Source organism: Roseomonas acroporae (assembly GCF_023223525.1).
GTDB classification, from domain to species: Bacteria; Pseudomonadota; Alphaproteobacteria; order Acetobacterales; family Acetobacteraceae; genus Roseomonas_E; species Roseomonas_E acroporae.
This window is the reverse complement of sequence record NZ_JALPRX010000080.1, coordinates 1-52,844: the sequence shown is the minus strand read 5'-3', so window position 1 is coordinate 52,844 and position 52,844 is coordinate 1. Positions and strand designations below refer to the sequence as shown.

The 52,844-nt window shown below is 73.2% G+C and carries 45 protein-coding genes and 1 tRNA gene; 18 read left to right on the top strand and 28 right to left on the bottom strand.

The window, feature by feature from the left end; all coding sequences use genetic code 11:
- Positions 1-92 precede the first annotated feature (92 nt).
- From M0638_RS18420 to M0638_RS18410, 3 genes are read right to left on the bottom strand one after another with little or no spacing between them, the layout of a single operon-like run.
- Positions 93-1,352, bottom strand: coding sequence for a CaiB/BaiF CoA transferase family protein (locus M0638_RS18420; protein ID WP_248668471.1), 1,260 nt, complete (start codon positions 1,350-1,352; stop codon positions 93-95).
- On the bottom strand, positions 1,349-2,164 hold the full coding sequence (locus M0638_RS18415) for a CoA-transferase (RefSeq protein WP_248668470.1): 816 nt from the start codon (positions 2,162-2,164) through the stop codon (positions 1,349-1,351). Before M0638_RS18415 ends, M0638_RS18420 begins: the two co-directional genes overlap by 4 nt.
- Positions 2,161-3,012, bottom strand: a complete 852-nt coding sequence (locus M0638_RS18410) for a CoA transferase subunit A (protein WP_248668469.1) — start codon at positions 3,010-3,012, stop codon at positions 2,161-2,163. Before M0638_RS18410 ends, M0638_RS18415 begins: the two co-directional genes overlap by 4 nt.
- 316 nt (positions 3,013-3,328) lie before the next feature.
- Here M0638_RS18410 and M0638_RS18405 point away from each other — a divergent pair, with 316 nt between their 5' ends.
- Positions 3,329-6,754, top strand: a complete 3,426-nt coding sequence (locus tag M0638_RS18405) for an EAL domain-containing protein (RefSeq protein WP_248668468.1) — start codon at positions 3,329-3,331, stop codon at positions 6,752-6,754.
- 66 nt (positions 6,755-6,820) lie between these two features.
- Here the strand turns inward: M0638_RS18405 and M0638_RS18400 are convergent, their stop codons facing one another.
- Positions 6,821-8,281: a hypothetical protein gene (locus tag M0638_RS18400; RefSeq protein ID WP_248668467.1), complete on the bottom strand. Its 1,461-nt coding sequence runs from the start codon at positions 8,279-8,281 to the stop codon at positions 6,821-6,823.
- A 144-nt stretch (positions 8,282-8,425) separates the two neighbouring features.
- Between M0638_RS18400 and M0638_RS18395 the strand changes: the two genes are divergently transcribed.
- Positions 8,426-8,716 carry a hypothetical protein gene (locus M0638_RS18395; RefSeq protein WP_248668466.1) on the top strand — a complete coding sequence of 97 codons (291 nt, stop codon included), beginning with the start codon at positions 8,426-8,428 and terminating at the stop codon, positions 8,714-8,716.
- Between the two features lie 90 nt (positions 8,717-8,806).
- On the opposite strand, the gene M0638_RS18390 is transcribed toward M0638_RS18395, so the two are convergent.
- A complete protein-coding gene (locus M0638_RS18390; RefSeq protein WP_248668465.1) occupies positions 8,807-9,376 on the bottom strand; it encodes a demethoxyubiquinone hydroxylase family protein in 570 nt (189 codons plus the stop codon).
- Entirely contained in the window at positions 9,373-9,846 is a 474-nt protein-coding gene (locus M0638_RS18385) for a disulfide bond formation protein B (RefSeq protein ID WP_248668464.1), read from the bottom strand. The genes M0638_RS18390 and M0638_RS18385 overlap by 4 nt, the downstream gene beginning before the upstream one ends.
- 112 nt (positions 9,847-9,958) lie before the next feature.
- Here M0638_RS18385 and M0638_RS18380 point away from each other — a divergent pair, with 112 nt between their 5' ends.
- Positions 9,959-10,609 carry a glutathione S-transferase family protein gene (locus M0638_RS18380; RefSeq protein ID WP_248668463.1) on the top strand — a complete coding sequence of 217 codons (651 nt, stop codon included), beginning with the start codon at positions 9,959-9,961 and terminating at the stop codon, positions 10,607-10,609.
- A 46-nt stretch (positions 10,610-10,655) separates the two neighbouring features.
- On the opposite strand, the gene M0638_RS18375 is transcribed toward M0638_RS18380, so the two are convergent.
- The 10 genes from M0638_RS18375 to M0638_RS18330 form a co-directional block, all read right to left on the bottom strand.
- Positions 10,656-10,728, bottom strand: a tRNA-Phe gene (locus M0638_RS18375).
- A 74-nt stretch (positions 10,729-10,802) separates the two neighbouring features.
- On the bottom strand, positions 10,803-11,006 hold the full coding sequence (gene yacG / locus M0638_RS18370; RefSeq protein ID WP_248668462.1) for a DNA gyrase inhibitor YacG: 204 nt from the start codon (positions 11,004-11,006) through the stop codon (positions 10,803-10,805).
- Positions 11,003-12,157, bottom strand: a complete 1,155-nt coding sequence (locus M0638_RS18365; protein ID WP_248668461.1) for a ribonuclease E/G — start codon at positions 12,155-12,157, stop codon at positions 11,003-11,005. The genes yacG and M0638_RS18365 overlap by 4 nt, the downstream gene beginning before the upstream one ends.
- Entirely contained in the window at positions 12,142-12,828 is a 687-nt protein-coding gene (locus tag M0638_RS18360; RefSeq protein WP_248668460.1) for a Maf family protein, read from the bottom strand. The genes M0638_RS18365 and M0638_RS18360 overlap by 16 nt, the downstream gene beginning before the upstream one ends.
- Positions 12,829-13,104: 276 nt before the next feature.
- Entirely contained in the window at positions 13,105-13,323 is a 219-nt protein-coding gene (gene infA, locus M0638_RS18355; protein WP_043336856.1) for a translation initiation factor IF-1, read from the bottom strand.
- Between the two features lie 321 nt (positions 13,324-13,644).
- Positions 13,645-14,937 carry a histidinol dehydrogenase gene (gene hisD / locus M0638_RS18350; RefSeq protein WP_248668459.1) on the bottom strand — a complete coding sequence of 431 codons (1,293 nt, stop codon included), beginning with the start codon at positions 14,935-14,937 and terminating at the stop codon, positions 13,645-13,647.
- 110 nt (positions 14,938-15,047) lie between these two features.
- The gene (gene hisG, locus M0638_RS18345) at positions 15,048-15,758 is read right to left on the bottom strand and encodes an ATP phosphoribosyltransferase (RefSeq protein WP_248668458.1); all 711 of its coding nucleotides are present in this window, start codon (positions 15,756-15,758) and stop codon (positions 15,048-15,050) included.
- Between the two features lie 421 nt (positions 15,759-16,179).
- On the bottom strand, positions 16,180-17,439 hold the full coding sequence (murA, locus tag M0638_RS18340) for a UDP-N-acetylglucosamine 1-carboxyvinyltransferase (RefSeq protein ID WP_248668457.1): 1,260 nt from the start codon (positions 17,437-17,439) through the stop codon (positions 16,180-16,182).
- Between the two features lie 94 nt (positions 17,440-17,533).
- Positions 17,534-18,088: a dCTP deaminase gene (gene dcd / locus M0638_RS18335; RefSeq protein ID WP_248668456.1), complete on the bottom strand. Its 555-nt coding sequence runs from the start codon at positions 18,086-18,088 to the stop codon at positions 17,534-17,536.
- A 602-nt stretch (positions 18,089-18,690) separates the two neighbouring features.
- The gene (locus tag M0638_RS18330; RefSeq protein WP_248668455.1) at positions 18,691-19,692 is read right to left on the bottom strand and encodes a Bug family tripartite tricarboxylate transporter substrate binding protein; all 1,002 of its coding nucleotides are present in this window, start codon (positions 19,690-19,692) and stop codon (positions 18,691-18,693) included.
- A gap of 582 nt (positions 19,693-20,274) precedes the next feature.
- Here M0638_RS18330 and M0638_RS18325 point away from each other — a divergent pair.
- Genes M0638_RS18325 through M0638_RS18315 form a run of 3 tightly spaced genes read left to right on the top strand, consistent with a single transcriptional unit; the run spans position 20,275 to position 23,636 of the window.
- On the top strand, positions 20,275-21,435 hold the full coding sequence (locus M0638_RS18325) for an acyl-CoA dehydrogenase family protein (protein ID WP_248668454.1): 1,161 nt from the start codon (positions 20,275-20,277) through the stop codon (positions 21,433-21,435).
- Positions 21,436-21,446: 11 nt separating this feature from the next.
- Positions 21,447-22,502 (top strand): Bug family tripartite tricarboxylate transporter substrate binding protein, encoded by a 1,056-nt coding sequence (locus tag M0638_RS18320; protein ID WP_248668453.1) that lies wholly within the window; start codon positions 21,447-21,449, stop codon positions 22,500-22,502.
- 3 nt (positions 22,503-22,505) lie between these two features.
- Entirely contained in the window at positions 22,506-23,636 is a 1,131-nt protein-coding gene (locus tag M0638_RS18315; RefSeq protein WP_345893048.1) for a CaiB/BaiF CoA transferase family protein, read from the top strand.
- Positions 23,637-23,679: 43 nt separating this feature from the next.
- Here the strand turns inward: M0638_RS18315 and M0638_RS18310 are convergent, their stop codons facing one another.
- Complete coding sequence (locus M0638_RS18310) at positions 23,680-24,660, bottom strand: LysR family transcriptional regulator (RefSeq protein WP_248668452.1); 981 nt, start codon at positions 24,658-24,660, stop codon at positions 23,680-23,682.
- Positions 24,661-25,048: 388 nt separating this feature from the next.
- Here M0638_RS18310 and M0638_RS18305 point away from each other — a divergent pair, with 388 nt between their 5' ends.
- The 3 genes from M0638_RS18305 to M0638_RS18295 are packed head-to-tail and all read left to right on the top strand — an operon-like array spanning position 25,049 to position 27,872.
- Positions 25,049-26,314: an amidohydrolase family protein gene (locus M0638_RS18305; protein WP_248668451.1), complete on the top strand. Its 1,266-nt coding sequence runs from the start codon at positions 25,049-25,051 to the stop codon at positions 26,312-26,314.
- Positions 26,311-27,420: an amidohydrolase family protein gene (locus M0638_RS18300; protein ID WP_248668450.1), complete on the top strand. Its 1,110-nt coding sequence runs from the start codon at positions 26,311-26,313 to the stop codon at positions 27,418-27,420. The genes M0638_RS18305 and M0638_RS18300 overlap by 4 nt, the downstream gene beginning before the upstream one ends.
- The gene (locus M0638_RS18295) at positions 27,420-27,872 is read left to right on the top strand and encodes a Rieske (2Fe-2S) protein (RefSeq protein WP_248668449.1); all 453 of its coding nucleotides are present in this window, start codon (positions 27,420-27,422) and stop codon (positions 27,870-27,872) included. Before M0638_RS18300 ends, M0638_RS18295 begins: the two co-directional genes overlap by 1 nt.
- Positions 27,873-28,178: 306 nt before the next feature.
- Here the strand turns inward: M0638_RS18295 and M0638_RS18290 are convergent, their stop codons facing one another.
- Together M0638_RS18290 and M0638_RS18285 are read right to left on the bottom strand one after the other, a co-directional pair.
- Complete coding sequence (locus M0638_RS18290) at positions 28,179-29,696, bottom strand: YifB family Mg chelatase-like AAA ATPase (protein ID WP_248668448.1); 1,518 nt, start codon at positions 29,694-29,696, stop codon at positions 28,179-28,181.
- Between the two features lie 48 nt (positions 29,697-29,744).
- A complete protein-coding gene (locus M0638_RS18285) occupies positions 29,745-30,773 on the bottom strand; it encodes a histone deacetylase family protein (RefSeq protein WP_248668447.1) in 1,029 nt (342 codons plus the stop codon).
- A gap of 309 nt (positions 30,774-31,082) precedes the next feature.
- Between M0638_RS18285 and M0638_RS18280 the strand changes: the two genes are divergently transcribed.
- The 8 genes from M0638_RS18280 (at position 31,083) to pcaDC (ending at position 41,840) form a co-directional block, all read left to right on the top strand.
- Entirely contained in the window at positions 31,083-32,675 is a 1,593-nt protein-coding gene (locus M0638_RS18280) for an ABC transporter substrate-binding protein (protein WP_248668446.1), read from the top strand.
- Between the two features lie 82 nt (positions 32,676-32,757).
- Positions 32,758-34,359 carry an ABC transporter substrate-binding protein gene (locus M0638_RS18275; RefSeq protein ID WP_248668445.1) on the top strand — a complete coding sequence of 534 codons (1,602 nt, stop codon included), beginning with the start codon at positions 32,758-32,760 and terminating at the stop codon, positions 34,357-34,359.
- Between the two features lie 9 nt (positions 34,360-34,368).
- Positions 34,369-35,355 (top strand): ABC transporter permease, encoded by a 987-nt coding sequence (locus M0638_RS18270; protein WP_248668444.1) that lies wholly within the window; start codon positions 34,369-34,371, stop codon positions 35,353-35,355.
- Entirely contained in the window at positions 35,352-36,194 is an 843-nt protein-coding gene (locus tag M0638_RS18265; protein WP_248668443.1) for an ABC transporter permease, read from the top strand. The genes M0638_RS18270 and M0638_RS18265 overlap by 4 nt, the downstream gene beginning before the upstream one ends.
- Positions 36,191-37,825, top strand: a complete 1,635-nt coding sequence (locus M0638_RS18260) for an ABC transporter ATP-binding protein (RefSeq protein ID WP_248668442.1) — start codon at positions 36,191-36,193, stop codon at positions 37,823-37,825. The genes M0638_RS18265 and M0638_RS18260 overlap by 4 nt, the downstream gene beginning before the upstream one ends.
- Positions 37,825-39,060, top strand: coding sequence for a Zn-dependent hydrolase (locus M0638_RS18255; RefSeq protein ID WP_248668441.1), 1,236 nt, complete (start codon positions 37,825-37,827; stop codon positions 39,058-39,060). The genes M0638_RS18260 and M0638_RS18255 overlap by 1 nt, the downstream gene beginning before the upstream one ends.
- 13 nt (positions 39,061-39,073) lie before the next feature.
- Positions 39,074-40,588, top strand: a complete 1,515-nt coding sequence (locus M0638_RS18250; RefSeq protein ID WP_248668440.1) for a M81 family metallopeptidase — start codon at positions 39,074-39,076, stop codon at positions 40,586-40,588.
- 103 nt (positions 40,589-40,691) lie between these two features.
- Positions 40,692-41,840: a bifunctional 3-oxoadipate enol-lactonase/4-carboxymuconolactone decarboxylase PcaDC gene (gene pcaDC, locus M0638_RS18245; protein ID WP_248668439.1), complete on the top strand. Its 1,149-nt coding sequence runs from the start codon at positions 40,692-40,694 to the stop codon at positions 41,838-41,840.
- Between the two features lie 51 nt (positions 41,841-41,891).
- On the opposite strand, the gene M0638_RS18240 is transcribed toward pcaDC, so the two are convergent.
- The 9 genes from M0638_RS18240 to egtB all read right to left on the bottom strand — a co-directional run bounded on the left by M0638_RS18240 (position 41,892) and on the right by egtB (position 52,090).
- Positions 41,892-42,728, bottom strand: coding sequence for an ABC transporter ATP-binding protein (locus M0638_RS18240; protein ID WP_248668438.1), 837 nt, complete (start codon positions 42,726-42,728; stop codon positions 41,892-41,894).
- Between the two features lies 1 nt (position 42,729).
- The gene (locus M0638_RS18235; RefSeq protein ID WP_248668437.1) at positions 42,730-44,013 is read right to left on the bottom strand and encodes an ABC transporter substrate-binding protein; all 1,284 of its coding nucleotides are present in this window, start codon (positions 44,011-44,013) and stop codon (positions 42,730-42,732) included.
- Positions 44,014-44,056: 43 nt separating this feature from the next.
- Positions 44,057-45,121, bottom strand: coding sequence for a branched-chain amino acid ABC transporter permease (locus M0638_RS18230; protein ID WP_248668436.1), 1,065 nt, complete (start codon positions 45,119-45,121; stop codon positions 44,057-44,059).
- Between the two features lie 4 nt (positions 45,122-45,125).
- Positions 45,126-46,019 (bottom strand): branched-chain amino acid ABC transporter permease, encoded by an 894-nt coding sequence (locus tag M0638_RS18225; protein ID WP_248668435.1) that lies wholly within the window; start codon positions 46,017-46,019, stop codon positions 45,126-45,128.
- On the bottom strand, positions 46,019-47,941 hold the full coding sequence (locus tag M0638_RS18220) for an AMP-binding protein (RefSeq protein WP_248668434.1): 1,923 nt from the start codon (positions 47,939-47,941) through the stop codon (positions 46,019-46,021). Before M0638_RS18220 ends, M0638_RS18225 begins: the two co-directional genes overlap by 1 nt.
- A complete protein-coding gene (locus M0638_RS18215; RefSeq protein ID WP_248668433.1) occupies positions 47,938-48,813 on the bottom strand; it encodes an ABC transporter ATP-binding protein in 876 nt (291 codons plus the stop codon). Before M0638_RS18215 ends, M0638_RS18220 begins: the two co-directional genes overlap by 4 nt.
- A gap of 121 nt (positions 48,814-48,934) precedes the next feature.
- Complete coding sequence (locus tag M0638_RS18210; RefSeq protein WP_248668432.1) at positions 48,935-49,681, bottom strand: glycerophosphodiester phosphodiesterase family protein; 747 nt, start codon at positions 49,679-49,681, stop codon at positions 48,935-48,937.
- 97 nt (positions 49,682-49,778) lie between these two features.
- On the bottom strand, positions 49,779-50,840 hold the full coding sequence (locus M0638_RS18205; protein ID WP_248668431.1) for an L-histidine N(alpha)-methyltransferase: 1,062 nt from the start codon (positions 50,838-50,840) through the stop codon (positions 49,779-49,781).
- Positions 50,837-52,090: an ergothioneine biosynthesis protein EgtB gene (gene egtB / locus M0638_RS18200; RefSeq protein WP_248668430.1), complete on the bottom strand. Its 1,254-nt coding sequence runs from the start codon at positions 52,088-52,090 to the stop codon at positions 50,837-50,839. Before egtB ends, M0638_RS18205 begins: the two co-directional genes overlap by 4 nt.
- Positions 52,091-52,373: 283 nt before the next feature.
- On the opposite strand from egtB, the gene M0638_RS18195 reads away from it, so the two are divergent.
- A complete protein-coding gene (locus M0638_RS18195; RefSeq protein WP_248668429.1) occupies positions 52,374-52,697 on the top strand; it encodes a response regulator in 324 nt (107 codons plus the stop codon).
- Positions 52,698-52,844: the final 147 nt, after the last annotated feature.

Here is a 52,844-nt window from a genome sequence, read left to right as displayed (position 1 = left end):
GGGGGGCTTCGCCCCCGGCGGATGGGTCCAGGGAAGGCAGCGCCTTCCCTGGGTAGGAGAGTGCAGAGAGGGCGAAGCCCTCTCTGCTGCCCTCAGCGCCGCCGCTGCTCCACCAGCACGCCCTGCTGGCGCAGCCCGTCGATCTCCGACTCGCTGAACCCGTGCTCGCGCAGGATCGCCTCGCCGTGCTCGCCGAACACCGGCGGCGCCGAGCGCGTCCCGCCCGGGGTGCGGCTCATCTTGATCGGCGTGCCGAGCCCCCGGTACCAGCCCAGCTCCGTCACCATCTCCCGGTGCGCGGCGTGCGGCGAGTTCACCGCCTCGTCCACGAACAGCACCGGCCCCGCCGGCAGGCCGGAGCGGATCATCCGGTCGGTCAGCGCGTGGCCGTCCTCCTGCGCCAGCCGGTCGTCGAGGATCGCGTTCAGCGCCGCGTTGTTGGTGATGCGGTCGCCGTTGGTGCGGAAGCGCGGGTCGTCGGCGAGCGAATCGAGCCCGAGGAAGGCGCAGAACTTGCGGAACGCCGCGTCGTTGCCGGCCGCCACGAAGATCTCGCAGGTCGCGGTGCGGAACTTGGCGTAGGGGCTGAGGTTCGGGTGCGGGTTGCCCGTCGCCACCGGCCGCCTGTCGTTCAGGAAGTAGTTCGGCGCCTGCGGGTGCAGCAGCGACATGGCGCAGTCGTGCAGCGTCATGTCGAGGTACTGGCCCTCGCCGCTGATCTCCCGCTCGCGCAGCGCCATCAGGATGGCGACGGCGGAGTAGAGGCCGGTGGTCATGTCCACCAGCGCCGTGCCCATGCGCATCGGCCCGGTCGACTGGTCGCCGTTGACCGACATCAGCCCGGTCATCGCCTGCAGGATCGCGTCGTAGCCCGGCAGCCCGCCGAGCGGCCCGGTCGCGCCGAAGCCGGAGACGCGGCAGTGGATCAGCCGCGGGAAGCGCTCGTGCAGCACCTCGTAGCCGATGCCCCACTTCTCCATGCTGCCCGGCTTGTAGTTCTCGATCAGCACGTCGGCGCCGTCGAGCAGCCGCAGCAGCACCTCCCGCCCCGCCGGCTTGCCGAGGTCGAGGCCGAGCGAGCGCTTGTTGCGGTTCACGCCGATGAAGTAGCTGGCGCCGTGCCCGTCCCGCCCCTCGTGGAAGGGCGGGCCCCAGTCGCGCACCTCGTCGCCCTGCGGCGGCTCGATCTTCACCACCTCGGCGCCGTGGTCGGAGAGGATCATGGTGCAGTACGGCCCGCCCAGCACGCGGGTCAGGTCGATCACCTTCAGCCCGGCCAGCGCGCCGGGCGAGCGCGCGAGGCCCTTGCCCCCCTCCCGGAGGAGTCCCCCCCGGCCGGGTTCCTCGGTCATGCCGCCACTCCTTCTGTCGTCACCGGCCCGAACACGCGGGCGCAGAATTCGGGATAGGTCTCCAGCATCTCGTCGCGCACCGGCCCGCGCAGCAGCGCGAGCTCCGCCGGCGTCGGGTCCGGCGTCGCCGGCACCGCGTCGGGGGCGTCGAACCCGAAGCCGGTGGCCTCGCGCACGCCCGCCACCGTCTCGCCCGGGTGCAGGCTCTCCAGCACGAAGCGGGCGCGGGCCGCGTCGAAGCGGAACACGCAGCGCCCCGTCACCAGCGCCTGTGCCGTGCCGCGCCGGAACACGCCGGGCGGCGAGACGCCGGGCGCCGAGACGTTGTCCACCCGCTCCACCAGCACGCGCGGCGAGTGCTCCTCGCGGAACAGGATGGTGCGCGGCGTCATCATGTACATGAAGGCCGAGCCGAAGCTGCCGGGGAAGCGCACCGCCGTGCCCGGCCACTCGCCGGTGCCGACCAGGTTCAGGTTGGCCTGCCCGTCGATCTGCCCGCCGCCCAGGAAGAACAGGTCGATCCGCCCCTGCCCGGTCAGGTCGAACAGCTCGCGCGAGCCTTCGGTGAACGGGTTGCCGCTGCGCTTGTGCAGCAGCGAGAGGCGCACCGGATTGCCGGAGAGCTTCACCAGCCAGCAGGCGGCGGCCGGGATCGGCGAGGCGGCGCCGACCGCGATGTGCCGCGCCGGCGGCGCCGCCGGGTCCAGGATCAGCCGCGCCAGCGCGGCGGCCAGCCGCTCCTCCGGCTGCACCGGCCGCGTGGCGGCCTCGGGCCGGGCGGGCGCGGCGGCGCCGGACGGCACGCCGCTCATTCCGCCGCGACCTTCAGCGCGTCGCCGTAGACGTGGCGTTCGCACCAGGCGCGGAAGCCCTCCTCGGTGCGGGCCATGCGGGCGTACTCGGCGACGGCGGCCGGGTCGGCACCGTACTCGTCCAGCAGCGCGATCGGCGCGGCGCCCCGCTCGGCCAGCGCGACGGCCTCGACATAGGTGGCCGAGATCGTGCCGGCGGCGAGGCGCTCGTCCTCCAGCATGTTCCCCGGCACCACCCGCTCCACCGTGACCAGCACGCGGCGCGAGGCATGGGCGATGGTGGCCAGCTCGCGGCGCCGGCCGACCCAGACGTTGCCGGCCTCGTCGGCCATCGCCGCGTGGAAGGCGGCGACGTCCGGCTGCAGGGCGGGCAGGAGCACGATCGGGTCCCCGCCGCCCCCTCCCCCGCCGGCATCCGCCGCGGCGAAGGGGTTGTCGATCACCAGCCAGTCCGGCCGGTTGGCCAGGATGTCGCTGCCGATGATGCCGCGCAGCGGCATGAAGGGCACGCCTTTCTCGGCCGCCTGGAGCATGGTGTGGATCGCCGGGCAGGTGGCGTCCCGCACCCGGATCGTCCCGGCCTTCAGCGCGGCGGTGAAGCGCGGCGCGAAGCCGGCCTCGCCGAGCGAGACGGCGCTGGTCTGGATCTCCGCCACGCAGCCCGCGCCGATCAGGATGTCGCTGGCCAGGCCCGAGACCGGCACGCCGAGCAGCCGCAGGCCGCGCGCGCCGCGCCGCACCAGGGCCCGCACCAGCGCCAGCGAGGGCAGCGAGTTGTCGGGCGGCAGTGCCAGCAGGGCGCCGTCCGGCACCAGCCTGGCGAGGTCGTCCGGGGTCGGGACTTGCATGGCTCGACTCTTCTCCTCCCTCCCGCCCCGGCGGCTCCACCGCAACGCCGCGGGCAGGCATGCCCCAGGCTACGCCCGCGGGGCCGGGGCGCGAAGAGGGGGAAGCGGACGGGACCCGTCGGGCCGCCGGACGTTCCGGAGTCGTCCCCACCGCGCCCCGCGCGCCGGGCGTGCCATGTGCCGTGCAAGGGATACCAGCCCCTGCGCGCGTTGCACGATACGGCAGGAGATTTTCGCGCGAGAGGCAACTCAAGGTTGCATTCGTGCTATGAATCGTGTCTCCCCCTTCTTCGGATCAGCCTTCCGGACCATCCCGATGCCAGGCCAGGACGATCATGCGGAACAGCGTGCCCTTGCCGCCGAAATCGACCAGCTCCCGGAACGCCTGCGGCGGGCCATCGCCCAGGACGCGCTGACCCCGGTCTTCCAGCCGCTGATGCACCTGCACAGCCGCACCGTCTCCGGCTTCGAGGTGCTGGCGCGCTGGCACGACGACGCGATGGGCCAGGTGGCTCCGGACGCGTTCATCCCGCTGGCCGAGGCGCACGGGATGATGGGGCGGCTGACGGCGCGGATCATGCGGCGCGCCTGCGCCGACGCCGCGGGCTGGAGCGGGCAGTTCCGCCTGGCCTTCAACGTCTCGCCGCTGCAGCTCCTCGACCCCGACCTGCCGGCGCTGGTGCACGAGGCGGTCCACCCGACGGGCTTCCCCCTGGCGCGCGTGGAGATCGAGGTCACCGAGCATGCCCTGCTCGGCGACCTGCGCACGGCGCAGGCCACGGCGGAGCGGCTCAAGGCGCTGGGATGCGGCCTGGTGCTGGACGATTTCGGCACCGGCTACGCCAGCCTCAGCCGTCTCCAGGCCCTCTCCTTCGACAAGATCAAGATCGACCGCAGCTTCGTGCGGTCCATGGGGGAGCAGCGCGACAGCCGCAAGATCGTGGCCGCCGTGATCGGGCTCGGCCAGAGCCTGGGCCTGCCGGTCGTGGCCGAGGGGGTGGAGACCGAGGCCCAGGCGGCGATGCTGCTGCACCTCGGCTGCGATCTCGGCCAGGGCTGGCTGTTCGGCTCCGGCATGCCGGGGGAGCTGGCCCGTGCCCTGCTCGCCGCGGCCGGCGAGCGGGTGCCCCCGACCCGGCCGCTCGACCTGTCCACCAACCAGCGCGCGGCGCAGCTGGAGGCGATCTATGCCGGCGTGCCGCTCGGCCTCTGCTTCATCGACCGCGAGGGCCGCTTCGTCAGCGTCAACGACCAGTTCGCGCGGCAATGCGGCCTGCCGCCCGACTCCATGATCGGCCGCCAGATCGAGGCGGTGCCGGCCTGCATCCCGGCCGCGGGCCTGCGCGACCTGCTCGCCGCCGGCGACGCGGCCGGGACGCCGCCGGATCGGGAGTTCCACGTCGAGGCGCGCGAGTGCTGGTTCCGCGCCACCTACCGCCTGGCGCGCGACGAGGCCGGCGAGCCGCTCGGCGTCTCCATCGCGATGACCGACATCACCGCGCACCGCCGCGCCGAGGCCGCCCTCGCCGAGGGCGCGGAGCTGCTGCGCCGGCTGGTCGAGCCGGATGCGCGGCTCGGCTGGATCGTCGAGCCGGACGGCACGGTCCTGCGGGCCGGGCCACGCCTGCTCGCCTTCGCCGGGATCGGCGCCGAGGAGCTGCACGGCACCCTCTGGAGCAACCTCGTGCACCCGGCCGACCGCCAGCGCGCCTGGCGGAGCTGGACGGCGGCGAACCGCGAGCGGGTGCCGCTGCACGGCCAGTGGCGGCTGCGCTGCGCCGAGGCGGGCTGGCGGACGGTGCGGGTGGAGCTGACGCCGCTGCCCGGCCCCGACGGCACGCTCCTGCGCTGGCACGCCTTCGCCGAGCCCCTGCCGGCCGGCGTGGCCGGTGCGACGCCCTGCGGGAAAGCCGGCGGCGCGGCCGCCCGGATGTCCAGGGGGATGCCGCCGGCGCAGGCGCCATCCCCGCCCGGGGCGCCGTCCGTCCCGGCGGCGGACGGCCGGGCCGGGCCGTCACCCGCGCCCGATGCCGCCATGCGGCGCTGGCACGACGTGATGGCGCGGCTGCTGGACGGGCTCGACCTCGGCTACTGCCTGTTCGACCCGGACGACCGCACGGTGCTGTGGAACCGCACCTTCCTGGAGCTCTTCCCCGAGCACCGCAACCATGTCCGGGAGGGCGAGCCCTACGCGGACAACCTGCGCCGCTTCTACGCCGCCCGCCTGCAGGGCCAGGAGCGCGAGCACCTGGAGCGCTACGTCGCCGACGGCGTCGCGCGCCACCGCGCGCAGCTGCGCCCCTTCGTGTTCGAGCACCGCGGCCGGCGGCTGCACGCCGCCTCGCTGCCGCTGCCCGACGGCAGCCGGCTGCGCGTCTGGAAGACGCTCCCCGCGCCGTACCGGACCCCGGGCGAGGACACGGCGGCGCGCGGCATCACCGGCGACGACCTGTTCGCCAAGATGGCGGACGGCGTGATGGTGCTCGACCAGCGCAAGCGGATCGTCTTCGTCAACGACGAGTTCCTCTCGCTCTACGACGTGCCCGCGCGCGAGCGAATCATCGGCGCGACCTTCGACGACGTGGTGCGCGCGGCCTGGTCCGCGCCGGGTGCCGCGGCGGGGCGGGATGCCGACCTGCCCTTCCTCGCGCACTTCCTCGACAACGTCCGCTTCGCCGGCGCGCCCTTCGAGGTGGAGCTGCCGGGCGACCGCTGGCGGCGCGTGATCGAGCAGCGCACGCCGGACGGGATCGGCTACATCAGCCACGCCGACATCACCGTGCTCAAGCGCCAGCAGCGCGACCTGCTCGCCGCCGAGCAGAAGGCGCGCGACGGCGAGGAGCGCTACCGGCTGCTGGCCGAGAATTCGAGCGACATCATCGTCTCGGTCGGCTTCGACCGGACCATCCGCTTCGCCTCGCCGGCGATCCGGCGCGTGCTGGGCTGGGACCCGGCCAGGCTGCACGGCACGTCCTTCCTGTCGCTGCTGCCCGAGGAGCATCACGGCCAGTTCGCGGCGGACGTGCTGGCGCGCATGCAGAACGCCACGGGCCACGGCGTGTCGGTCTGCCAGTTCCTGCACCGCGACGGGCGGCTGGTCTGGATGGAGGCGCACACCCGCCTCGTCGGCAACCGCGCCAATGCCGACGCGGTGCAGTTCGTCTGCAACATCCGCGACATCTCGCAGCGCATCGCCGCGGAGCTGGCGCTGAAGGCGGCCTACGCGGAGCTTGCCACCCTCGCCGCCACGGACGGGCTGACCGGACTCGCCAACCGGCGCCAGTTCGAGGCGGAGCTGAGCCGGGAGTGGCGGCGCGCCCGGCGCGAGGGCAGCGCGATCGCGCTGCTGCTGATCGACGTGGACCACTTCAAGGCCGTGAACGACCGCTACGGGCACCAGACCGGCGACAATTGCCTGCGGGCGGTGGCGCGCTGGATCGACGCCTCGATCCGCCGGCCGGGCGATCTCGGCGCCCGCTACGGCGGCGAGGAATTCGCCGCGATCCTGCCGGAGACCGACATCGCCGGCGCGGCCGCCACCGCCGAGGCGATCCGGGCGCGCGTGGAGGCCGATCGCGGCCGCGAATTCAGCTCCGACGGCCCGGTCACGGTGAGCATCGGCGTGGCGGTGCTGCACCCCGCCGCCGCGGCGCACGACAACGAGATGACACTGATCCGGCTCGCCGACGCGGCGCTGTACCAGGCCAAGCGCAACGGTCGCAACCGGGTGGAGATAGGCTGAGGCCGGTCCGCCCGGCGCCTCTTCAGGCTGGGCGTACCCGCCCGGCGGCTCGGGAAATGCGCCGGATCAGAGGCTGGAGCGGTTCGCGGTGAACGGATCGGCGTCGAGGCCGGCCAGCGCCGCCCAGGCGGTGGCGCCGAGATGCCCGCGCCGCGGATAGCGGAAATCGGCCACGCCCGGGACCAGCCCGGTGCCGAGGCCGGTCGTCAGCCAGGGCAGGCTGGCGGCCAGCAGCCAGCCCCGGGGGTCGCGCTGACGCAGGATCGCGGCGGCGAGGCGCGCGGCGACCGCCCCGGCCGCCGGCATCCAGCGGGCCCGGCGCAGCACCAGCACGGCCTGGGCGGTGCCCTCCCACCAGGCGCCGTCGCGGTCGTCGTCGAAGTCGAGCCCGTCCAGCGCCGTGGCGGGTGCCCCTGCCGGCACGCCGTGCCGCGACAGCACCCAGGCCAGCGCCGGCCGCCAGGCGGCCTCCCCGGGAAAGGCGAGCAGCGGCCAGAGGTTGGCGTCGAGCGCCGAGTGCGGATTCGGCGTGCCGTCCGGCAGCAGGCCTGAGAGGAAGCGGCCCTCGGCCGGCCGCCAGGCCGCGGCGACGAAGCGCCGCGCCTCCGCCGCCGGACCCGGCCGACCGAGTCGGGCGAACAGCGCGGCGAGATCGAGGTTCTGCTCGGTGGAGCGCCACGGGAGCGGCTCCGGCGCCGGCTCGTGGCCGAGCGTGCCGCCCCGGAAGCCGCCCGAAGCGTCCGGAACGCGCAGAGTCTCCAGCCAGTCGGCGGCCCGGTCCGCCGCGGCGCGCCAGTCCGCCGGACGGCCGAGGCCGCGCTCGGCGCAGCGCAGCCAGAGCAGACCGGCGAAGGCCGTCGGCCCGGCGGCGCTGCCGACCTGGTAGCGGTCCTCGGCCCAGCGGCCGGCGGCCGCGTCCCACCAGCCCGGCGGACGGGCCGAGGCCGGGGCCGCCGCGTGCTGCCGGCCCGCCGCGTAGGCGTTGCGCAGGCGCCCGTCGTGCCAGAACCGGTCCTGCGTCTGCGCCAGCCGGAGCCCTTCGGCCAGCCGCAGCGCCAGGGCGTCCTCGCCGGCGGCCAGCAGGGCGAGGCCGGCCAGGGCGTTGTCGTAGGTGTAGGCGGCCTCGCGCTGCACCCGGTCGAAATCGCCCTCGCCCGCCGTGACCCAGCTGCGCAGCAGCCCCGGTCCGTCCAGGGCCGCGGCCGCCGCACGGATCGGGGCGAGCCAGCCGGCGGCGAAGCCGGGCCAGTCGAAGGAGGGCCAGTCGAGGCCGGCGGCCGCGGGGCGGGAGCCGGCGATCCCAGGGGCGGCGATCCCAGAGGCGGCGATCCCTGGGGCGGCGATCCCCGGGGCGCCGGGCTCCGCCGCCCGGGCGGGATCGGCCAGGGCCAGCAGCGGGGCCGCGAGCAGGCCGCGCCGCGTGGCCGCCGGGGGGCGGCCGGGCGAGGGAGCCGCCGGGTGGCGGCCGGGCGAGATGGCCGCCTGGGGGCGGCCGGGCGGGCAGTCGACCGGTCGCGGGCCGTTCATCGCGCCAACCCCGACCGCCGATGGATGGACATGGGCGATCTTAAGACTTCCTTCAGCGTCGTCATGGCTTTCTGGACGCTCCCCGGAGCCGGTCGCGGCAGGAATGGCGGACGGCACGATGCGAGCGGGATGGTGCCGACCCCCATGCCTGACGACCTCACGATACGCGCCGCGCCCCCCCTGCCACCGGAACCGCACGGCGCGGCGGCGAGCCGTCCGGCCGCCGGCGACGCCGCGGCCGCCGCCCCGCTGCGGCCCAACCCGTCGCTGCGGATCGACGGGGCGCTCGGCCTCGTGGTGATCGAGTTCCGCGACTGGGCCGGCAGGATCACCGGCAGCATTCCCACCTCGCAGGAACTGGCGGCCTACCGGCACTCGGCCCTGCCGGGGCTGACGCCGGACGATGCCCCGCCCGACGGCCGGACGGCTCCGTGAAAGGGGGAAGCGACGGCCGGTGTCGCGCCCCGGCGTCGGGGAGCGCGTACCCGGCCGCCGGGGCGCGGCGCCCCGCGACGGAAAGGTCTGTCAGACCCGCTCGCTGACCGCGATCGCCACCTTGCAACCGGTCTTGATGACGCGCGAGAGCAGCCGGTAGGCGGGCGCCAGTTCCGCCTCGTTGGCGAGGCCGATGTCGCGGTGCTCCAGCTCCTCGGCCCGGAATCGCGCGATGTCCGCCTTGAGCGGCGCCTCCGACTCCGGCAGCTCGCGCTCCTGCTGGGCGTAGTGCTCGTCGATCGCCTCCTCCACCGCCACGGTGCAGGCCATGGCGCCGCGATGGCCGAGCAGGGCGGTACCAGCCCCGAGCGCGAAGCCCGCGACGTGCCAGAGCGGCAGCAGCGCGGTCGGCCGCACCCGCCGCTCCGCGATCAGCCGCGCGAAGGTGTCGAGATGCACCTGCTCCTGGTCCTGCATGTGCCGCAGCATCGGCTCGTAGCGCGTGCCGCGCAGCACGGCGATCTGGCCCTGGTAGATGCGCTTGGCGCCGTACTCGCCGGCATGGTCCACCCGGATGGCCCGCGCCACCGGCCCGGGCGCGCGCGGCGGGATGGCGGCGGACCGCGCACCGGACGCCGGATCGGGCTGCGTGTCGATCATGATGCCTCCTTCCGGCGCGCCAGCCCGAAGGCCAGGCCGGCGACACCCAGCGCATAGATGACGTTCATTCCCGCCATGGAAAGCGGCAGGCCGGGAATCAGGTAGGTGGGAGCGTCGCAGGGCTTGGACGGGACCAGCGGCATGTCGCGCAGCAGGTCCTCGACGCTGGCCGTGCCGCCGCTGCCGCGCGGCGCCTGGCAGCCGGCCAGCGGCGAGGGCCACCAGCCCTGCTCCACCCCCACGTGGAAGGCGCCCACCGCGCCCGAGGCCAGCACCGCGACCGCCGCGAGGAGCAGCATCGGGCGGCGCGGCAGGACGAGCCCCAGCAGCGCGAGCGCCGCCGCCGCCCAGTAGGGCCAGCGCTGCCACAGGCACAGTTCGCAGGGGGCCAGGCCCCACCAGCCCTCGCTGGCGTGGGCGAACAGGGGCGCCGCGGCGGCGAGGGCGGCGATCAGGAGCGGTGCGAGCATGCCGCCTCTTCGCGCGGCGCGGCGCGGCGCGCAACCGCGGCGTCCCCTTGGAGCGATGCGAGGCCCCGCCCTACCCTGCCGGCAGTGGAAGACACGGGAACAGGAAGCGCCGATGAGCATGGCCCCATCCAGCACGCCGCCCACCATCTGGGGGCGGGTGAACTCCAGCAACGTGATGAAGGTGCTGTGGCTGTGCGCCGAGCTGGGGATCGAGCCGCGCCGGATCGATGCCGGCATGGAGTTCGGCCGGGTGCGGGACCCCGACTATCTGGCGATGAACCCGAATGCCCGCGTGCCGACCCTTTCCGAGGCGGACGGCTTCACGCTCTGGGAGAGCAACAGCATCTGCCGCTACCTCTGCCGCACCCGGGCGCCGGAGTCGCCGATCTACCCGGAGGCGCCGCGGGCCCGCGCCGACGTGGAGCGATGGATGGACTGGCAGCTCGCGACGCTCGCCACCGGCATGACGCCGCTGTTCTGGGGCCTCGTCCGCACGCCGGAGCCGGAGCGGAACCCGAAGGCGCTGGCCAGGGCGCTGGACGATGCCAGCGCCGCCTGGCGCATCGTCGAGGCACGGCTGGAGGGGCGGGAGCATGTCTGCGGCGGGCTGACCCTGGCGGACGTGGCGCTCGGGCCGTTCCTGCACCGCTGGTTCGAGCTGCCGACGGCGCGCCCCGATCTGCCGAGACTACGCGGCTGGTATGAGCGGCTTCGCGCGCGGCCGGCCTATGCGACGCATGTCGCGGGCGTGCCGATGACGTGAGGGCGGGGGCGACGTGCCCGCTTGCGTGTGGTGATGGGGAAGAAGGTGCCCAGGGGCGGAATCGAACCACCGACACTGCGATTTTCAGTCGCATGCTCTACCAACTGAGCTACCTGGGCCCAAGGCGTCGCGTACGGCGATCGCCGGCAGAGGCGGGCGGAAATAGCGGAAGGATTCCGGCCTGTCCACCCCGTCAGGCGCCGAAATCGTCCGGCGCCGCCTCGCCATCCTCGCCGGGAACCACGTAGGCGCCGGTCAGCCAGCGGCCGAGATCCACCTGCCGGCAGCGCGGCGAGCAGAAGGGCCGGGTCGCTGCCTCGGCGGGCTTGCCGCAGACCGGGCAGCGGCGGGCCCGCACGGATCGCGCCGCCGGCTTCGCATCCTTCTCGACGCTCATCGATTCGCCTCCTCGATCTGCTCCCGTCCAGGAGGGAGCATGGGGTCGGGCACCAGGACCGGCATCGCCCCGATCATGTCGCGGCACTCGTCGAGCGCGCCCGGCAGCCCCTGCAACGCGGCCAGCACCGCCGGGGAGGCCCGCAGCGAGAGCGGCCGGCCGGGCCGGGCCGCCGCCTCGCGCGCCACGCGCCGCAGCGCCGCCAGCCCGTGGGTCAGCGGCGAGACCGGCCAGCCCAGCACCTCGTGCAGCGGCGGGTGGCGGCGCGGCCGCACGATCTCGGCGAAGCCCAGGCCGGTCAGGCCCAGCAGGCGCGGCCGCATCGGATCGGCCGCCAGCGCCTCGCGCAGCGGCTCCAGCAGCACGGCGCGGCGCTTCTGGGTCAGGCCGGCGAAATCGACCAGGATCGGCCCGGACAGCTCGCGCAGGCGGATCTGCCGCGCCACCTCGCCGGCCGCGTCGCGGTTGAGGCGCAGCGGCGCCGCCGGGTCCCGATCGCCCGCCGCCGCACCGGCATCGACGTCGATGGCGGTCAGCGCCGGGGTCGGGTGGATCAGGAGCCGGCCACCCTTCGGCAGCGCGACGGCCGGCCCGGCCAGCTCGTCGAATTCCGCCTCCAGCGCGTCGTCGAAGGCGGGGTGCGTCAGCAGCGCGACCCGGTCGCGGCCGAGCGCGGCGCGCAGCCGACCCGCCAGCGGCGCGCCATCGACCTCGACCGGCACGCCGGGATGGGCCGCCGCGATGCGCAGCACGGCGTCCGGGCCCCGTCGCACCAGACGCGGGGCGCCGGGCGGGGCGGCTGCCACGGCCGCCGACTCCGCCGCGTCGAGCCGCGCGGTCAGGCGCGGCCCCTTGCCGCCCTGCGCGGCCCGGGTGACCCGCACGCCGAGCAGCCGGCCCTCCTCCAGCCGGGCGCGGTTCGGCAGGCCGTTCTCGGAGTCGGGCAGGAAGCCGGTGAGGCCGTCGGGCAGGGCGAGGAAGGCGCCCGCCATGGCCGGGGCCACGGCGGCGACGCGCGCGCGCAGCAGATCGCCGACCGCGTCCGGCCGGGCGGGCCGCTCCACGGCCGCGGCCACCAGCCGGTCGTCCTCCAGCACCGCGACCCGCACCTCGCCGGGCGAGGCCGAGACCCGGATCAGGGCCGCAGCCACCCCGCGCCCCGCAGAAGCTGCGCCGTCTCGAACAGCGGCAGGCCGATCACGCCGGAATGCGAGCCGGCCAGGAAGCGCACGAAGGACTCGGCCCGCCCCTGCAGGGCGTAGCCGCCGGCCTTGCCCTGCCATTCGCCCGAGGCGAGGTAGTCCTCGATCTGGGCCGGGACCAGGCGCTGGAAGGTCACGACCGTCTCCACGAGCCGGCGCAGGCGGCGGGAATCGGGCAGCACCAGCACCACGCCGGTATGGACGTGGTGGCGGCGGCCCGAGAGCAGCGCCAGGCAGCGGCGCGCCTCGGCCAGGTCCGCCGGCTTGGGCAGGATCCGGCGCCCCACGCCGACCACGGTGTCGGCGGCCAGCACGACGCAGCCCGACGCCAGGGCGGCGGCCGCATCGGCCTTCCGCTCCGCCAGCCGCGCGGCGAGCTGGCGCGGCAGCTCGCCGGGCAGCGGCGTCTCGTCGGCATCGGTCGGCAGAACCCGGTCGGGCACGATGCCGAGGCGTTCCAGCAGCGCCAGCCGGCGCGGGCTGGCGGAGGCCAGCACCAGCGGCACGCGGCGCGCGGCATCCGTCGGCCGGCCGATGCCGGTCCCCGGCGCGTCGGCCCCAGTATCGGTCCCGGTATCGGTCCCGGCGGCAGCCCCGGCCCCGGCTGTGCCGGACGCCATCGGTTCGATCTCCGCCGGAGCGGCCTGCATGCGATGCTCCCCTCTTGCGCCGTCCGCCCGGGCTGCGTGCCCCGGTGGCGGCGAATCGGAACGGCCGGCCATGCGGCATGGCCGGTTGCCTGAGGCGATCGGGACGATCCCGGGGCGGCCGGACACGGAGGGCCGGTGCCCATGGGGACAGGTTCGCCGATGGCGGGCGCCGGCCTCAGGCGGTCCCGGCCCGAAGCGGTCCTGCCCGCGGCGCCCCTACTCGAAGGGGCCCTACTTGAAGCGGCCCTACTTGAAGCGGAAGGTGATGCGGCCCTTGGTCAGGTCGTAGGGCGTCATCTCGACGTTGACGCGGTCGCCTGCCAGGACGCGGATGCGGTTCTTGCGCATCTTCCCGCTGGTATGGGCCAGAACCATGTGTTCGTTGTCGAGCTTCACGCGGAACATCGCGTTGGGCAGCAGCTCCTGCACGGTGCCGCTGAACTCGATCATGTCCTCTTTCGACATCAATCCTCGATGGGCCGAAGCGCCCGCGCAATCCACCCCGCGCGATGCACAGGGGGCGGTCATGCCGGCTTGCAATGTGAATTGGGTTCGGCGGGGACAGGCGTCCAGGCCGGGAGGCCCCAAGGGCAGCCGACGGGAAGATGCGCATGGCCCCCTCCCCGGTCAAGCGCCCGGCGCGCATGGCCGGGGCGCCCGGCCGGCGGGAGCTGTCGAAGGAGGCCGCCAAAGGGGGCCACCAAAGGGGGAAGGACGGAGGGAGCGGGTCGCCCCGCTTCCGGGTCTCCCGGCCGTCGCCGGCCCGGCGTCGGACCGGGCGGGCGTTCAGCCCGGCAGACGCATCGCCACGCTGCGGGCATGCGCCTGGAGGCCCTCGGCCTCGGCCAGCGCCACGGCGGCCGGGCCGATCGCGGCCAGGCCCGCCCGGTCCGCCTCGATCCAGGTGGTGCGCTTGAGGAAGTCGAACACCGAGAGGCCGGAGGCGAAGCGCGCCGTGCGGCCGGTCGGCAGCACGTGGTTCGGGCCGGCCACGTAGTCGCCCAGCGCCTCCGGGCACCAGCGGCCGAGGAAGGCGGCGCCGGCATGGCGGATGCGGCCGAACAGGGCGCGCGGCTCCTCGACCATGAGCTGGAGGTGCTCGGGGGCGAGCCGGTTGGCGAGGTCGGCCGCCTCCTCCCAATCCCGCACCAGGATCACCGCGCCGTGGCGGCGCCAGCTCTCGCCGGCGATGGCGGCGCGCGGCAGCGCGGCCAGGGCGCGGTCCACGGCGGCCACCACGGCATCGGCCAGCGCGGCGCTGTCGGTGACGAGGATGGACTGCGCCGCCTCGTCGTGCTCGGCCTGCGCCATCAGGTCGATGGCGACGTGCTCGGGGTCGCTCGCGCCGTCGGCGATCACCACCACCTCGGAGGGGCCGGCGATGGAGTCGATGCCGACGCGGCCGAACACCTGCCGCTTCGCCTCGGCCACGTAGGCGTTGCCGGGGCCGACGATGCGGTCCACCGGCGCGACCGTCGCCGTGCCCCAGGCCAGCGCCGCGACGGCCTGGGCGCCGCCGATGCGGTACACCTCGGTGACGCCGGCGCGCGCGGCGGCGGCCAGCACCAGCGGGTTCAGCGCCCCGCCGGGTGCGGGCACGCACATGGCGATGCGCCCGACGCCCGCCACCTTCGCCGGGATCGCGTTCATCAGCACGGAGGACGGGTAGGCCGCCTTGCCGCCCGGCACGTACAGCCCGACCGCGTCCAGCGCCGTCCAGCGCATGCCGAGGCGCAGGCCGGCCGAGTCGGTCGTCTCCAGGTCCGCCGGCTTCTGCGCGGCGTGGAACGCCTCGATGCGCGCGGCGGCGAGGTCGAGCGCCGCGCGCAGCGCCGGCGGCGTGGCTTCCAGCGCGGCGGCAAGCTCGGCCTCCGGCACGCGCAGCGCGGCGGCGTCGGCGGGCGACCAGCCATCCCATTCGCGCGTGCAGTCGAGCAGGGCCGCGTCGCCGCGCGCGCGCACGGCGGCGATCACCGCGGCGACGGCGGCATCCACCCGCGCCGTGGTCTCGCGCGCCGTGTCGAGCAGGGCGGCGAAGGCGGCCTCGAAGCCGGGATCGGCGGTGTCGAGACGCATCATGGGGCGGGCTCCGGAAGGTTCGGCCCGGTCGGTTTGGGGGAACCGGGATTGCGGCAGGGTGCCCGGCGGCGGCGTCGGGCCGGAACCGGGCCGGGCGGGCTGCTCCAGGCTCAGGCGATCGGCTCGGCCAGCGCGGCGCGGAAGCGGGCAAGCCAGGCGCCGATCGCCTCCGAGCGGGTCTTGAGCGCGGTGCGGTTGACGATCAGGCGCGAGGTGACGGGCGCGATCACCTCGGTCTCGACCAGCCCGTTCGCCTTCAGCGTCGAGCCGGTCTGCACCAGGTCGACGATCAGGCTGGCGAGGCCGAGCGAGGGGGCCAGCTCCATCGCGCCGTTCAGGTGCACCACCTCCGCCTGCACGCCGCGCGCGGCGAAGTGGCGGCGGGCGATGTTGGGGTACTTGGTGGCGACGCTGACGCGAGACCAGCGTTTGGCGTCGTCCGCGCCGGCCACGGCGACGGGCTCGGCCACCGAGACGCGGCAGCGGCCGAGGCCGAGGTCCAGCGGCGCGTAGATCTCGGGGTAGTCGAACTCCATCAGCACGTCGGCGCCGCAGATGCCGAGATGCGCGCCGCCGAAGGCCACGAAGGTGGCGACGTCGAAGGGACGCACCCGCACCACGTCGAGCGCCGGGTGGTTGGTGGGGAAGCGCAGGCGGCGGCTGTCCTCGTCGCGGAAGTCGTCGGCGGGGCGGATGCCGGTGCGCTCCAGCAGCGGGCCCAGCTCGGCCAGGATGCGACCCTTTGGCAGCGCCAGCACGATGGTGCCGGCATCCTCGGGCGTCACGGGGTCGATCGGGGTGGCGGCGGTCGGAAGGTCCATGGCGCTCTACTCGGGAACGGCATCGCGTCGGGGCGCGGGCCGGGACCCGGCGGGAGCCCGGCAGGGACCATGGGCGGGCGGGGCGGGTCAAGGGGGCGTGCGGGGAAGCTGCCGTGACATCGGAACAGGGCTGGGGGCGGCGGGGCTGGCCAGGGCCAGGGGCTTCGCCCCTGGAACCCCACCAAGGGGCGCTGCCCCTTGGGGATCCCCGCCAGGGGGCGAAGCCCCCCTGGAACCCCCCGTTCGGATTCAGGCCCGTATCGTGGGCGCGGCGAAGCCGAAATCCAACGGGGGGACCGGGGGGCTTCGCCCCCGGTGGGGATCGAAGGGGCAAGGCCCCTCGCCGGAGGGGTTCGGGGAGGGCGGAGCCCTTCCCGACGACAGAACCGGGGTTCGGGGAGGGCGGAGCCCTCCCCGCCCGTCAGTCCGTCAGCCGCTCGATGTCCGCCCCCACGGCGGCGAGCTTCTCCTCCACCCGCTCGTAGCCGCGGTCGAGGTGGTAGACGCGGTTCACCACCGTCTCGCCCGAGGCGGCGAGGCCGGCCAGCACCAGCGAGACCGAGGCGCGCAGGTCGGTCGCCATCACCGGCGCGCCGGACAGCGCGGGCACGCCGCGCACGATGGCCGAGGCACCGTGGACGTTGATGCGCGCGCCCATCCGGTTCAACTCCGGCACGTGCATGAAGCGGTTCTCGAAGATCGTCTCGGTGATCATCGCCGCGCCCTCGGCGACGGCCATCACCGCCATGTACTGGGCCTGCATGTCGGTGGCGAAGCCGGGATAGGGCTCGGTCATGGCGTCGGCGCCGTGCAGCCCGTTCAGCCGGCGCACGCGCACGCCGCCCTCGACCGCGACCATCTCCACCCCGGCCTCGCCCAGCACGCGCGCGACGCTGCCGAGATGCTCCAGCCGCGCCTCGCGCAGCAGCAGCTCGCCACCGGCGATGGCGGCGGCGCAGGCATAGGTGCCGGCCTCGATGCGGTCGGGCACGATGGGATGGTTCGCGGCGCCGAGATGCGTCACGCCCTCGATGCGCAGCCGGTCGGTGCCGACGCCCTCGATGCGCGCGCCCATGGCGATCAGGCAGTGGGCGAGGTCGTCGATCTCGGGCTCGCGCGCCGCGTTCACCAGCTCCGTGGTGCCGCGCGCGAGGGTTGCCGCCATCAGCAGGTTCTCGGTGGCGCCGACCGAGACCTGCGGGAACAGGAAGCGCGCGCCGGCGAGGCCCGAGGGCGCGCGGGCGTGGATGTAGCCGCCGGCGAGGTCGATCTCGGCGCCCATCGCCTCCAGCCCCTTGAGGTGGAGGTCGACGGGGCGCGTGCCGATGGCGCAGCCGCCGGGCAGCGAGACGCGCGCCTCGCCGTAGCGCGCGAGCAGCGGGCCGAGCACCAGCACCGAGGCACGCATCCTGCGCACCAGGTCGTAGGGCGCCTCCAGGTTGGTGGCCTCGCCGGCGATGGCGATGGTGCGCGCGGCGCGGTCATGCGCCACCGAGAGCCCGTGCTGCGCCAGGAGCCTGCCCATGGTGTCCACGTCGGCGAGGTCGGGCGCGTTGGCCAGCACCAGCGGGCCGGCCGAGAGCAGCCCGGCCGCCATCAGCGGCAGCGCGGCGTTCTTGGCACCGCCGATCGGGATGCTGCCGCGGAGCGGCCTGCCGCCACGGATGCGGATACGGTCCATGCGCGAGGTCCTTCAGGGCATGCTCGGAACGGCGGGGCACGGCGGTGCCCCGCGGGGATGGGCGCGCGGCGCCGACGGGCGGCTCGGCAACGCGTCAGAGCCGGGGCAGCGAGACGCCGCGCTGGCCCATGTACTTGCCGGCACGGTCCGCGTAGCTGACCTCGGGGGCGCTCGCGCCCTGGAGGAACAGGAACTGGCAGATGCCCTCGTTGGCGTAGATGCGGGCGGGCAGCGGCGTGGTGTTGGAGATCTCGATCGTCACCTGCCCCTCCCACTCGGGCTCCAGCGGGGTGACGTTCACGATGATGCCGCAGCGCGCATAGGTCGACTTGCCGAGGCAGATCACCAGCACGTCGCGCGGCACGCGGAAGTACTCGACGGTGTGGGCCAGCGCGAAGGAGTTGGGCGGGATGATGCAGACCGGGCCGCGCCGGTCCACGAAGCTGTCGGCGCTGAACTGCTTCGGGTCGACGATGGCGTTGTCGACGTTGGTGAAGATCTTGAATTCGTCGGAGACGCGCGCGTCGTAGCCGAAGCTCGACAGGCCGTAGCTGATCACGCCCTCGCGGCGCTGGCTCTCCACGAAGGGCTCGATCATGCCGCGCTCGGTCGCCATGCGGCGGATCCAGGTGTCGGGCATGATCGCCATGGCAGTGGCCTTCCGGGCGCGCCCCGTCGCGGGGACACGGAGGGGGGAGCGGCATCGCGCGCCCAGGGTGGGATGTCCGCCCCAGGAGGGACCGGGAGGGAATGCCGGGCGTCTTCCGGCGGGCGGCGCGGTCTAGCCTAGCCGGCGGCCGGCCGCAACGCCCGAAGGTTCAGCCCTCCAACCCGGATTCGCCGGGCGGTGTTGCAGGGCAGTCATGGGGGGCGGCGGGGGCGGGCCTGGGCGAGGTGGGCCCTGGGGAGGTGGACCCTGGGGAGGTGGGCCGAGCGGAAGTGGCGCTGGGAAAGCCGGGGCCGGAGGGATCCGGCGCCGGGGAGGCCGCCGGGGAGGCAGCCGGGGACGCCGCCGGGACGGCGAGCGCCCGGGCTCGGGCCTTGCGCCGATGCAGGTTCGCGCGCAGGGCGGCGGCGAGGCGCTCGGCGCGTTCCTCGGCCGCCGTACGGGCCGGCACCGGGGCGGGCGACAGGGGATCGTCGGGCGGTTGCTGCGGCACGGCGGCAGCAGACCGCCCCCTGCCCTGCCCCGTCAAGGCCGGCCCGGCGCGGCGGGCGCGCCACGGCGAGGGCGGGCCCGGCCGCCCGGCGTCAGCCGACGTCGAGCTGCAACCCCTCCTTGCGGATCACGCCGCCCCATTTCTCGATCTCGGCCCGCACGAAGGCGGCGAAGCGCGCCGGGGTGTCGGCGGCCGGGATGCCGCCCATCTGGGCGAAGCGGCGCTGCATCTCGGGCTGGGCCACCATCGCCCGGATCTCGGCGTTGTAGGCGTCGAGCACCTCGGCCGGCGCGCCGGCGGGGAGGAACATGCCGAACCAGGTGTTCACCTCGTAGCTGGCCAGCTCCGGCATGGTCTCGCGCAGCGACGGCAGCTCGGGCAATTGCGGGTTGCGGTCGGCCGAGGTGACGGCCAGCGCCCGCACCTGCCCGGCGCGTATCTGCTGGATCGCGGTGGTCAGGTTGTCGAGCATGAACTGGATGTTGCCGGCCAGCAGCTCGGTCATCGCCGGGGCGGCGCCGCGATAGGGGATGTGCGTCGCCTCCACGCCGATGAGCTGGAGGAACCAGACCGCCGAGAGGTGCGGCGACTGCCCGACGCCGGGCGAGCCGTAGGAGGCCTTGCCGTTGTTGGCCCGCAGCCAGGCCACGAATTCCGGCACGGTCTGCGCCGGGATCGAGGGGTGGATCACCAGCACGTTCGGCCCGCGGATCAGGTTGCTGACCGGCAGCAGGTCCTCGGGCCTGTAGGGCAGGTTGCGGAACAGCGAGTAGGCGATGGCCTGCGGGCCGATGTTGCCGGAGAGCAGGGTCAGCCCGTCCGGCTTCGACCGCACCACCTCCTGCGTGCCGATGATGCCGCCGGCGCCGGTGCGGTTCTCGGCGACGGCCGGCAGGCCCCAGCGGGTCTGGAGATGCGCCGCGAGCAGGCGGCCCATGATGTCGGTGGTGCCGCCGGCGGCGGCCGGCACGACGATGCGCACCTGCTGCGACGGCCGCCACGGCTCGGCGCGGGCGGCGCGCGGGGCGAGCAGCGGCAGGGACGCGGCGAGCGGCAGCGCAAGCGCCGCGCGGCGGGACAGTGGCGTGACCATTGGACGTTTTCCCGGGATATGGACGCGTTGCCGGGAACATGCCGCCCGGCGGCGGATCGCGCCACCCCGAACCGATCGGGGCGGATCGGGTTCGCCGGCCCGTTCCGGCCGTGTCGGACCGCACGGGCCGGTCCGGGCCGGGGCACGCGCCCAGCCGGCGGCGGCGTTCGCCGGCCGGTCCAGGCCCGGTACCCCGCGGGAGGGGCGCGTCCCGGTGCCGGGCATGCCACGCCGGCGGTTCCGGCGGCACGTCGGGGGCCGGGACCGTGGTCCCGGAAGCGTTCCTGGCCCCCGGCCCGCGCGGTGCAGGCGGCCGCCGGGCCTTGCGGCGCGCGGCGGGCATCCGCACCGGCAAGCGTGATCCACGATCGCCGCCCCGGTCCTCTCCCACGACGTTCCGCGGCATGATATCCATCGTCCTGTGCTGCGATCCGCGTGGACCGGGCGGGCCACCGGCGGAGCCATTGGAATTCTCAATCGCTGCCAGTGCGAACCACTTGTTCCCTGGCGCGACCCCGCCCCGGCAAGAGACGGCCCACGCCCCGGCCGATGCCGGGGCCCGGATCGTCCAGGGAGGCTGCAATGTCGAGCACCAGCGATAACCATCAGGAATTGCGCGAAGCGGTGCGCAGCCTCTGCGCCACCTTCCCGGCCGAGTACCACCGCAAGGTCGACGAGGAGCGCGGCTATCCCGAGGAATTCGTGGACGCGCTGACCAAGGCCGGCTGGCTCGCCGCGCTGATCCCCGAGGAGTACGGCGGCTCCGGCCTCGGCCTGACGGAAGCCTCCATCGTCATGGAGGAGATCAACCGCTCGGGCGGCAATTCCGGCGCCTGCCACGGGCAGATGTACAACATGGGCACGCTGCTGCGGCACGGCTCCGAGGAGCAGAAGCGCAAGTACCTGCCCAAGATCGCCTCCGGCGAGCTGCGCCTGCAATCCATGGGTGTCACCGAGCCCACCACCGGCACCGACACCACCAAGCTCAAGACCACCGCCGTGCGCCAGGGCGACCGCTACGTGGTGAACGGCCAGAAGGTGTGGATCTCGCGCGTCCAGCACTCGGACCTGATGATCCTGCTCGCCCGCACCACGCCGCTCGCCGAGGTGAAGCGCAAGTCCGAGGGCATGTCGATCTTCATGGTCGACCTGCACCAGGCGATCGGCCACGGCATGACCGTCCGCCCCATCCCGAACATGGTCAACCACGAGACCAACGAGCTGTTCTTCGACAACCTGGAGATCCCGGCGGAGAACCTGATCGGCGAGGAGGGCAAGGGCTTCAAGTACATCCTCGACGGGCTGAACGCCGAGCGCACGCTGATCGCCGCCGAGTGCATCGGCGACGGCTACTGGTTCATCGACAAGGTCGTGCCCTACGTGAAGGAGCGCGTGGTGTTCGGCCGCCCGATCGGCCAGAACCAGGGCGTGCAGTTCCCGATCGCCGAATCCTACATCGAGATCGAGGCCGCCAACCTGATGCGCTTCGAGGCCTGCCGGCTGTTCGACGCGCACCAGCCCTGCGGCGCCCAGGCCAACATGGCCAAGTACCTCGCCGCCAAGGCCTCCTGGGAGGCGGCCAATGCCTGCCTGCAGTTCCACGGCGGCTTCGGCTTCGCCAACGAGTACGACGTGGAGCGCAAGTTCCGCGAGACGCGGCTCTACCAGGTGGCGCCGATCTCCACCAACCTGATCCTGAGCTACGTCGCCGAGCACGTGCTCGGCCTGCCGCGCAGCTTCTGAGCCGCGCCGCCATGCAACGCCGCAACCTCCTGCGCGCCGCCCTCGGCGGCGCCGGCATCCCCCTGGGCACTTCCCTGGGCGCTTCCCTGGGCACTTCCCTGGGCACCGCCCTGCTGTCCGGGGCGGCGTCCCGCGCCGCCCTGGCCCAGCCCGCCCAGCCCGGCTGGAAGCCCAACCGCACCGTGACCATGGTCGTGCCCTTCGCGGCCGGCGGCACCACCGACGTGATGGCCCGCCTCGTCGCCGGGCCGATGTCGCGCGCCCTCGGCCAGACGGTGGTGGTGGAGAACACCACCGGCGCCGGCGGCACGATCGGCGCCACCCGCGTCGCCCGCGCCGCGCCGGACGGGCACACGCTGCTCTTCGCCCATGTCGGCGTGCTGGCGGTCAACCCGCACCTCTACAACCACCTGCAGTACGACCCGCGCGACTTCCGCGCGGTCGGGCTGGTCGGCACCAACCCGATGGTGCTGCTGGTCTCGGAGAAGTCCGGCATCACGAGCATCGCGCAGTTCCGCGAGCGGGTGCGGCAGGGCGGGCTGATCGCCGGCACCTCCGGCACCGGCACCACGCTGCACCTCGGCGCGCTGCAGGCCTTCGCCGCGGCGGGCGGCAGGGGCGAGCTGGTGCCCTATCGCGGCGAGGCGCCGGCGCTGAACGACCTCGTCGCCGGCACGGTGGACCTGATCGTCTCCCAGGGCATGAACGCCATCCCGCCCGCCCTGGCCGGACAGGCGAAGGCGCTCGCCGTCACCGGCCCCGCCCGGCTGCCCGAGCTGCCGGACGTGCCGACGGCGGCCGAGGCCGGGCTGCCCGGCCTCGACCTCGAGGTGTGGAACGCGATCGTGGCGCCGCGCGGCACGCCGGAGGCGGTCGCCGCCGCGCACGACGCGGCGCTCGCGACCGCCTTCGACGACCCGCAGGTGAAGGCGCGCTTCGCGCAGTTCTCCACCCGCGCCCCGGTCGGCGAGGAGCGCACCCCCGCCCATCTCTCGGCGCTGATCAGGCACGAGGTCGAGCGCTGGGGCGAGCTGCTGCGCGCCGCCGGCGTCGGCAAGGAGGGCTGAGCCGTGGCCGGAGCGAAGCCCCTCGCCGGGCTGCTCGTCGTCTCGATGGAGCAGGCCGTCGCGGCCCCCTACTGCGCCTCGCGCCTCGCCGATGCCGGCGCGCGGGTGATCAAGATCGAGCGCGCCGAGGGCGACTTCGCGCGCGGCTACGACCGGGCGGCGAAGGGCTCGTCGAGCTACTTCGTCTGGCTCAACCGCGGCAAGGAGAGCCTCGTCCTCGACATCAAGGCCGCCGACGACAAGGCGCTGCTGGCCCGGCTGCTGGCGAAGGCCGACGTGTTCATCCAGAACCTCGCCCCCGGCGCCATGGCCCGCGCCGGCTTCGGCTCGGCCGCGCTGCGCGAGAAGCATCCGCGCCTCATCACCGTCGACATCTCCGGCTACGGCGAGAGCGGCGACTACGCCACGATGAAGGCCTACGACCTGCTGGTGCAGGCCGAGAGCGGCCTGGCCAGCGTCACCGGCCGCCCCGAGGGGCCGGGGCGCGTCGGCGTCTCGGTCTGCGACATCGCCTGCGGCATGAACGCGCACGCGGCGGTGCTGGAGGCGCTGATCGAGCGCGGCATCACCGGGCGCGGCAAGGGCATCGGCGTCTCGCTGTTCGACGGCATGGCCGACATGATGAACGTGCCGCTGCTCTACTACGAGGGCACCGGCGTGGTGCCGCCGCGCATCGGCCTCGCGCACCCCTCGATCTGCCCCTACGGCGCCTTCCCGACCGCCGACGGCGCGCTGGTGCTGATCTCGATCCAGAACGAGCGGGAGTGGGCGGATTTCTGCGCCCGCTTCCTGGAGCAGCCGGACCTGCCCGCCCGCGAGGGCTTCCGCAGCAACGTGGAGCGCGTGGCGCACCGGCCCATGGTGGACGCCCATGTCGCCGAGACCTTCCGCGGGCTGACGCGCGAGCAGTGCGCGGCGAAGCTGCGCGCCGCCAACACCGCCTACGGCTTCGTCAACGACGTCGCCGCCTTCGCGCAGCACCCCGCGCTGCGCCGCGTCGTGCTCGACACGCCGGGCGGGAAGGTGCCGGTGGCGGCCCCGGCGCCGGTGTTCAGCGACGGCGAGCGCGCGCTCGGCCCGGTGCCGGCGATCGGCGAGCACTCGGCGCGGATACGCGCCGAGTTCGCCGACTGAACGGCGGCGGCGCGGCGCGGCGGCAGATGCGAACGGGGGGCCGTCATCCCGGCGTGGCCTGGCCGTCGGCCGCCAGTTCGTCGGCCACCCATTCCGCGCGCCAGGTGCCGTCCTCCACCATGCCGCGCAGCAGCGACACCAGCAGGTCCTCGACCCGCACCGAGGCGCGGGTGACGGCCCTGGTGGGGTTGCGCGCCAGGTAGATAGGCCGGCGTATCGCCGGCCGGCCCAGCGGCGCCGCCGAGAGCCGGCCCGCGACGAGGTCCTCCTGCACGGCCGAGTGCGACAGCACGGTGAGGCCGTGGCCACCCGCCACCAGGGTGCGGATGTGGTTCAGCGAGTCGATCTCGATCGCCACGTCGAGCGCGATGCCCTGGGCCGCGGCCTCCTGCTCGACCAGCCGGCGCAGGCCGTGCGCCCGGGTCGGCATGATCAGCGGGCCGGGTGGCGAGGCGACCAGCGAGACCGGTGCCTCGGCGATGCCATGCCGGCCCGCCGGGCCGAAGCGGCCGGCCGGGCCGACCAGGCAGCATTCCTCCACCGCGAGGCGCCGGACCGACAGGTGCTGCAGCGCATCCGCGTGGTGAAGGATGCCGAATTCGATGCGCCCCTCCTCCAGCCAGGCGCGTATGTGGCCGGAGAACGCCTCGTCGAGCCGCACCGAGACGTTGGGCAGCCGCTCGCGCGCCGCGATCACGAGGCGGGCGCCGGCCAGGAGGCTGACGGAGCTGGGCAGGCCGATGGGGACCGCGGCGGGCGAGGCGGCGTCGCGCTGCCTGACCTCCGCCCGGGCCCGGTCCATGTCGCACAGGATGATGCGGGCGTGCTCGCGGAAGATGCGGCCCGGGTCGGTGAGCAGGACGCCGCGGGCGGTCCGCTCGAACAGCCGGATCCCGAGCTCGTCCTCCAGGCGCAGCAGGATCTGGCTCAATGTCGGCTGCGCCATCTCCAGCCGGGCGGCGGCGCGGGTGACGGAGCCCAGCTCGGCGGTGGCCAGGAAGCAACGGAGCTGATGTGCCTCCATGCCCTACGTTCTTGCCAGAAGGTTCATCCCAGCCGTTCCTGCTCGGCTGACCGGCTGCCCAGTATGCGTCCGGATGCGAGGCATTGGCTAGCGGGACGGGCCTGCTCCGCGTGAGCCCGGCCGGCATGGGGTAGGGCGGTTCGGCCCTTCGCGCGCCACCCCGCCCGCCGCGCCCCGGCATTCCGCACGACCCGGCCGGCCGTGACCGCCGCCCCGCTCCCAACCCCGCCCGATGCGGCGCCCAAGGCGGTTGCGCCCCACCCCACCCGGCGCGACACTCCCCGCGAAGCACCGGAGCGGCCCGGCGCGCCCCGGCCCCGCCCGCCGCCGACGCCCGCTCCCACGACAGACAACGGCCCGAAGGCCGTCCGGGAAGGACCGCGTCCGCATGCCGCCAGCCCCCCCACCCGCGTTCCCTCTCCCGCGCCCGCTCGCGCTTCCCCCGGGCGCCATCGACTGCGACCTGCACCCCACCGTCCCCGACATGCGCGCCCTGCTCCCGCACCTGGAGCCGCTCTGGCGCGACACCGCCGTGGAACGCGGCATCGACGCGATCGAATCGAACGCCTACCCGCCCGGCGCCCCCATCACCGCCCGCGCCGACTGGCGCGGCGCCGACGGCCGCGCCGCCACCACCCTCGCCGCCCTGCAATCCCAGGCGCTCGACCGCTGGAACGTCGCCACGGGCATCCTCAACCCGCTCTTCGGCGTGCAGCTCGTCTTCAACGAGGACATGGCGGCCGCCTTCGCCCGCGCCCTCAACGACTGGACGCGCGCCGAATGGCTCGACCGCGATCCCCGCCTGCGCGCCTCCATCGTCGTGCCCATGCACAACCCCGAGCACGCGGTGGAGGAGATCGAGCGCTGCGCGCCCGACCGGCGCTTCGTGCAGGTGCTGCTGCTCTGCATGGGCGAGACGCCGCTCGGCCGCCGCCACTGGTGGCCCGTCTACGCCGCCGCCATCCGGCACGGCCTGCCCGTCGGCATCCATGCCGGCAGCGCCTACCGCCACCCCGTCACCTCGGTCGGCTGGCCGAGCTGGTACCTGGAGGACTACGCCGCCCAGTCCCAGGGCTTCCAGTCCCAGCTCGCCAGCCTCGTCACCGAGGGCGCCTTCGCGAAATTCCCCGATCTGCGCGTCGTCCTGCTCGAATCCGGCGTCACCTGGCTGCCCGGCTTCCTCTGGCGCTTCGGCAAGTTCTGGAAGGGCGTGCGCTCCGAGGTCCCGTGGGTGGACCGCCACCCGGCCGAGATCGTGCGCCACCACGTCCGCCTCACCGTCCAGCCCCTCGACGCGCCCGAGGGACCCGGCACGGACCCGGACACGGTCCGCCGCGCCCTCGACCATCTCCGCTCGGACGCGATGCTGCTCTGGGCCTCGGACTACCCGCACTGGCAGTTCGACGGCGACGACATCGTCCCCGCCGGCATTCCCGCCGACCTGCTCCGCCGCATCGCCGTCGACAACCCCCGTGCCACCTACCCGCGCCTCGACCCCGCTTCATCTCTCCTGGGGCGACCGACCGGCACCGACGCCCCGCCGGCCGGCACGCACGCAGCCCCGGCCCCGCCGCCGCATCAAGCCTCGATCCCCGGCAGCCCGGCGCACGGCGCCGCGTTGCCCGGGGCAACGATCCAGGGAGCCCGCCCATGAACGTCGTCAGCCCCATCCAGGCACGCGCCGGGGTCCTCGGCCCCGACGCCGGCATCGCCATCCTCGACTGCGACATCCACCCGCGCGCCCGCAGCCTCGCCGACTTCCGCCCCTACATGACCGAGCGCTGGTGGAACTACCTCCAGACCTACGGGCTGCGCGCCCGGCACGGCTTCAACAAGGGCTACGTCTTTCCCAAGGCGCAGCCCCTCGCCTGCCGCGTCGATTCCTGGCCCGCCGAGGGCGGCCCGGGCTCCGACCTCGACCTGCTGCGCGCGCAGTGCCTCGACGAGTGCAACATCGCGCACGGCATCCTCAACCCGCTCGGCATCGGCCAGGGCGACCAGAACAACGGCCTTTCCGCCGCCATGGCCTTCGCCGTGAACGAGTGGCAGGTCGAGGCCTTCTGCCGCCCCGAACCGCGCCTGCGCGCCTCCGTCGTCGTCCCCTACGAGGACGGCGCCGCCTCCGCCGCCGAGATCCGCCGCCGCGCCGGCGACCCCAATTTCGCCCATGTCCTGCTGATGAGCCGCACCGCCGAGCCGCTCGGCAACCCGCGCTACTGGCCGATCTACGAGGCCGCGGAGGAAGCCGGCCTGCCCATCGGCATCCACGTCTTCGGCTACAGCGGCTGGGCGCTGACGAACGGCGGCTGGCCCTCCTTCTACATCGAGGAGATGACCGAGCACGCCACCTCCTGCCAGGCGCTCGTCGTCTCGATGATCGTGGAAGGCGTGTTCGAGCGTTTCCCGAAGCTGAAGGTGGTGATGATCGAGAGCGGCCTCGGCTGGATCCCCGCCCTCGGCTGGCGCCTCGACAAGCACTGGAAGCACCTGAAGGCCGAGGTCCCCCACCTCACCCGCGCCCCCTCCGAGTACCTGAAGGAGCATTTCTGGGTCTCCACCCAGCCCATGGAGGAGCCCGAGGCGGCCTCGCACCTGCTCGACGTGATGGAGTGGCTCGGCCAGGACCGCATCCTCTTCGCGACCGACTACCCGCACTGGGATTTCGACGATCCCCGCACCGCCCTCCCCGCCACCCTGACCGCCGCGCAGCGCCGCGCCATCCTCGGCGGCAACGCGCGCGCCGTGTACGGCTTCCTCTGATGCCGGCCGGCGCCACCCCACCTGGCACGCCGCCCACCCCCGCCCGCGCCGTCGCGACGCGCCACGTCGTCGCCGCCACCGACGAGATCCCGCCCGGCGGGCGCAAGCTCGTCGCCATCGGCGGGCGCGACATCCTGGTGTTCAACCTCGCGGGCGAGTTCTTCGCCATCGCCAACCGCTGCCCGCACAATGGCGGCAGCCTGTGCGCCGGCCGCACCACCGGCCTCGTGCAGTCGAGCGAGCCGGGGCGCTACCACTACTCGCGCCAGGGCGAGATCATCCGCTGCCCCTGGCACAATTGGGAATTCGACATCCGCACCGGCCGCTCGGTGATCGACCCGCGCCGGATCAAGGTGCGCGCCTTCCCCGCCGAGGTGGCGAGCGGCGCCGCGTTGCAGGCGGAAACCTTCCCGGTGCAGGTCGAGGGCGAGTACGTGGTCGTCGAGGCGTGAGGCGTGCCGCGCGGCACGCCCGGGGCGCCGCCCCGGACCCCGCCAGGGGCCTTGCCCCTGGACCCCACCAAAGGGCGAAGCCCCTTTGGAAACCCCTTTCCGGAAAGAGGCATCCCGGCTCCGGCAACACCGATGCCCAAACGAACAGAGGTCCAGGAGGGCCTCGCCCTCCTGGCGGATGGGGTCTGGGGAAGGCGGCGCCTTCCCCAGAGGGCGGATGGGGTCTGGGGAAGGCGGCGCCTTCCCCAGAGGGCGGATGGGCCTGGGGAAGGCGGTTGGGTTCGAGAGGAGGCGCCGCCTTCCCCCCTACCGCCCCGCCGCCCGGTGCCGCAGCGCCAACGCCTCCGCCACGTCGGCCCGCAGCACCGCCTCCCGCCCCGCCAGGTCGGCGATGGTGCGCGCCACCCGCAGCACCCGCTCCTGCCCGCGCGCGGAAAGCCGCAGCCGCTCGGCCGCCGAGACGGAAAGCGCCAGCGCCGCCGGCTCCGCGCGCAGGTGCCGCTGCAGCACCGCCTGCGACGCCTCGCCGTTGCAGCGCGGCCCGTCCTCGCCGTAGCGCGCCCGTTGCCGCTGCCGCGCCTCGCCCACGCGCCCCGCCACCGCGCGCGAGGTCTCGCCGCCGCCGAGGCCGAGCAGCGCCGCCGGCGGCACCGGCTGCACCTCCACGGTGATGTCGATGCGGTCGAGGATCGGGCCGGAGAGGCGGCCCTGGTACGCCTCGCCGCAGCGCGGCGCCTGCCCGCACTCGCGCGCGGCGTCGCCGAGGAAGCCGCAGCGGCACGGGTTCATCGCCGCGACGAGCTGGAAGCGCGCCGGGTAGGTGACATGCGCGTTGGCGCGGCTGACCGTGGTGCGGCCGGTCTCCAGCGGCTGGCGCAGCGCCTCGATGGCGGGGCGCGGGAATTCCGGCAGCTCGTCGAGGAACAGCACGCCGTGATGCGCCAGGCTGATCTCGCCCGGCAGGGCGCGGTTGCCGCCGCCGGCCAGCGCCGGCTGGCTCGCCGACTGGTGCGGTTCGCGGAAGGGCGGCCGGCGCAGCAGCCGGCCTTCCTGCAACCGGCCGGCGACGCTGTGGATCATCGAGACCTCCAGCGCCTCGCGCGCCGTCAGGTCCGGCAGCAGTCCCGGCAGGCGGGCGGCGAGCATCGACTTGCCGGAACCCGGGCTGCCGACGAACAGCAGCGCGTGGCCGCCGGCCGCCGCGATCTCCAGCGCGCGCTTGGCCGTCTCCTGCCCCTTCACCTCGGAGAGGCAGGGGCCGGACCAGCCGCCGGGCTCGGGCGCCGGCAGGGCGGGCGGCGAGAGCACCTGCGTGCCGCGGAAATGGTTCAGCAGCGCGGGCAGGCTGTCGGCGGCCAGCACCTCGACATCGCCGGCCCAGGCCGCCTCGCCGCCCTGCGCGGCGGGGCAGATCAGGCCGAGCCCGGCTTGCGCGGCGCCGAGCGCCCCGGGCAGCACGCCGGCCACCGGGCGGATCGAGCCATCCAGCGCCAGCTCGCCCATCGCCGCGTAGCCGGCCATCTCCTCGCGCCCGAGGATGCCCATCGCCGCCAGCACGGCGAGCGCGATGGGCAGGTCGAAATGCGAGCCCTCCTTCTGGAGATCGGCCGGGGCGAGGTTCACCAGCACGCGCTTCGGCGGCAGGGAGAGGCCGAGCCCGGCGAGCGCCGCGCGCACCCGCTCGCGGCTCTCCGTCACCGCCTTGTTGGCGAGGCCGACCAGCAGGAAGGCCGGGATGCCGGCGGCGATCTGGACCTCGACCTGCACCGGCACGGCCCGGATGCCGTCGAAGGCGAAGGTGACGACGCGCGCGATGCTGCTCACGCATCGCAACCTACAGGGGAATGTTTCCCCGTCAAACCCAACCGTCGATCAGGCGAAATTGCCGAGCACGCGCTCCAGCAGGCCGCCGATCACCTCGACCGCATAGCCGCCCTCCTGCACCAGCACGGTGGGCAGGCGGCGCGCGGCGATGGCGGCGCCGGCCCGCTCGAAGCCCTCGGCGGTGACCTTCAGCGCCGCCAGCGGCTCGTGCTCGGAGGCGTCGAAGCCGAGGGCGATCACCAGCGCGTCGGGGCCGAAGGCGTCGATGCGGGCGAGCCCGGCCTCGACGGCGCCGAGCCAGGCGGCGTCGTCGGACCCGAAGGCGAGCGGCAGGTTCAGGTTCGCCCCCTCCCCCGCGCCGGCGCCGCGTTCCTCGGCGAAGCCGACATACCAGGGATAGTAGCGGTTCGGGTCGCCATGGACGGAGACGGTGAGCACGTCGCCGCGCTCCCAGAAGATGCCCTGGGTGCCGTTGCCGTGGTGGCTGTCGATGTCGAGCACGGCGACGCGGCGGGCGCCGTTGCGGCGCAGCGTCTCGGCGGCGAGGGCGGAGTTGTTCAGGTAGCAGTGGCCGCCGGCGCGCGCGGCGTAGGTGTGGTGGCCGGGCGGGCGGCACAGCGCGTAGGCGCCGCCGCCGCTGCCGACGGAATCGGCCGCGGCCAGGGCGCAGCCGGCGGCGTCGATCGCCGCCTCCCAGGTGCCGGGGCCGATCGGGCAGGAGGTGTCGGCCGTGTACCAGCCGACCTGCCCGACGATGGTGCCCGAGGGGCGCGCGCCCTGGGCCAGCATCTCGGGCGTGGGATGGATGTTCGGTACCGCCTCGGGCCCCGCCTCCGGCAGCGCGGCCCAGGCGGCGGCGGCGGTCGAGAGGAATTCGAGGTAGTCGGGCGTGTGCACGCGCTCCAGCGCCGCGCGCGTGGCGGCGGGCGGCGTGACCGGCGCGAGCCCCATGCGCTGGACGGCGGCGAGCAGCGCCTCGGCGCGCGCGGGCACCTCGAAGTTGCGGCGCACCGTGCCGCGCTGGAGGAAGAATTGCGGCGAATGGCCTCGATGGGAGGCATGGGCGAACACCTGCATGGCGGGAGGTTAGGCAGCGTCGCCCTCGATGGCCAAGAGGGGATGTCGCGAGGGATGCGCCGGATCGGCGACGCGCGTCCCGACGCCGGGACACGGGCGGCACCGGATCGTCTATCCTGTACCATCGGGCCTGTACCATCGGGCCTGTACCATCGGTCCTGTACCATCGGTCCTGTACCGTCGGGCCTGTACCGTCGGGTGGAGAGGGCGGGCCGGCGGCGGCGCGTGGCCCGGTGCTTGCTTCCCATGCCGCCAACAGGGCGCCGCCGCGACGGCCGGCCTGGCGCCACGATCGGGAGTCCTGATGGAATGACGCTGCTCGCACGCCGCTCCCTGCTGGCCGCCGCCGCCGCGGCGCCGGCCCTGCTGCGGCTGGAGGAGGCGCTGGCCCAGGGAATCGCGCCACGGCGCGGCGGCACCCTGCAGACCATGCTGACGCCGGAGCCGCCGGTGCTGGTGCTCGGCGTCAACAACCAGGGGCCGACCCTGATCGCGGCGAGCAAGATCTACCAGGGACTGCTGAAATTCTCGCCGACGCTGGAGCCGCTGCCGGAGCTGGCGAAGAGCTGGGCGCTGTCGGACGACAAGCGCACCTACACCTTCCGGTTGCAGGAGAACGTCACCTGGCATGACGGCAAGCCCTTCACCGCCGAGGACGTGATCTTCTCGGTGATGAAGTTCCACATGGAGCTGGCGCCGCGCGCCCGCGGCATCTTCAGCCGGATCAGGGAAGCCGTGGCGGAGGACGCGCACACGGTGCGCTTCACGCTGGAGAAGCCCTTCGAGCCCTTCCTGCTGATGTTCGACGTGACGACGGTCGCGATCGTGCCGAAGCACGTCTATGACGGCACCGACTACCGCACCAACCCGGCCAATGCCCGCCCGATCGGCACCGGCCCGTTCCGGTTCGGGGAATGGCAGCGCGGCAACTTCATCCGGCTGGAGCGGTACGAGGGCTACTGGAAGCCGGGCCAGCCCTATCTCGACGCAATCATCTACCGCATCGTGCCCGACAGCCAGAGCCGGGCGCTGGCGCTGCAGACCGGGCAGGCGATCCTTTCGCAGGCGAACGACATCGAGCCCTTCGACGTGCCGCGCTTCCGCGCGCAGCCGAACCTGGAGGTGCAGACGAAGGGCTGGGAGTACTTCTCGCCGCTCTCCTGGATCGAGACCAACCACCGCGTGGCGCCGCTCGGCGATGTGCGCGTGCGGCAGGCGATCGCGCACGCGATCAACCGCGACTTCATCGCGCAGCGCCTGTGGTTCGGCGTCGGCAAGCCGGCGACCGGCCCGGTCGCCTCGACCACGCGCTTCTTCGACGCCACGGCGCAGATGCCGAAATACGACGTGCGCGCGGCGACGCAATTGCTGGACGCGGCCGGGCTGAAGCCGGGCGCGGGCGGGGTGCGGGCCACGATCAGGCACCTCGTGCTGCCCTACGGCGAGGTGTGGTCGCGGCTTTCCGAGTACCTGAAGCAGTCGCTGCGGCAGGTGGGCATCGACCTCGTGCTGGAAAGCACCGATGCCGGCTCCTGGGCGCGCCGCATCGCGGGCTGGGAGTACGAGACCAGCATCAACTTCGTCTACCAGTACGGCGACCCGAGCCTGGGCGTGGAGCGCACCTACGTCTCCAGCAACATCCAGAAGGTGACCTTCACCAACACCGGCGGCTACAGCAACCCGCGCGTGGACGCGCTGTTCGCCGAGGCGCGCGAGGCGGCGGACCCGGCCGACCGCCAGAAGGCGTTCAGTGCCGTGCAGAAGCTGCTGGTGGAGGAGGTGCCGCAGATCTGGCTGATGGAGATGGCCTTCCCCACCATCCACGAGAGGAAGCTGCACAACGTGATCCAGCTCGGCACCGGGGTGCATGCCTGCTTCGACGACGTGTTCCTGGCGGCATGAGGGGCGGCCGCACGCCGCCTTGCCGCACACGGCCGGGCGGGGCTAGCTTCGCGGCGCAGCATCACCGGATCGAGGCCCACGGATGGAACTGACCCGTCGCAACCTGCTGGGCGCCACCCTGGGCGCCACCGCCGCCGCACCGGTGCTGATGAGCGCCGGCGCGGCGCTGGCGCAGGGCGTCACGCCGCGGCGCGGCGGCATGCTGACCACCATCCTCAACCCCGAGCCGCCGGTGCTCCAGATCGGCGTCAACAACCAGACGCCGACGCTGATCGCGGGCACCAAGATCACCCAGGGGCTGCTGCAATTCACCCCGAAGCTGGAGCCGCTGCCGCAGCTCGCGAAGAGCTGGACCGTCTCGCCGGACGGGCTGGAATACGTGTTCAAGCTGGAGGAGAACGTCACCTGGCACGACGGCAAGCCATTCACGGCGGATGACGTCGTCTTCTCCGTGATGCAGTTCAACCGCGAGGTGGCGCCGCGCCTGCGCGGCGTGCTGGCCGGCATCGCCGAGGCGACGACGCCCGACCCGCACACGGCGCGCTTCGTGCTGAAGCAGCCCTTCGAGCCCTTCCTGCTCTGCTTCGACGCGACCGCCATGCCGATCGTCGCGAAGCATCTGTTCGAGGGGCAGAATTTCCGCACCGCGCCGGCGGTGCAGCACCCGGTCGGCACCGGGCCGTTCCGCTTCGTCGAATGGCAGCGCGGCAATTTCGTGCGCATGGAGCGCTACGAGGGCTACTGGAAGCCGGGCAAGCCCTATCTCGACGGCATCCTCTGGCGCATCGTGCCGGACGGGCAGAGCCGACGGCTCGCGATCGAATCCGGCCAGGTGGTGATGACCACGGCGACCGACATCGAGCCCTTCGACATCCCGGCGCTGCGGGCCAAGCCGAACCTGGCGGTGACGACGGCGGGCTGGGAGTACTTCTCGCCGCTCTTCTGGTACGACCTGAACCAGCGCGTCGGGCCGCTCGCCGACAAGCGCGTGCGGCAGGCGATGAGCATGGCGCTCGACCGCAACTTCATCGTGCAGCGCCTGTGGTTCGGGCTGGGCCGGCCGGCGACCGGGCCGATCGCCTCCACCACGCGCTTCTACGACGCCACCGCGAAGCTGCCGCCCTTCGACGTGGCGAAGGCGAAGAAGCTGCTGGACGAGGCGGGGCACAAGCCCGGCGCCGGCGGCATGCGCTTCGCGCTGAAGCACCTGATCCCGCCCTATGGTGAGATCTGGAACCGCATGAGCGAGTATTTCCGGCAGGCGATGCGCCAGATCGGCATCGACGTGACGCTGGAGAGCACCGATGCCGGCACCTGGGCCAGCCGCGTCGCCAACTGGGACTACGAGACGACCGCGAACGTGCTCTACCAGTTCGGCGACCCGACCCTGGGCGTCGAGCGTTCCTACGTGACCTCGAACATCCAGAAGATCACCTTCACCAACACGGCGGGCTACTCCAACCCGCGCGTCGACGAGCTGTTCCAGGCCGGCCGCACCGCGGCGACGGCGGCGGAGCGGCAGAAGGCGTTCAGCGAGGTGCAGCACCTGCTGGTGGAGGAGGTGCCGCTGCTCTGGGTGGTCGAGGTCGCCTACCCGACCGTGACGGACAAGAAGCTGCGCAACGTGATCCAGACCGGCACCGGCGTGCATGCGAGCTTCGACGACGTGTTCCTGGCCTCCTGACCCCGGCGCATGGACGCGTCGCGCCTTCCCGGCTTCCTGCTGCGCCGGCTGCTGAAATCGGCGCTGGTGATCGTCGCCATCGCCATCTGCAACTTCCTGCTGATCCATGCGGCCCCCGGCGACCCGGCGAGCGTGATCGCCGGCCAGTCGGGCTCGGCCGACCCGCAATTCATGGAGCAGCTCCGGCACCAGTTCGGGCTGGACCGGCCGCTCCACGTGCAGCTCGGCATCTACCTGCGCGACGTGCTGACGCTCGATCTCGGCTTCAGCCACCGCCAGCAGATGCCGGTGGCGACGCTGATCCTCGACCGGCTGCCGGCGACGCTGCTGCTGACCGGCGCGGCCTTCCTGCTCGCCGTCTCGGGCGGCGTGGCGCTCGGCGCGCTGGCGGCGCGTCGGGCCGGCACCTGGGCGGATTCGGCGATCACCGCGCTGGCCCTCACCTTCTACGCCACGCCGCTGTTCTGGGTGGGGCTGATGCTGGTGCTGCTGTTCTCGGTGCAGCTCGAATGGCTGCCGAGCTTCGGCATGAGCGATCCGGGGCTCGACCTGCACGGGCCGGCGCTGTGGTGGGACGTGGCGCAGCACCTGGTGCTGCCGGCGCTGACGCTCGGCCTGTTCTACCTCGCCGTCTATGCGAGGCTGACGCGCGCGACGATGCTGGAGGTGGCGGACCAGGACTTCGTCAAGACCGCGCGTGCCAAGGGCGTGCCGGAAGGGCGCATCCTGCGCGCGCACATCCTGCGCAACGCGCTGCTGCCGGTCATCACCTTCGCCGGTATCCAGGCCGGGCAGCTCATCGGCGGCTCGATCCTGGTGGAGACGGTGTTCGCCTGGCCCGGCATCGGCCGGCTGGCCTTCGACGCGCTGCTGGCGCGCGACTACGCCGTGCTGCTCGGCGTATTCTTCTGCACCTCGGTGATGGTGATCGTGCTGAACCTCGCGACCGACCTGCTCTACGCCGTGGTCGATCCGCGCGTGGAGGTGACGGGATGAGCGCCTTCCTGCGCCGCTTCGCGCGCAACCGCGGCGCCGTGGTGGGCGCCGTGCTGCTGGTGCTGGTGATCGGCATGGCGCTGTTCGCGCCGCTGCTGTTCCCCGGCAGCCCGTGGGACATGGCCGGCGCGCCGTTCCAGCCGCCGGGCGAGGACGGCATGCTGCTCGGCACGGACAGCCTGGGGCGCGACGTGGCGGCGGGCATCGCCTACGGTGCGCAGGTCTCGCTGATCGTCGGCGCCGTCTCCACCGCCGTCGCGCTGCTGATCGGCGTGGCGCTGGGAGCGGTGGCGGGCTATCTCGGCGGCTGGGCGGACGACGCCATCATGCGCTTCACCGAATTCTTCCAGACCATCCCCTCCTTCGTGCTGGCGATCCTGCTGGTGGCGATCTTCACGCCCTCCATCGCCTCGATCATCGTCGCCATCGCGGTGGTCTCCTGGCCGCCGGTGACGCGCGTGGTGCGGGCGGAATTCCTCAGCCTGCGCAACCGGGAATTCGTGCAGGCGGCGGAGGTTTTGGGCAAGCGGCCGCTCGCCATCGTGCTGACCGACATCCTGCCCAACGCACTCTCGCCGATCATCGTGCTGGCCTCGCTGATGACGGCGACGGCGATCCTGCTGGAGAGCTCCCTCTCCTTCCTCGGGCTCGGCGATCCGAACATGATGAGCTGGGGCTTCCTGATCGGCTCCGGGCGCTCGGTGATCCGCCTCGCCTGGTGGATGAGCGTGTTCCCGGGCCTCGCCATCTTCCTCACCGTGCTGGCGCTCAACCTCGTGGGCGAGGGGCTGTCGGACGCGCTGAACCCGCGCCTGCGCAAGCGGGGGGCGGCGCATTGAGCCTGCTCGAGGTCTCCGGCCTCACCGTCGCGCTGCCACCGGGCGGCGACCGGCCGAACGCGGTCGAGGGGATCGACCTGACGCTGGACGCGGGCGAGATCCTCTGCGTCGTCGGCGAGAGCGGTTCGGGAAAGTCGATGACCGCGAACGCGACGATGCGGCTGCTGGCGCCGGGCCTCGCCGTGCGCTCGGGCAGCATCCGGTTCGACGGCCGCGACCTGCTGCGCCTGCCGGAGGAGGAGATGCGGCGGCTGCGCGGCGCGCGGCTCGCCATGATCTTCCAGGAGCCGATGACGGCGCTGAACCCGCTGATGCGGGTCGGCGACCAGATCGCCGAGGCGCTGCGCGTGCACGGCGCGGGCAACGACGCGGCGCGTCGCGTGCCGGAATTGCTGGAGGCGGTGAACCTGCCGGATCCGCGCGCCATCGCGCGCAGCCACCCGTTCCGGCTCTCCGGCGGGCAGCGGCAGCGGGTGATGATCGCCATGGCGCTGGCACTGGAGCCGGCGCTGCTGATCGCCGACGAGCCTACCACCGCGCTCGACGTGACGACGCAGAAGCAGATCCTGACGCTGATCCGCGAGATCCAGCAGCGCCGCGGCACCGGCGTGATGTTCATCACCCATGATTTCGGCGTGGTGGCGGAGATCGCGGACCGCGTCGCGGTGATGCAGCGCGGCCGCATCGTCGAGCAGGGGCCGGCCGCGCAGGTGCTGAACCGGCCCGAGCATCCCTACACGCGGGCACTGATCGCGGCGGTGCCGCAGGGGCATGCGGCGGCGCGGCCGGCGCGTTCGGTCTCGACCGAGACGATCCTGCAGCTCTCCGGCGTGCGCAAGACGTACCATCGCGCCGGCGGCTGGTTCGGCAAGGGCGTCGCCGTGCCGGCGGTGGCGGATGCCGATCTCGTCCTGCACCGGGGCGAGACGCTCGGCGTCGTCGGCGAGAGCGGCTCGGGCAAGTCCACGCTGGCGCGCTGCGTGATCCGGCTGGTGACGCCCGAGCAGGGCGAGATCCTGTTCGGCGGCACCGATCTGCGCCCGCTCTCGCGCAACGCCTGGATGCCGTACCGGCGGCAGATCCAGATGGTGTTCCAGGACCCCTTCGCCTCGCTCAACCCGCGCCGCACCGTGGGCGAGGCGATCGCGGAAGGGCCGATCACCCATGGCGTGCCGCGCGACACGGCGCTGGCGAAGGCGCGCGAGCTGCTGTCGCTGGTGCAATTGCCGCCCGAGGCGATGAACCGCTACCCGCACGAATTCTCCGGCGGGCAGCGGCAGCGCATCGGCATCGCGCGGGCGCTGGCGATGGAGCCGCAATTGCTGATCGCCGACGAGCCGGTCTCGGCGCTCGACGTCTCGGTGCAGGCGCAGGTGCTGGCGCTGCTGACCGATCTGCGCGAGCGGCTCGGCCTGACCATGCTGTTCATCACGCACGACCTGCGCGTCGCCGCCGAGATCTGCGACCGGGTGGCGGTGATGCAGCGCGGGCGGATCGTCGAGCAGGGGCCGACGGAGCAGGTGTTCCGTTCGCCGCGACACCCCTACACGAAGGCGCTGCTGGACAGCGTGCCGGGGCGCGGCTGGGTGCCGCCGGTGGCGCACGGCATCGATCTGGCGAAGAGCGAATGATGCAGACCAACCTCCCCCTCTCCCCCGCGCGACTCTGGGACAGCCTGATGGAGATGGCGAAGATCGGCGGTACCGCGAAGGGCGGCAGCAACCGGCAGACGCTGACCGATCTCGACGCGCATGGCCGGCGCATGCTTCAGGCCTGGGGCGAGGCCGCCGGGCTGACGCTGACGACGGACCGCATGGGCACGATGCTGCTGACCCGGCCGGGTCGCGACCCGGCCCGCAAGGCGGTGGCCATCGGCAGCCATCTCGACACGCAGCCGACGGGCGGCAAGTTCGACGGCGTGCTCGGCGTCCTCGCGGGGCTGGAGGTGATGCGCGCGCTGCAGGAGGCGGGCGTGGAGACCGAGGCGCCGATCGTGCTCGTCAACTGGACCAACGAGGAAGGCGCCCGCTTCTCGCCGCCGATGATGGCGAGCGGCGTCGCCATGGGGCTGCTGGACGAGGCGGCGATGCTGGCGACGACGGACACGGCGGACGCGGTGTTCGGCGAGGAGTTGCGGCGCATCGGCTGGCAGGGCGAGGCCGATCCGGCGGCGCTGCGCGAGTTCGGCGCCTATTTCGAGCTGCACATCGAGCAGGGGACGGTGCTGGAGCGCGAGGGGCTGTCGATCGGCGTCGTCACGCACGCGCTGTGCCAGGAATGGCTGGACGTGACGGTGACGGGCACCGAATCGCATGCCGGCGCCAGCATGCAGGGGCGCCGGGACGCGCTGGTACCGGCCGCCATGCTGGTGGCGGCGGTGGAGGCGATCGCGCTGGCGCATGGCGGGCGCGGCACGGTGGGGCGGCTGACGCTCTCGCCCGACAGCCGCAACATCACGCCGAGCGAGGTGCGGCTGACCGTCGACCTGCGCGCCGACGATGCGGAGACGCTGGGCCGGATGGTGACGGCGCTGCGGGAACGGGCAGCGGAATTGACATCGTCGCGCGGGGTGGAGATCGCGGTGGAGAATTTCTGGACCTCGCCGCTGGTGCCGTTCGATCCGGTCCTCACCGCGCGCGTGCGCGATGCCGCCGCGGCGCGCGGCCTTCCGCATCGCGACATGGCGGCCGGCATCGGGCACGATGCGGTCTACGTGGCGCGCCGGTTGCCGGCGGCGCTGATCTTCACGCCCTGCGTCGGCGGCATCAGCCACAACGAGGCCGAGGCGATCACGCCGGAATGGGCGGCGGCCGGCGTGCAGGTGCTGGCGGACGCCGTGCTGGCGACGGCCGGCGTGGTGCGCTGACGGGAACACGACCATGCGCATCGCCATCGGCGGCTTCCAGCACGAGAGTCATTCCTTCGCGCCGCGCCCGACGGGCTGGGCGGAATTCCTGCATCCGGGCGGCTTCCCGGCGCTGCAACGTCCGGCAACGCTGATCGACGCGCTGCGGCCGACCAGTCTGCCGACGGCGGGCGCCATCGCCGAGGCGGAACGGCAGGGCGCCACGATCGCGCCGCTGGTCTGGTGCATGGCCAACCCGGCGGGACCGGTGACGGCGGAGGCGTTCGAGCGCGTGGCGGCGCTGATGCTCGCGGCGCTGTCGGACACGCTCGATGCCGGGCCGCTCGACGGCGTGTTCCTGGAGCTGCACGGCGCGATGGTCGCCGAGGGCTTCGACGACGCGGAGGGCGAGATTCTGCGGCGCGTGCGCGCCGTGGTGGGGCCGGGCGTGCCGGTCGCGGCAAGCCTGGATCCGCACTGCAACCTGACGCGCGAGATGGTCGAGCTGGCGGATGTGCTGGTGCCGTACCGCACCTACCCGCATGTCGATCAGCGCGAGGCGGGGGCACGCGCCCTTTCCCTTCTCGTCGAACGGATCGGGCGCGGCGTGCCCTTCGCGCGGGCGTTCCGCGCGCTGGACTTCCTGGTGCCGCTGACCGCGCAGTGCACGCTGGTGCCGCCGATGCAGCCGGTGCTGGAGGCGCGCGCGGCGATCGCGGCGAGGCACGGCATCGCCGAGCTGGCCTTCTGCTTCGGCTTTCCCTACGCGGACTTCCCCGGCTGCGGCATGGCCATCGCGGCCTATGCGGAAAGCCGGGCGGCGGCCGAGGCGGCGGCTTCCGAGCTGCACGAGTACATCGCCTGGCGCGAGCCGGAATTCGCGCAGGGCGTGTTGCCGGCCGCGGACGCAGTGGCGGAGGCGCTGCGCATCGCGGCCGAGGCGAACCGTCCGGTGGTGATCGCCGACACGCAGGACAACCCGGGCGGCGGCGGCCATGGCGATACCACCGGCCTGCTGGCCGAGCTGATCCGGCAGGAGGCGCAGGGCGCCGTGCTGGCGCTGATCAACGACGCGGAGAGCGCCGCCGCCTGCCATGCGGCGGGCGAGGGCGGCACGGTGGCGCTGTCGCTCGGCGGCCGGTCGGACGGCGCGCCGCTGGCCTTGGAGGCGGTGGTGGAGCGGCTGACCGACGGGCGCTTCACGCTGGGCGGGCCGATGGGCAAGGGCAACCCCGCCGATCTCGGGCCGACCGCGCTGATCGCCGTGGCGGCCGGTGGCCGGGCGACCGGGGTGCGGGTGATCGTGGTCAGCCGAAAGATGCAGGCGCTGGACCGGGCGCTGCTGACCCATGTGGGGCTGGAGCCGGCCGCGCAGCGGATCATCGCGCTGAAGAGCAGCGTGCACTTCAGGGCCGATTTCCAGCCCATCGCCGAGCGGGTGATCGTGGCCGCGGCACCGGGCCCGGTGGTGGCGGACCCGGCCGGGCTCCCCTTCACCAAGCTGCGGCCGGGGCTGCGCCTGCGGCCGGGTGCCAACAGGGCCGGGTAGGGGCGCGAGCGCCCTCGGCACCGGGCACGGCGCGAGCGCCCTTCACAGGGCACGCGGCTTGCGGTCAGTTGCGTCCGCCGGGGATGGGGAGGCATGAGGAAACATGTTCGCGCGCACCGACGATATCGTGACCCACTATGTCGCGGAGGGGCCGCCGCGTGCCCCGACGCTGCTGATGCTGCATTCCCTCGGCACCACGCTGCATGTGTGGGACGCGCAGGCGGCGGTGCTGTCGCGGCAGTTCCGCGTCATCCGCCCGGACCTGCGCGGGCACGGACTCAGCGGCGTCACGCCGGGCCCCGGCAGCATGGAGCGCTTCGCGCGCGACGCGCTGGCGCTGCTGGACGCGCTGGGCGAGAACGAGGTGCACGTGGCCGGCATCTCGATCGGCGGCCGCATCGCCATGGAGCTGGCGGCGCTGGCGCCGGAGCGCGTCGCGTCGCTGATCCTGGTGGACACGGCGCTGGAGTTCCTGCCGCCGGAGAGCTGGGAAGGGCGTGCGGCCACGGTGCGCGCCGAGGGCATGGCGAGTGTCGCCGATGCGGTGATGGCGCGCTGGGTGATCGACCAGACCCGGCCGGATTCCTTCGGCCTGCGGCAGATGCTGCTGACCACGCCGCCGGAGGGCTATGCCGCCGCCGCCGAGGCGCTGCGCGACGCGCGCGCCGATTCGCTTCGCGGCAGGCTGCACTGCCCGACGACGGTGATCGTGGGCGAGCTGGACCAGGCCTCGCCGGTCAGCGCGGCGAAGGCGATCCAGGCGGCGATCCCGGAGAGCGCGCTGGTGGTGATCCGGAACGGCGCCCACATCCCGACCTTCGAATGCGCCGAGGCCGTGACCGACGCCATCCTGGCCCATCTGCTGCCGGAGCGCGCGCCGGGGATGGCCGCGGCGGCCGGCATGGCGGTGCGCCGGGCGGTGCTGGGCGGGGCGCACGTCGATCGTTCGATGGCGAACATGACGCCGTTCGACAAGCCCTTCGTGGACTTCATCCTGGAAGGCGTCTGGGGGCGGGTCTGGACTCGGCCGGGGCTGCCGCGGCACACGCGCAGCCTGCTGACGCTCGGACTGATGGCGGCGCTCGGCCACCACGAGGAGTTCAAGCTGCACGTGCGCGCCACCGAGAACACCGGCGTGACGGCCGACGAGCTTTCGGAGGTGCTGCTGCAGGTCGCGGCCTATGCCGGCGTGCCCGCCGCGAACTCGGCGCTGCGCATCGCCAAGGAGACCTACAGGGAGATGCAGGGCTGACGGCGCACGGGCAGGGGCCGGCCTCCCCCCTGCCCCGCTCGACCCGGCCTGCTACAGCCAGCGCTTGCGGCGGCGGAAGCTCTTGAGGTTGCGGAAGCTCTTGCGTTCCGCGCCGTGGCCGCCGAGGTAGAATTCCTTCACGTCCTCGTTGCCCGCCAGCGCCTCGGCGGTGCCGTCCAGCACCACCTTGCCCTGCTCCATCACGTAGCCGTAGGAGGCGATGGAGAGCGCCATGCGGGCGTTCTGCTCGACCAGCAGGATGGTGATGCCGAGGTCGCGGTTGAGCTGGCGGACGATGCCGAACACCTCCTTCACCAACAGCGGCGACAGGCCCATGGAAGGCTCGTCCATCAGGATCAGCTTCGGCCGGGCCATCAGCGCGCGGCCGATCGCCAGCATCTGCTGCTCGCCGCCGGAGAGATAGCCGGCGAGGCCGGTGCGTTCGCGCAGGCGCGGGAAGTAGCCGTAGACCATGTCGATGTCGCGCCTCACCTCGCCGTCGCTGCGGGTGAAGGCGCCGAGGCGGAGGTTCTCGAGGCACGTCATGTCGGCGACGATGCGCCGGCCCTCCATCACCTGGAAGATGCCGCGGTGGACGATGCGGTCGGGCTCGATGCCGTCGATGCGCTCGCCCTCGAAGCGGATCTCCCCGCGTGTCACCTCGCCCTCCTCGGAGCGGAGCAGGCCGGAGACGGCCTTGAGCGTGGTGGACTTGCCGGCGCCGTTGGCGCCGAGCAGGGCCACGATCTCGCCGCGCGGCACGCGCAGCGAGAGGCCACGAAGCACGAGGATGACGTCGTTGTACACGACCTCGATGTTGTTCACCTCCAGCAGCGGCGTCGCCTCGTGCGGCGACGGCGCGCGGGGGGCGGCGAGTGCCTCGCCCACGCTACCAGCCCAGCCAGTCGCGCCGGCGCTCCAGCTCGACCGTCGCGACGCGCTCCAGGCGCATGGTGTTGTTGCGGATCAGCTCGTCCACCGGGCCCTGGTTGGTCGGGCCGGTGACCACGGCGCGGTAGAGCTGCACCGTCATCGTGCCGCGATGGTCCTCGGCGGTGAAGTTGGACGGGGCGCAGACGCCCTCGAAGCCGCGCGGCACCCAGTTCTGCCGGGCGTAGAAGCCGTCGCGGATGCGCGGGCCGGTGATCTGGCCGCCGGCCTCGGCGGCGGTCTCCATGGCCTCGGTCATCAGCATGGCGGCGCAGATGCCGGCGAGGTAGTGGACGGGGCGGTAGGCGTTGCCGGAGGGATCGGAGATGCGGCTGATCTCGCGCACCGCCTGCATGCCGGGCGCCTCCTGCCCCCAGACGGCGGCGGTGCGGACCGGGAACACCACGCCGTTGGCGGCGGTGCCGGCGGCCTTCATCGCGTTCTCGTCCATACCCCAGACATTGCCGAGGAACTGGATGTTGGCGCCGACCGTCTGGCAGGCGCGCAGCACGGAGATGTTGGAGCCGGCGGTGTTGCCGAGATAGGCGTAGTTGGCGCCGGCGTTCTTCGCGGTGAGGCACTGCGCGGTGTAGTCGCCCGGCGTCAGCGCGAACTGGATGGCGGGCAGCACCTCGAAGCCGAGCTCGCGCGCCATCGCCTCGCCGGCCTCCTTGGGCGAGTTCGGGTAGGGATGGTTGGCGCCCATGTGGACGAAGCGCGGCCGGCCCTGCTGGCCGCGCGCGCGCCAGTCGTCGGCGGCCCAGCGCAGCATGGCGCGCAGCCCGTCGGAATAGCTCGGGCCGTAGAAGAAGTTGAACGGCGCGGCCTTGTCGGCCTTGGGCGCGCGGCCGGTCGGGTCGGTCAGCGCGGCGGAGTAGGAGCCGGAGATGAAGGGAACGCGGTCGCGCGTGACGAAGGCGACCAGCGCCTCGGTGTCGGCCGTGCCCCAACCCTGGATGGCGACGGGCCGGTCGCGGCTCATCCATTGCTGGTAGAGGGCGACGGCGCGCGGCGCCTGGTAGCCGTAATCCTGCATGGTGACGTTCATCTGCCGGCCGGCGACGCCGCCGCGCGTGCGGTTCACCCAGGCCAGCGCGTCGTCCACGCCCTGGCCATAGGGAACGCCGACATCCGAGGTGGCGCCGGAAAGATCGGCGATATGGCCGACCGGGATGGGCTGCGCGAAGGCCGGGATAGCGAGCGTGGAGAGCACGATCGCCAGCAGGGCGGGTTGCATCTTCATCGGACTTCCTCCTTCGCCGTGCTTGGGCACGGTCGGGTGTCGTTCAGTAGGAAAACGGGTAGAGCTTCCAGTAGGCCTTGATGAGACGCCAGCGTCGCGCGAGACCATCCGGCTCGAAGACGAGAAACAGAATGATCGCGGCGCCGATCGCCATCTCCTTGAGGAAGGCGACGCCGTTGCCGAGATGCAGCGCGCGGTCGATGGCGCCGCCCTGCAGCAGCTCCACCAGGGTCTGCACCACCTCCGGCAGCAGCACCATGAAGGCGGCGCCGAGCAGGGAGCCCATGATGGAGCCGAGCCCGCCGATGATGACCATGCCGAGGAACTGGATGGAGAAGAGGATGTTGAACGCCTCCACCGAGACGAAGAGCAGGTAGTGCGCGTAGAGAGCGCCGGCGATGCCGGCGTAGAAGCTGGCGATGCCGAAGCTCAGCGTGCGGTACCAGGCGAGGTTGATGCCCATCATCTCGGCGCTGAGATAGTGGTCGCGGATGGCGACCAGGGCGCGGCCGTCGCGCGTGCGCATCAGGTTGGCGGCGGCGACGAACATGACGATGACGGCGGCGAGGACGACGTAGAAGTAGCTGTTCTCCGTGTCGAAGCGGAGCGGGCCGAGGGTGAAGGGCTCGGTGACACGGCCGGCGACACCGCCGCTGAACCACTGCGCGCGGGCGAAGAAATCCTCCAGGATGAATTGCGCGGCCAGCGTCGCGATGGCGAGGTAGAGGCCCTTGAGGCGCGCCGCCGGCAGGCCGAAGACCAGCCCGACCAGGGTGGTGGCGAGGCCGGCGAGCGGGATGGCGAGCACCACCGGCACGCCGTGCTCCACCAGCCCCGCCGAGGCGAAGGCGCCGAAGCCGAAGAAGGCGGCGTGGCCGATCGAGATCTGGCCGGTGAAGCCGACCAGGATGTTCAGCCCGAGCGCCGCGATGCCCATGATGCCGATGTTGATGGCGAGGCCGAGCGCGTAGCGGTCCAGCACCAGCGGCGCCGCGCAGGCGAGGGCGAGGCCGATCCAGAGGGCGACGCGGCTGCCGCGCGTCGGGAAGATGGTCATGTCGGCGCGGTAGGAGGTGCGGAAGTCGCCCGCCGGGGTCATCGCGGACATGGGCTCACACCCGCTCGATGTTGCGGGTGCCGAACAGGCCGTAGGGCTTGACGAGCAGGATCAGGATCAGCGCGTAGAAGGGCGCGACCTGCACCATGTTGCCCCAGTTGAGCCATTGCGCGTCGAGGTACTGCGCCAGGTTCTCCAGCACGCCGACGATCAGCCCGCCGAGCACGGCGCCGACGATGCTGTCGAGCCCGCCCAGGATCACCGCCGGGAACACCTTGATGCCGTAGGCGGAAAGCCCCGAGGAGGCGCCGTTCACCACGCCGACCACGACGCCGGCGACGGCCGAGACCATCGCCGAGATCGCCCAGGACATGGCGAACACCTTCGGCACCGAGACGCCGAGCGACTGCGCCACCTGCTGGTCGAAGGCGGTGGCGCGCATGGCGAGGCCGTGCTTGGAGGCGGTGAAGAACCAGGCGAAGCCGGCCATGATGACGATGGAGATGCCGAGGCTGAGCAGGTAGGCGGTCTGCACCTGCAACCCGAATATCTCCACGCGGTCGGCGGGGAAGATCGGCGGGAAGGGCTGGGCGAAGACGCCGAACATCCACTTCATCAGCGCCTGGAAGAAGATGGAGAGGCCGATCGTCGCCATGATGACGCTGATGACGGGCTCGCCGATCAGCGGCCGCAGCACCACGACCTGCAGGACGATGCCGAACACCGTCATGAAGGCGAGGGTGAGCAGGAAGCCGGCCCAGAAGGGCAGTTGCCACTGCGTCAGCAGCCACCAGCAGACCCAGGCGCCGATCAGCAGGAACTCCCCCTGCGCGAAATTCACCACCTGCGAGGCCTTGTAGACCAGCACGAAGGACATGCCGACCACGCCGTAGAGCGTGCCGACGATCAGCCCGTTCAGCACGAGCTGGAACAGCAGGGTCCAGTCCATCACGCCGCCTCCGCCTGAACCGCGCCCGTGCCGGGCGTGACGACGCGCAGCGTGGTGCGCACGCGCTGCCTCGTGCCGTCCTGGAAGGCGATCACCGCGTCCACCGGGATGTCGCGGTCGCCGCGGTAGATCGCCTCGATGATGTCGCCGTACTTGCGGCCGATCACGCCACGGCGGACCTTGCGGGTGCGGGTCAGCTCGTCGTCATCGGCGTCCAGCTCCTTGTAGAGCAGGACGAATTCGCGGATGCGCTGGGCCGGCGGCAGGGTGGCGTTCACCCGCTCCACCTCGCCGCGCAGCAGGTCGAGCACGGGCGGCTTGCCGGCGAGGTCGGAATAGGTGGTGAAGGGGATGCGCTGCCGCTCCGCCCATTTCGAGACGATCGGGTAGCGGATGCAGAGGATGGCGGCGAGGTGGTCGCGCCCGTCGCCCAGCACCACCGCCTCGGCCACGAAGGAGGAGAATTTCAGCTTGTTCTCGATGTATTGCGGGCTGAAGCGGTCGCCCTGGGCGGTGGTGGCGATGTCGCGGATGCGGTCGATCACCACGTACTGGCCGTCCGCGCGGCGGTAGCCGGCATCGCCGGTGTGCAGCCAGCCGTCGCGCAGATCCCCGATCCCGTCGACGCCGTGATAGCCGGCGAACATGTTGGGGTGCCGGGTGACGATCTCGCCGACGCCATTGGCGTCGGGGTCGAGGATGCGCATCTCCACCGTGTCGTCGAAGGGCACGCCCACCGTGTCGAAATCCACCGCATCGGGGCGATGCAGCGTGTAGGCGCCGAGCAGCTCGGTCTGGCCGTAGAGCTGGCGCAGCGGCACGCCCATGGCCTGGAAGAAGCGGAAGGTGTCCGGCCCCAGCGCCGCGCCGCCGGTCGCCGCCGAGCGCAGCCGCGAGAAGCCGAGCCGGTCGCGCAGGGCGCGGAACAGGAGCTGGTCGGCGAAGGCGGAACGGCGGCCGTGTTCCAGCGCGCGCAGGCCGGCCGCCATGCCGCGGTCGAACAGGGCGCGCTTCAGCGGCGTCGCGTCCATCATCTTCGCCCGCACCTCGGCGGCGACGGATTCCCAGACGCGGGGGGCGAACAGCACGAAGGTGGGGCCGATCTCGCGGAAGTCGGCCATGGTGGTCTCCGGCTCCTCGACGAAGTTCACCACCATGCGCGCGATCAGGTTCCAGCCGACGGCGTAGATCTGCTCCATGATCCAGGGCAGCGGCAGGACGGAGACGTACTCGTCGTCGGGGCCCTTCGGGTCAGCGCGCAGATAGGTCTCGCAGTGGCGGATCAGCGCGCCGGCCGTGAGGCGCGCCAGCTTGGGCCGCGCCGTGGTGCCGGAGGTGGTGCAGAGGATGGCGACGTCCTCACCGGAGGCCGCCGCCAGCAGCCTCTCGTACAGGCCGGGATCCTCCTCGTGCAGCGCCTCGCCCAGTGCGACCAGTTCGGCGAGCGGCAGCAGGCGCGGGTCGTCGTACTTCCGCATGCCGCGCGGATCGGCGTAGACGATGTGGCGCAGCGCCGGCACGCGCTCGCCCAGCGCCAGCAGCTTGTCCACCTGCTCCTCGTCCTCCGCCAGCACCGCGACGGCGCCGCTGTGGCCGAGCAGGTAGGCCAGTTCCTCGTCCAGCACGTCGCGGTACAGGCCGAGCGAGAGCGCGCCGATGGCGTGCGCGGCGACCTCGCCCATCACCCAGTCGGGCCGGTTGTCGCCGATCAGCGCCACCACGTCGCCGCGGTCCAGGCCGAGCTGCACCAGGCCGAGCGCCACGGCGCGCGTGCGGGCGTGGTATTCGGCCCAGGTGACGGCGCGCCAGATGCCGAGCCGCTTCTCGCGCAGCGCCGTGCCGGCCGCGTACTCGCGCGCGTTGCGCGCCAGCAGCTTCGGCAGCGTGTCGAAGGCGCCGGCCGCGCCGACGGCGCCGCTCATGCCCCGGCCGCCTCCAGCGCGGGCGCCTCCTCGTCCACCTCGCCGAGATAGGCGCGGCGTACGTGCGGGTCGGCCAGCACCGCCTCGGGCGCGCCTTCCGCCAGCCTGCGGCCGAAGTCGAGCACCATGACGCGGTGCGAGATGTCCATCACCACGCCCATGTCGTGCTCGATCATCAGCACCGTCATGCCCCATTCCACGTTGAGGTCGACGATGAAGCGCGCCATGTCCTCCTTCTCCTCGAGGTTCATGCCGGCCATCGGCTCGTCGAGCAGGATCAGCTTCGGCCGCAGCGCCACGGCGCGGGCCAGCTCCACGCGCTTGCGCAGCCCGTAGGAGAGCGTGCCCGCCATCTCCTTGCGGACGTGCTGGATCTCCAGGAAGTCGATGATCTCCTCGACCGCGTGGCGGTGCTCGATCTCCTCGCGCTGCGCGCCGCCCCACCAGTACAGCATGCCGGAGAGGAAGCCGTGCCGCAGCAGGTGGTGGCGGCCGACCACGATGTTGTCCAGCACGCTCATGTGCCCGAACAGCGCCAGGTTCTGGAAGGTGCGGCCGATGCCGATGGCGGCGCGCCGGCTGGTGCGCAGCCGGGTGATGTCGCGCCCGTCGAAGCGGATGCGCCCCTCGGTCGGGCGGTAGCGGCCGGAGATGCAGTTGAGCATCGAGGTCTTGCCGGCGCCGTTCGGGCCGATGATCGAGAAGATCTCGCCCTGCCGCACCGCGAAGGAGACGTCCGTGAGCGCCCGCACGCCGCCGAAGCGCAGCGACACGCCGGCGACATCGAGGATCGGCTCCGGCTGCGCCGGGGCCGGCGCGAGGTCGGGCGCCGCCTCCGTCGGCGGGTCGAGAGTCGGCTCCGCCGCAGCCATGTCCGCAGGCACCCGAACGTCCCCCAAGTCTTTCCCGCGGCTTATCCGCCGCTTCATGCAGGATAGGGATGGATGCCCGCCGGCAGCAACAGGCTTGCGCGCGCTTCCGGGAGCCGCGGAGTCAGGGGGCTGCCAGCTCGCCGCGCAGTTGCAGCGCCAGCACCGGATCGTCGGTCGTCATCACGTCCACGCCCAGCGCCAGCATGCGGCGGATCGACGCGTCATGGTTGGCGGCCCAGACGCCGAGCCGCAGCCCGGCGGCATGCATCAGCGAGAGCGCGGGCGCGTCGACATCCGCCTCGTGCAGGCCGAGCTCCGCGACGCCGTGCGCACGCGCCACCGCCGCCGCGCCGACCGCGCCGAGGTCGCGCCAGCCGTGCCGCTCCAGCAGCCAGGCCGTGCCCGCCATCCCCCCGGCGCGGGCCGCCTCAGCCGCCGTGGGCGCGTGGAAGGCCATCACGATCGTCCGCCCGCGCATCCCGGCCGCGTCGAGCTCGGCGAGGACGCGCGGCACGATGCGCGGATAGGGCATGCCGGCGGCATCCGCCTTCAGCTCCACCCGCAGGGACTGCGTGGTGGGACGCACCAGCGCCAGCACCGCGGCGAGCGTCGGCACCGTGTCGCCGCCCGCGCCGCGCAGCCGCACGCCGGCCAGCGCGGCGGTGCGGCGCGCCGCGACCGGTCCCTGCGCATCCGTGGTCCGGTCCAGGGTCGGATCGTGGATCACCATCGGGTCGCCGTCGGCCGAGAGATGCACGTCGAGCTCGATCTGCTCGGCCGCCAGCGCAGCGGCGGCGCGGAAGGCGGTCATGCTGTTCTCGGGCCACAGGAAGGCGCCACCCCGGTGGCTTGCGATCGGAACGGGCATGGCGGGGCAACTCCTCCAGGCAAGCCGCCGGGCCCGCCCCGGCGACGCTGTCAGGAGCGCAGGATCGGACCGGCGCCGCCGGCTGTCACCGTCTTCGTCACCTCGCCTCTCCCGGGCCGGCCCGGTCGCCGTCGCAGGCAAGGACCGACACCGAGAACAGCCGGTCGGGATCGGTCCAGAACGCCTCGATTCGCCAGCCGGCCCTGGCAGCCAGCCGGGCGAGCCGGTCGGGCCGGTACTTGTGGCTGCTTTCGGTGTGGATGGTCTCGCCTTCCGCGAAGGTGAAAAGGTGCCCGGCGATGGTGGCACGCTGTGCCCGGCGCGAGACCAGATGCATCTCCACCCGCTCCGCCGCCGTGTTCCAGAGGGCGCGGTGACGGAAGCCGCCCGGGTCGAGATCGCCGCCCAGTTCGCGGTTGATCCGCGACAGCAGGTTCAGGTTGAAGCGCGCGGTGACGCCGGCGGCGTCGTCATAGGCCGCCTCCAGCACCGATGCCGCCTTGACGAGGTCGGCGCCGAGCACCAGCCGCGCTTTCGCCCCAGACCCAGACCCAGACCCAGACCCAGCCCCAGACCCGGCCCCGCCCCCCGCCGCCAGCACCCGGCGGGCGAGGCCGAGGAAGCCGACCGCCTCCTCCGGCGTGAAGTTGCCGATGGTGGAACCGGGGAAGAAGCCAAGGCGGCGCCCCGCCGGAACGCGGGTCGGCAGGGCGAAGGGGCGCGTGAAGTCGGCGACCACCGGCATCACGGGAAGGCCGGCATGCGCCCCGGCCAGGCGCGCGGCCGCGTCGTCCAGCCATTCCGGCGCGATGTCCACCGGCACGTAGGCGGCGGGCCGGTCCAGCGCGCGCAGGAGCAGGCCCACCTTCTCGGCCGAGCCGGAGCCGAATTCGACCACCACCGCTCCCGGCCCGGCGAGCGCCGCGATCGCATCGGCGCGCTCGCGCAGGATCGCCGTCTCGGTGCGCGTCGGGTAGTACTCGGGCAGTCGGGTGATCGCCTCGAACAGCGCCGCCCCCTCGGGGTCGTAGAGCCACTTGCAGGGCAGCGTCTTGCGGGCCGCCGAGAGGCCGGCCAGCACGTCGGCCAGGAAGGCCGCGCGCTGCCCGCCCCCGGGCGCGCCGGCGCGGTCCGCGGCGAGGTCGAGGGCGAGGCTCATGCCGCGTCCTCCGCCAGACGCAGGCCGGCGAACTGCCAGCGTTTCCCGGGGTCGAAGAAGTTGCGGTAGCTGGCCCGCGCATGGCCGGGCGGCGTCGCCACGGAGCCGCCACGCAGGACCATCTGGCCGATCATGAACTTGCCGTTGTACTCGCCCACCGCCCCGGCCCAGGGGCGGAAGCCCGGATAGGGGCGATAGGCGCTGCCGGTCCACTGCCAGACATGCCCTTCCGCCTCCAGGAAGCCCGGCAGCGCGGCGGCGGCCTCCCACTCCGCCTCGGTGGGCAGCCGCCTGCCGGCCCAGCGGGCATAGGCGTCGGCCTCGTACCAGGAGAGGTGGCGCGCCGGGGCGGCCGGGTCGAGGGCGCGCAGGCCGGCCAGGGTGAATTCGAGCCATTCCCCGTCGCGCCGCTCCCAGTAGAGGGGCGCCTGCCAGCCCTCGGCCTGGCACAGGGCCCAGCCATCCGACATCCAGAGGGTCGGGCGGCGGTAGCCGCCATCCTCGACGAAGGCGAGCCAGTCGGCGTTGCGCACCAGCCGGTCGGCGATGCGGTAGGGGTGCAGGAAGGTGACGTGGCGCGGCGATTCGTTGTCGAAGTGGAAGCCGTCGCCGCCGTGGCCGATCTCGACCAGCCCGCCGGGGCCGTCGAGCCAGCCCGTCGCGCCCGGCGCCGCCGCCGGCTCGCACCAGCCGGGGTCATAGGCGGGCCAGACCGGGTTCTGGGACAGGGCGTGCAGGATGTCGGTGAGCAGCAGCTCCTGGTGCTGCTCCTCGTGCTGGAGGCCGAGCTCGACGAGCGCGGCGACCCCGCCGGTGGCGGCCTCGGCCAGCGGCAGCATGGCCGCGTCCACATGCGCGCGGTACCCGGCGACCTCCTCGGCGGAAGGGCGCGTCACCATGCCGCGGCGCTGCCGCGCATGCCTCGGCCCGGCGGCCTCGTAGTAGGAGTTGAACAGGTAGGCGAAGGCGGGATCGAAGCGCCGGTAGCCGGGACGGGACGGCACCAGCAGGAAGGTCTCGAAGAACCAGGTGGTGTGGGCGCGGTGCCACTTGGCCGGGCTGGCGTCGGGCATCGACTGGATACACTGGTCCTCGGCCGAGAGCGGCGCGGCCAGGGCCTCGGTGCGCGCCCGCACGCGCCGGTACCGGCTGCCGGGCGAATCACCCGCCGCCGGAGACGGCGCGTCGGCGTCCTCCTGCCGTTTCCCGGCCTGCCGGCTCCGCTGGTCGACGGGCGCGATGACGTTCATGCCATGGATTCCGCTCTTTCCCAGGAGCAATCAGCGGCGCACCGGCGCGAGGGTTCCTTGCCGATGTGACCACACCGTAACCGTGGCGGGACGATCACATCACCCGACCTTCGGCAGGATCGACGGGAACGCATGCCGTCCCCAAACCCACCAAACTTTCCAGGGAAGACGACGTCGGGCAGACTGACCCAGAGGTGGCCTCCAGGAATGTTATACAATCAAGGATTGGAAAAAAGTGGTCGCTTTGCGCGTGCTTGTTGCGGAGGACGAAGGCCTGGCGGCCATGACCATCGAGGATGTGCTGGCGCAGCAGGGCTACGAGGTCCTGGTCGCCTATGACGGACAGGAGGCGCTGGAACTCGCCGAGCGTGCCACCTTCGACGTCCTGCTGACCGACCTGCGCATGCCCCGCCTCGGCGGGGAGGAGCTGATCCGGCGACTGCGCGCACGCGACCCACGCCTGCCCGTGGTGGTCATGACGGGCTCGCCGCCCACCGGCGGCGTGGCCTCGCTGCAACGTCCGTCGGAAGGACCGATGGAGCTGCTGGAGAAGCCCATGGCCTTCGACATGCTGGTGGATGCGCTGCAGCGCGTGACGCGGCGATAACGACAGAGGGATCCCAGGCCGGGCGGACGCGCCCGGCGGCCGGAAAGCAGGTCGTCCGGCTCCCTCCCCGCCGCCGCCGGATGCCGCCGCCGGATGCCGCCACCGGTCAGTCGCGCTGCGGCATCGCCTCGGGCACGACGGTCTTCA

Coding starts and splice junctions, on each gene's coding strand:
- M0638_RS18420 (WP_248668471.1), bottom strand. CDS start 1,352: ATGACCGAGGAACCCGGCCGGGGGGGACTCCTCCGGGAGGGGGGCAAG.
- M0638_RS18415 (WP_248668470.1), bottom strand. CDS start 2,164: ATGAGCGGCGTGCCGTCCGGCGCCGCCGCGCCCGCCCGGCCCGAGGCC.
- M0638_RS18410 (WP_248668469.1), bottom strand. CDS start 3,012: ATGCAAGTCCCGACCCCGGACGACCTCGCCAGGCTGGTGCCGGACGGC.
- M0638_RS18405 (WP_248668468.1), top strand. CDS start 3,329: ATGCCAGGCCAGGACGATCATGCGGAACAGCGTGCCCTTGCCGCCGAA.
- M0638_RS18400 (WP_248668467.1), bottom strand. CDS start 8,281: ATGAACGGCCCGCGACCGGTCGACTGCCCGCCCGGCCGCCCCCAGGCG.
- M0638_RS18395 (WP_248668466.1), top strand. CDS start 8,426: ATGCCTGACGACCTCACGATACGCGCCGCGCCCCCCCTGCCACCGGAA.
- M0638_RS18390 (WP_248668465.1), bottom strand. CDS start 9,376: ATGATCGACACGCAGCCCGATCCGGCGTCCGGTGCGCGGTCCGCCGCC.
- M0638_RS18385 (WP_248668464.1), bottom strand. CDS start 9,846: ATGCTCGCACCGCTCCTGATCGCCGCCCTCGCCGCCGCGGCGCCCCTG.
- M0638_RS18380 (WP_248668463.1), top strand. CDS start 9,959: ATGAGCATGGCCCCATCCAGCACGCCGCCCACCATCTGGGGGCGGGTG.
- yacG (WP_248668462.1), bottom strand. CDS start 11,006: ATGAGCGTCGAGAAGGATGCGAAGCCGGCGGCGCGATCCGTGCGGGCC.
- M0638_RS18360 (WP_248668460.1), bottom strand. CDS start 12,828: ATGGCGTCCGGCACAGCCGGGGCCGGGGCTGCCGCCGGGACCGATACC.
- infA (WP_043336856.1), bottom strand. CDS start 13,323: ATGTCGAAAGAGGACATGATCGAGTTCAGCGGCACCGTGCAGGAGCTG.
- hisD (WP_248668459.1), bottom strand. CDS start 14,937: ATGATGCGTCTCGACACCGCCGATCCCGGCTTCGAGGCCGCCTTCGCC.
- hisG (WP_248668458.1), bottom strand. CDS start 15,758: ATGGACCTTCCGACCGCCGCCACCCCGATCGACCCCGTGACGCCCGAG.
- murA (WP_248668457.1), bottom strand. CDS start 17,439: ATGGACCGTATCCGCATCCGTGGCGGCAGGCCGCTCCGCGGCAGCATC.
- dcd (WP_248668456.1), bottom strand. CDS start 18,088: ATGGCGATCATGCCCGACACCTGGATCCGCCGCATGGCGACCGAGCGC.
- M0638_RS18330 (WP_248668455.1), bottom strand. CDS start 19,692: ATGGTCACGCCACTGTCCCGCCGCGCGGCGCTTGCGCTGCCGCTCGCC.
- M0638_RS18325 (WP_248668454.1), top strand. CDS start 20,275: ATGTCGAGCACCAGCGATAACCATCAGGAATTGCGCGAAGCGGTGCGC.
- M0638_RS18320 (WP_248668453.1), top strand. CDS start 21,447: ATGCAACGCCGCAACCTCCTGCGCGCCGCCCTCGGCGGCGCCGGCATC.
- M0638_RS18310 (WP_248668452.1), bottom strand. CDS start 24,660: ATGGAGGCACATCAGCTCCGTTGCTTCCTGGCCACCGCCGAGCTGGGC.
- M0638_RS18305 (WP_248668451.1), top strand. CDS start 25,049: ATGCCGCCAGCCCCCCCACCCGCGTTCCCTCTCCCGCGCCCGCTCGCG.
- M0638_RS18300 (WP_248668450.1), top strand. CDS start 26,311: ATGAACGTCGTCAGCCCCATCCAGGCACGCGCCGGGGTCCTCGGCCCC.
- M0638_RS18295 (WP_248668449.1), top strand. CDS start 27,420: ATGCCGGCCGGCGCCACCCCACCTGGCACGCCGCCCACCCCCGCCCGC.
- M0638_RS18285 (WP_248668447.1), bottom strand. CDS start 30,773: ATGCAGGTGTTCGCCCATGCCTCCCATCGAGGCCATTCGCCGCAATTC.
- M0638_RS18280 (WP_248668446.1), top strand. CDS start 31,083: ATGACGCTGCTCGCACGCCGCTCCCTGCTGGCCGCCGCCGCCGCGGCG.
- M0638_RS18275 (WP_248668445.1), top strand. CDS start 32,758: ATGGAACTGACCCGTCGCAACCTGCTGGGCGCCACCCTGGGCGCCACC.
- M0638_RS18270 (WP_248668444.1), top strand. CDS start 34,369: ATGGACGCGTCGCGCCTTCCCGGCTTCCTGCTGCGCCGGCTGCTGAAA.
- M0638_RS18265 (WP_248668443.1), top strand. CDS start 35,352: ATGAGCGCCTTCCTGCGCCGCTTCGCGCGCAACCGCGGCGCCGTGGTG.
- M0638_RS18255 (WP_248668441.1), top strand. CDS start 37,825: ATGCAGACCAACCTCCCCCTCTCCCCCGCGCGACTCTGGGACAGCCTG.
- M0638_RS18250 (WP_248668440.1), top strand. CDS start 39,074: ATGCGCATCGCCATCGGCGGCTTCCAGCACGAGAGTCATTCCTTCGCG.
- pcaDC (WP_248668439.1), top strand. CDS start 40,692: ATGTTCGCGCGCACCGACGATATCGTGACCCACTATGTCGCGGAGGGG.
- M0638_RS18235 (WP_248668437.1), bottom strand. CDS start 44,013: ATGAAGATGCAACCCGCCCTGCTGGCGATCGTGCTCTCCACGCTCGCT.
- M0638_RS18230 (WP_248668436.1), bottom strand. CDS start 45,121: ATGTCCGCGATGACCCCGGCGGGCGACTTCCGCACCTCCTACCGCGCC.
- M0638_RS18225 (WP_248668435.1), bottom strand. CDS start 46,019: ATGGACTGGACCCTGCTGTTCCAGCTCGTGCTGAACGGGCTGATCGTC.
- M0638_RS18220 (WP_248668434.1), bottom strand. CDS start 47,941: ATGAGCGGCGCCGTCGGCGCGGCCGGCGCCTTCGACACGCTGCCGAAG.
- M0638_RS18215 (WP_248668433.1), bottom strand. CDS start 48,813: ATGGCTGCGGCGGAGCCGACTCTCGACCCGCCGACGGAGGCGGCGCCC.
- M0638_RS18210 (WP_248668432.1), bottom strand. CDS start 49,681: ATGCCCGTTCCGATCGCAAGCCACCGGGGTGGCGCCTTCCTGTGGCCC.
- M0638_RS18205 (WP_248668431.1), bottom strand. CDS start 50,840: ATGAGCCTCGCCCTCGACCTCGCCGCGGACCGCGCCGGCGCGCCCGGG.
- egtB (WP_248668430.1), bottom strand. CDS start 52,090: ATGAACGTCATCGCGCCCGTCGACCAGCGGAGCCGGCAGGCCGGGAAA.
- M0638_RS18195 (WP_248668429.1), top strand. CDS start 52,374: ATGACCATCGAGGATGTGCTGGCGCAGCAGGGCTACGAGGTCCTGGTC.